Origin of the sequence: Bacillus sp. JJ675, assembly GCF_036963165.1 — a bacterium.
Lineage (GTDB): Bacteria > Bacillota > Bacilli > Bacillales > Bacillaceae > Bacillus > Bacillus glycinifermentans.
On the sequence record NZ_JBALMR010000009.1, the window covers coordinates 1 to 53,054 of the forward strand.

General features: G+C 43.8%; 75 protein-coding genes, 2 tRNA genes and 5 pseudogenes (1 of these 82 running past the window's edge). 72 read left to right on the plus strand and 10 right to left on the minus strand.

Going from position 1 to position 53,054, the window contains the following annotated elements:
* The first annotated feature begins 39 nt into the window (after positions 1-39).
* The 7 genes from V7126_RS02230 (at position 40) to tsaD (ending at position 4,034) form a co-directional block, all read left to right on the plus strand.
* Positions 40-116 (plus strand) — tRNA-Met (locus V7126_RS02230).
* A gap of 64 nt (positions 117-180) precedes the next feature.
* Positions 181-257, plus strand: a tRNA-Asp gene (locus V7126_RS02235).
* Between the two features lie 151 nt (positions 258-408).
* Entirely contained in the window at positions 409-1,392 is a 984-nt protein-coding gene (thiL, locus tag V7126_RS02240; protein ID WP_046132033.1) for a thiamine-phosphate kinase, read from the plus strand.
* A gap of 7 nt (positions 1,393-1,399) precedes the next feature.
* Positions 1,400-1,876: a tRNA (adenosine(37)-N6)-threonylcarbamoyltransferase complex ATPase subunit type 1 TsaE gene (gene tsaE, locus V7126_RS02245; protein ID WP_046132032.1), complete on the plus strand. Its 477-nt coding sequence runs from the start codon at positions 1,400-1,402 to the stop codon at positions 1,874-1,876.
* Positions 1,857-2,549 carry a tRNA (adenosine(37)-N6)-threonylcarbamoyltransferase complex dimerization subunit type 1 TsaB gene (gene tsaB / locus V7126_RS02250; protein ID WP_175075835.1) on the plus strand — a complete coding sequence of 231 codons (693 nt, stop codon included), beginning with the start codon at positions 1,857-1,859 and terminating at the stop codon, positions 2,547-2,549. Before tsaE ends, tsaB begins: the two co-directional genes overlap by 20 nt.
* A gap of 11 nt (positions 2,550-2,560) precedes the next feature.
* The gene (gene rimI, locus V7126_RS02255; RefSeq protein WP_175075836.1) at positions 2,561-3,019 is read left to right on the plus strand and encodes a ribosomal protein S18-alanine N-acetyltransferase; all 459 of its coding nucleotides are present in this window, start codon (positions 2,561-2,563) and stop codon (positions 3,017-3,019) included.
* Entirely contained in the window at positions 3,009-4,034 is a 1,026-nt protein-coding gene (gene tsaD / locus V7126_RS02260) for a tRNA (adenosine(37)-N6)-threonylcarbamoyltransferase complex transferase subunit TsaD (protein ID WP_046132030.1), read from the plus strand. The genes rimI and tsaD overlap by 11 nt, the downstream gene beginning before the upstream one ends.
* Positions 4,035-4,268: 234 nt before the next feature.
* Here the strand turns inward: tsaD and V7126_RS02265 are convergent, their stop codons facing one another.
* Positions 4,269-6,197, minus strand: coding sequence for an ABC-F family ATP-binding cassette domain-containing protein (locus V7126_RS02265; protein ID WP_046132029.1), 1,929 nt, complete (start codon positions 6,195-6,197; stop codon positions 4,269-4,271).
* A gap of 152 nt (positions 6,198-6,349) precedes the next feature.
* Between V7126_RS02265 and moaC the strand changes: the two genes are divergently transcribed.
* Genes moaC through tatC form a run of 4 tightly spaced genes read left to right on the plus strand, consistent with a single transcriptional unit; the run spans position 6,350 to position 8,475 of the window.
* The gene (gene moaC, locus V7126_RS02270) at positions 6,350-6,862 is read left to right on the plus strand and encodes a cyclic pyranopterin monophosphate synthase MoaC (RefSeq protein WP_046132144.1); all 513 of its coding nucleotides are present in this window, start codon (positions 6,350-6,352) and stop codon (positions 6,860-6,862) included.
* Positions 6,859-7,506 carry a redox-sensing transcriptional repressor Rex gene (locus V7126_RS02275; RefSeq protein WP_046132028.1) on the plus strand — a complete coding sequence of 216 codons (648 nt, stop codon included), beginning with the start codon at positions 6,859-6,861 and terminating at the stop codon, positions 7,504-7,506. Before moaC ends, V7126_RS02275 begins: the two co-directional genes overlap by 4 nt.
* 21 nt (positions 7,507-7,527) lie before the next feature.
* Positions 7,528-7,704 (plus strand): twin-arginine translocase TatA/TatE family subunit, encoded by a 177-nt coding sequence (locus tag V7126_RS02280; RefSeq protein WP_046132027.1) that lies wholly within the window; start codon positions 7,528-7,530, stop codon positions 7,702-7,704.
* A 6-nt stretch (positions 7,705-7,710) separates the two neighbouring features.
* Complete coding sequence (gene tatC / locus V7126_RS02285) at positions 7,711-8,475, plus strand: twin-arginine translocase subunit TatC (RefSeq protein ID WP_099047017.1); 765 nt, start codon at positions 7,711-7,713, stop codon at positions 8,473-8,475.
* A gap of 36 nt (positions 8,476-8,511) precedes the next feature.
* On the opposite strand, the gene V7126_RS02290 is transcribed toward tatC, so the two are convergent.
* Together V7126_RS02290 and V7126_RS02295 are read right to left on the minus strand one after the other, a co-directional pair.
* Positions 8,512-8,691 (minus strand): YdiK family protein, encoded by a 180-nt coding sequence (locus V7126_RS02290; protein ID WP_046132142.1) that lies wholly within the window; start codon positions 8,689-8,691, stop codon positions 8,512-8,514.
* Complete coding sequence (locus tag V7126_RS02295) at positions 8,691-9,425, minus strand: CPBP family intramembrane glutamic endopeptidase (protein WP_046132026.1); 735 nt, start codon at positions 9,423-9,425, stop codon at positions 8,691-8,693. Before V7126_RS02295 ends, V7126_RS02290 begins: the two co-directional genes overlap by 1 nt.
* A gap of 224 nt (positions 9,426-9,649) precedes the next feature.
* On the opposite strand from V7126_RS02295, the gene groES reads away from it, so the two are divergent.
* On the plus strand, positions 9,650-9,934 hold the full coding sequence (gene groES, locus V7126_RS02300; RefSeq protein ID WP_003179248.1) for a co-chaperone GroES: 285 nt from the start codon (positions 9,650-9,652) through the stop codon (positions 9,932-9,934).
* 45 nt (positions 9,935-9,979) lie between these two features.
* Positions 9,980-11,611, plus strand: coding sequence for a chaperonin GroEL (gene groL / locus V7126_RS02305; protein WP_046132025.1), 1,632 nt, complete (start codon positions 9,980-9,982; stop codon positions 11,609-11,611).
* 81 nt (positions 11,612-11,692) lie between these two features.
* Here the strand turns inward: groL and V7126_RS02310 are convergent, their stop codons facing one another.
* Positions 11,693-12,910 carry a site-specific integrase gene (locus V7126_RS02310; protein ID WP_335496424.1) on the minus strand — a complete coding sequence of 406 codons (1,218 nt, stop codon included), beginning with the start codon at positions 12,908-12,910 and terminating at the stop codon, positions 11,693-11,695.
* Positions 12,911-12,923: 13 nt separating this feature from the next.
* On the minus strand, positions 12,924-13,556 hold the full coding sequence (locus V7126_RS02315) for a LexA family protein (protein ID WP_043054092.1): 633 nt from the start codon (positions 13,554-13,556) through the stop codon (positions 12,924-12,926).
* A 163-nt stretch (positions 13,557-13,719) separates the two neighbouring features.
* Between V7126_RS02315 and V7126_RS02320 the strand changes: the two genes are divergently transcribed.
* Genes V7126_RS02320 through V7126_RS02335 form a run of 4 tightly spaced genes read left to right on the plus strand, consistent with a single transcriptional unit; the run spans position 13,720 to position 15,326 of the window.
* Positions 13,720-13,968, plus strand: coding sequence for a helix-turn-helix domain-containing protein (locus tag V7126_RS02320; RefSeq protein ID WP_043054093.1), 249 nt, complete (start codon positions 13,720-13,722; stop codon positions 13,966-13,968).
* A gap of 33 nt (positions 13,969-14,001) precedes the next feature.
* Positions 14,002-14,193, plus strand: coding sequence for a helix-turn-helix domain-containing protein (locus V7126_RS02325; protein WP_335496428.1), 192 nt, complete (start codon positions 14,002-14,004; stop codon positions 14,191-14,193).
* 20 nt (positions 14,194-14,213) lie between these two features.
* Positions 14,214-14,915 (plus strand): Rha family transcriptional regulator, encoded by a 702-nt coding sequence (locus V7126_RS02330; protein WP_335496430.1) that lies wholly within the window; start codon positions 14,214-14,216, stop codon positions 14,913-14,915.
* Between the two features lie 12 nt (positions 14,916-14,927).
* The gene (locus tag V7126_RS02335; RefSeq protein WP_048356484.1) at positions 14,928-15,326 is read left to right on the plus strand and encodes a hypothetical protein; all 399 of its coding nucleotides are present in this window, start codon (positions 14,928-14,930) and stop codon (positions 15,324-15,326) included.
* A gap of 176 nt (positions 15,327-15,502) precedes the next feature.
* Here the strand turns inward: V7126_RS02335 and V7126_RS02340 are convergent, their stop codons facing one another.
* Entirely contained in the window at positions 15,503-15,817 is a 315-nt protein-coding gene (locus V7126_RS02340) for a hypothetical protein (RefSeq protein ID WP_335496434.1), read from the minus strand.
* Positions 15,818-15,870: 53 nt separating this feature from the next.
* Here V7126_RS02340 and V7126_RS02345 point away from each other — a divergent pair, with 53 nt between their 5' ends.
* From V7126_RS02345 to V7126_RS02425, 18 genes are all read left to right on the plus strand, one after another.
* The gene (locus V7126_RS02345) at positions 15,871-16,089 is read left to right on the plus strand and encodes a hypothetical protein (RefSeq protein ID WP_335496437.1); all 219 of its coding nucleotides are present in this window, start codon (positions 15,871-15,873) and stop codon (positions 16,087-16,089) included.
* Entirely contained in the window at positions 16,082-16,957 is an 876-nt protein-coding gene (locus V7126_RS02350; RefSeq protein WP_335496440.1) for a phage replisome organizer N-terminal domain-containing protein, read from the plus strand. The genes V7126_RS02345 and V7126_RS02350 overlap by 8 nt, the downstream gene beginning before the upstream one ends.
* On the plus strand, positions 16,941-17,783 hold the full coding sequence (locus tag V7126_RS02355) for an ATP-binding protein (RefSeq protein WP_335496626.1): 843 nt from the start codon (positions 16,941-16,943) through the stop codon (positions 17,781-17,783). Before V7126_RS02350 ends, V7126_RS02355 begins: the two co-directional genes overlap by 17 nt.
* A complete protein-coding gene (locus tag V7126_RS02360; RefSeq protein WP_335496443.1) occupies positions 17,780-17,938 on the plus strand; it encodes a hypothetical protein in 159 nt (52 codons plus the stop codon). Before V7126_RS02355 ends, V7126_RS02360 begins: the two co-directional genes overlap by 4 nt.
* Positions 17,935-18,093: a DUF6906 family protein gene (locus V7126_RS24010; RefSeq protein ID WP_438823786.1), complete on the plus strand. Its 159-nt coding sequence runs from the start codon at positions 17,935-17,937 to the stop codon at positions 18,091-18,093. Before V7126_RS02360 ends, V7126_RS24010 begins: the two co-directional genes overlap by 4 nt.
* The gene (locus V7126_RS02365; protein WP_335496446.1) at positions 18,090-18,638 is read left to right on the plus strand and encodes a hypothetical protein; all 549 of its coding nucleotides are present in this window, start codon (positions 18,090-18,092) and stop codon (positions 18,636-18,638) included. Before V7126_RS24010 ends, V7126_RS02365 begins: the two co-directional genes overlap by 4 nt.
* A 104-nt stretch (positions 18,639-18,742) precedes the next feature.
* On the plus strand, positions 18,743-18,892 hold the full coding sequence (locus tag V7126_RS02370) for a BH0509 family protein (protein WP_128748284.1): 150 nt from the start codon (positions 18,743-18,745) through the stop codon (positions 18,890-18,892).
* A gap of 72 nt (positions 18,893-18,964) precedes the next feature.
* On the plus strand, positions 18,965-19,165 hold the full coding sequence (locus V7126_RS02375; protein WP_048356489.1) for an XtrA/YqaO family protein: 201 nt from the start codon (positions 18,965-18,967) through the stop codon (positions 19,163-19,165).
* Positions 19,166-19,200: 35 nt separating this feature from the next.
* A complete protein-coding gene (locus V7126_RS02380) occupies positions 19,201-19,449 on the plus strand; it encodes a hypothetical protein (protein WP_335496450.1) in 249 nt (82 codons plus the stop codon).
* A complete protein-coding gene (locus tag V7126_RS02385; RefSeq protein ID WP_335496453.1) occupies positions 19,446-19,595 on the plus strand; it encodes a hypothetical protein in 150 nt (49 codons plus the stop codon). Before V7126_RS02380 ends, V7126_RS02385 begins: the two co-directional genes overlap by 4 nt.
* Positions 19,596-19,599: 4 nt before the next feature.
* The gene (locus V7126_RS02390) at positions 19,600-20,622 is read left to right on the plus strand and encodes a DNA cytosine methyltransferase (protein WP_335496456.1); all 1,023 of its coding nucleotides are present in this window, start codon (positions 19,600-19,602) and stop codon (positions 20,620-20,622) included.
* Complete coding sequence (locus V7126_RS02395; RefSeq protein WP_335496458.1) at positions 20,604-21,413, plus strand: DNA adenine methylase; 810 nt, start codon at positions 20,604-20,606, stop codon at positions 21,411-21,413. Before V7126_RS02390 ends, V7126_RS02395 begins: the two co-directional genes overlap by 19 nt.
* Before the next feature lie 31 nt (positions 21,414-21,444).
* Positions 21,445-21,657: a hypothetical protein gene (locus tag V7126_RS02400; RefSeq protein ID WP_335496460.1), complete on the plus strand. Its 213-nt coding sequence runs from the start codon at positions 21,445-21,447 to the stop codon at positions 21,655-21,657.
* A 48-nt stretch (positions 21,658-21,705) separates the two neighbouring features.
* Positions 21,706-21,840, plus strand: a complete 135-nt coding sequence (locus V7126_RS02405; protein ID WP_268372350.1) for a hypothetical protein — start codon at positions 21,706-21,708, stop codon at positions 21,838-21,840.
* A 113-nt stretch (positions 21,841-21,953) separates the two neighbouring features.
* Positions 21,954-22,082: a hypothetical protein gene (locus tag V7126_RS02410; RefSeq protein ID WP_099047076.1), complete on the plus strand. Its 129-nt coding sequence runs from the start codon at positions 21,954-21,956 to the stop codon at positions 22,080-22,082.
* A 15-nt stretch (positions 22,083-22,097) separates the two neighbouring features.
* Positions 22,098-22,538, plus strand: coding sequence for an ArpU family phage packaging/lysis transcriptional regulator (locus V7126_RS02415; protein ID WP_309539821.1), 441 nt, complete (start codon positions 22,098-22,100; stop codon positions 22,536-22,538).
* Positions 22,538-23,080, plus strand: a complete 543-nt coding sequence (locus V7126_RS02420) for a site-specific integrase (RefSeq protein WP_326290290.1) — start codon at positions 22,538-22,540, stop codon at positions 23,078-23,080. The genes V7126_RS02415 and V7126_RS02420 overlap by 1 nt, the downstream gene beginning before the upstream one ends.
* 234 nt (positions 23,081-23,314) lie before the next feature.
* The gene (locus tag V7126_RS02425; RefSeq protein ID WP_335496468.1) at positions 23,315-23,506 is read left to right on the plus strand and encodes a hypothetical protein; all 192 of its coding nucleotides are present in this window, start codon (positions 23,315-23,317) and stop codon (positions 23,504-23,506) included.
* Between the two features lie 122 nt (positions 23,507-23,628).
* On the opposite strand, the gene V7126_RS02430 is transcribed toward V7126_RS02425, so the two are convergent.
* Both V7126_RS02430 and V7126_RS02435 read right to left on the minus strand, forming a co-directional pair.
* The gene (locus V7126_RS02430; RefSeq protein ID WP_043054106.1) at positions 23,629-24,045 is read right to left on the minus strand and encodes a type II toxin-antitoxin system HicB family antitoxin; all 417 of its coding nucleotides are present in this window, start codon (positions 24,043-24,045) and stop codon (positions 23,629-23,631) included.
* A 54-nt stretch (positions 24,046-24,099) separates the two neighbouring features.
* The gene (locus V7126_RS02435; RefSeq protein ID WP_043054107.1) at positions 24,100-24,282 is read right to left on the minus strand and encodes a type II toxin-antitoxin system HicA family toxin; all 183 of its coding nucleotides are present in this window, start codon (positions 24,280-24,282) and stop codon (positions 24,100-24,102) included.
* A 360-nt stretch (positions 24,283-24,642) separates the two neighbouring features.
* Here V7126_RS02435 and V7126_RS02440 point away from each other — a divergent pair, with 360 nt between their 5' ends.
* From V7126_RS02440 to V7126_RS02570, 28 genes and pseudogenes are all read left to right on the plus strand, one after another.
* Positions 24,643-24,897: a hypothetical protein gene (locus V7126_RS02440; protein WP_175075426.1), complete on the plus strand. Its 255-nt coding sequence runs from the start codon at positions 24,643-24,645 to the stop codon at positions 24,895-24,897.
* Entirely contained in the window at positions 24,884-25,141 is a 258-nt protein-coding gene (locus tag V7126_RS02445; protein WP_335496473.1) for a DUF2829 domain-containing protein, read from the plus strand. Before V7126_RS02440 ends, V7126_RS02445 begins: the two co-directional genes overlap by 14 nt.
* Complete coding sequence (locus V7126_RS02450) at positions 25,138-25,446, plus strand: hypothetical protein (protein WP_335496475.1); 309 nt, start codon at positions 25,138-25,140, stop codon at positions 25,444-25,446. The genes V7126_RS02445 and V7126_RS02450 overlap by 4 nt, the downstream gene beginning before the upstream one ends.
* A 339-nt stretch (positions 25,447-25,785) precedes the next feature.
* Positions 25,786-25,995 (plus strand): hypothetical protein, encoded by a 210-nt coding sequence (locus V7126_RS02455; RefSeq protein ID WP_046129160.1) that lies wholly within the window; start codon positions 25,786-25,788, stop codon positions 25,993-25,995.
* 146 nt (positions 25,996-26,141) lie between these two features.
* Positions 26,142-26,363: an HNH endonuclease gene (locus V7126_RS24015; protein ID WP_308442922.1), complete on the plus strand. Its 222-nt coding sequence runs from the start codon at positions 26,142-26,144 to the stop codon at positions 26,361-26,363.
* Between the two features lie 77 nt (positions 26,364-26,440).
* The gene (locus tag V7126_RS02465; protein WP_335496628.1) at positions 26,441-26,845 is read left to right on the plus strand and encodes a P27 family phage terminase small subunit; all 405 of its coding nucleotides are present in this window, start codon (positions 26,441-26,443) and stop codon (positions 26,843-26,845) included.
* Positions 26,842-28,596, plus strand: a complete 1,755-nt coding sequence (locus V7126_RS02470) for a terminase large subunit (RefSeq protein ID WP_335496480.1) — start codon at positions 26,842-26,844, stop codon at positions 28,594-28,596. The genes V7126_RS02465 and V7126_RS02470 overlap by 4 nt, the downstream gene beginning before the upstream one ends.
* Before the next feature lie 12 nt (positions 28,597-28,608).
* Entirely contained in the window at positions 28,609-29,787 is a 1,179-nt protein-coding gene (locus V7126_RS02475; protein WP_438823787.1) for a phage portal protein, read from the plus strand.
* Positions 29,780-30,382 carry an HK97 family phage prohead protease gene (locus tag V7126_RS02480; RefSeq protein ID WP_335496486.1) on the plus strand — a complete coding sequence of 201 codons (603 nt, stop codon included), beginning with the start codon at positions 29,780-29,782 and terminating at the stop codon, positions 30,380-30,382. Before V7126_RS02475 ends, V7126_RS02480 begins: the two co-directional genes overlap by 8 nt.
* On the plus strand, positions 30,367-31,671 hold the full coding sequence (locus V7126_RS02485) for a phage major capsid protein (RefSeq protein WP_335496489.1): 1,305 nt from the start codon (positions 30,367-30,369) through the stop codon (positions 31,669-31,671). The genes V7126_RS02480 and V7126_RS02485 overlap by 16 nt, the downstream gene beginning before the upstream one ends.
* Positions 31,649-31,939, plus strand: coding sequence for a head-tail connector protein (locus V7126_RS02490; protein ID WP_335496492.1), 291 nt, complete (start codon positions 31,649-31,651; stop codon positions 31,937-31,939). Before V7126_RS02485 ends, V7126_RS02490 begins: the two co-directional genes overlap by 23 nt.
* The gene (locus V7126_RS02495) at positions 31,902-32,258 is read left to right on the plus strand and encodes a phage head closure protein (RefSeq protein WP_335496631.1); all 357 of its coding nucleotides are present in this window, start codon (positions 31,902-31,904) and stop codon (positions 32,256-32,258) included. Before V7126_RS02490 ends, V7126_RS02495 begins: the two co-directional genes overlap by 38 nt.
* Positions 32,236-32,649, plus strand: coding sequence for an HK97-gp10 family putative phage morphogenesis protein (locus V7126_RS02500; protein WP_052948491.1), 414 nt, complete (start codon positions 32,236-32,238; stop codon positions 32,647-32,649). Before V7126_RS02495 ends, V7126_RS02500 begins: the two co-directional genes overlap by 23 nt.
* The gene (locus V7126_RS02505) at positions 32,646-33,026 is read left to right on the plus strand and encodes a hypothetical protein (RefSeq protein ID WP_335496496.1); all 381 of its coding nucleotides are present in this window, start codon (positions 32,646-32,648) and stop codon (positions 33,024-33,026) included. Before V7126_RS02500 ends, V7126_RS02505 begins: the two co-directional genes overlap by 4 nt.
* Complete coding sequence (locus tag V7126_RS02510; protein WP_335496499.1) at positions 33,026-33,664, plus strand: major tail protein; 639 nt, start codon at positions 33,026-33,028, stop codon at positions 33,662-33,664. The genes V7126_RS02505 and V7126_RS02510 overlap by 1 nt, the downstream gene beginning before the upstream one ends.
* On the plus strand, positions 33,664-34,026 hold the full coding sequence (gpG, locus tag V7126_RS02515; protein WP_043054118.1) for a phage tail assembly chaperone G: 363 nt from the start codon (positions 33,664-33,666) through the stop codon (positions 34,024-34,026). The genes V7126_RS02510 and gpG overlap by 1 nt, the downstream gene beginning before the upstream one ends.
* Before the next feature lie 203 nt (positions 34,027-34,229).
* The gene (locus tag V7126_RS02520; RefSeq protein WP_335496502.1) at positions 34,230-38,549 is read left to right on the plus strand and encodes a phage tail tape measure protein; all 4,320 of its coding nucleotides are present in this window, start codon (positions 34,230-34,232) and stop codon (positions 38,547-38,549) included.
* Positions 38,546-39,373, plus strand: coding sequence for a phage tail domain-containing protein (locus V7126_RS02525; RefSeq protein WP_335496505.1), 828 nt, complete (start codon positions 38,546-38,548; stop codon positions 39,371-39,373). The genes V7126_RS02520 and V7126_RS02525 overlap by 4 nt, the downstream gene beginning before the upstream one ends.
* 23 nt (positions 39,374-39,396) lie before the next feature.
* Entirely contained in the window at positions 39,397-41,274 is a 1,878-nt protein-coding gene (locus tag V7126_RS02530) for a prophage endopeptidase tail family protein (RefSeq protein ID WP_335496633.1), read from the plus strand.
* Between the two features lie 20 nt (positions 41,275-41,294).
* On the plus strand, positions 41,295-43,862 hold the full coding sequence (locus V7126_RS02535; RefSeq protein ID WP_335496507.1) for a peptidase G2 autoproteolytic cleavage domain-containing protein: 2,568 nt from the start codon (positions 41,295-41,297) through the stop codon (positions 43,860-43,862).
* Between the two features lie 12 nt (positions 43,863-43,874).
* Positions 43,875-44,243 (plus strand): annotated as a pseudogene (locus V7126_RS24020) (BppU family phage baseplate upper protein); the annotation flags it as partial.
* A 483-nt stretch (positions 44,244-44,726) separates the two neighbouring features.
* Positions 44,727-44,811 (plus strand): annotated as a pseudogene (locus tag V7126_RS24025) (hypothetical protein); the annotation flags it as partial.
* A gap of 727 nt (positions 44,812-45,538) precedes the next feature.
* The gene (locus V7126_RS02545; RefSeq protein ID WP_335496512.1) at positions 45,539-45,808 is read left to right on the plus strand and encodes a hemolysin XhlA family protein; all 270 of its coding nucleotides are present in this window, start codon (positions 45,539-45,541) and stop codon (positions 45,806-45,808) included.
* A 15-nt stretch (positions 45,809-45,823) separates the two neighbouring features.
* On the plus strand, positions 45,824-46,087 hold the full coding sequence (locus V7126_RS02550; protein WP_335496514.1) for a phage holin: 264 nt from the start codon (positions 45,824-45,826) through the stop codon (positions 46,085-46,087).
* A 135-nt stretch (positions 46,088-46,222) separates the two neighbouring features.
* A pseudogene (locus V7126_RS02555) lies at positions 46,223-46,816 on the plus strand (peptidoglycan recognition protein family protein); the annotation flags it as partial.
* Positions 46,817-46,930: 114 nt separating this feature from the next.
* Positions 46,931-47,185: pseudogene (locus V7126_RS02560) on the plus strand (peptidoglycan-binding domain-containing protein); the annotation flags it as partial.
* Between the two features lie 7 nt (positions 47,186-47,192).
* Positions 47,193-47,339: a hypothetical protein gene (locus V7126_RS02565; protein WP_153915857.1), complete on the plus strand. Its 147-nt coding sequence runs from the start codon at positions 47,193-47,195 to the stop codon at positions 47,337-47,339.
* Positions 47,335-47,424: pseudogene (locus V7126_RS02570) on the plus strand (peptidoglycan-binding domain-containing protein); the annotation flags it as partial. The gene V7126_RS02565 and the pseudogene V7126_RS02570, both read left to right, overlap by 5 nt.
* Before the next feature lie 15 nt (positions 47,425-47,439).
* Here V7126_RS02570 and V7126_RS02575 read toward each other — a convergent pair.
* Positions 47,440-47,655 (minus strand): hypothetical protein, encoded by a 216-nt coding sequence (locus V7126_RS02575; RefSeq protein ID WP_335496532.1) that lies wholly within the window; start codon positions 47,653-47,655, stop codon positions 47,440-47,442.
* An 83-nt stretch (positions 47,656-47,738) separates the two neighbouring features.
* On the opposite strand from V7126_RS02575, the gene V7126_RS02580 reads away from it, so the two are divergent.
* Both V7126_RS02580 and V7126_RS02585 read left to right on the plus strand, forming a co-directional pair.
* Positions 47,739-48,245 (plus strand): hypothetical protein, encoded by a 507-nt coding sequence (locus V7126_RS02580; protein WP_335496534.1) that lies wholly within the window; start codon positions 47,739-47,741, stop codon positions 48,243-48,245.
* 125 nt (positions 48,246-48,370) lie between these two features.
* Complete coding sequence (locus tag V7126_RS02585) at positions 48,371-48,589, plus strand: transcriptional regulator (protein WP_335496537.1); 219 nt, start codon at positions 48,371-48,373, stop codon at positions 48,587-48,589.
* Between the two features lie 62 nt (positions 48,590-48,651).
* On the opposite strand, the gene V7126_RS02590 is transcribed toward V7126_RS02585, so the two are convergent.
* Positions 48,652-49,335, minus strand: coding sequence for a hypothetical protein (locus V7126_RS02590; RefSeq protein ID WP_106071043.1), 684 nt, complete (start codon positions 49,333-49,335; stop codon positions 48,652-48,654).
* A 616-nt stretch (positions 49,336-49,951) separates the two neighbouring features.
* Here V7126_RS02590 and V7126_RS02595 point away from each other — a divergent pair.
* The 7 genes from V7126_RS02595 to V7126_RS02625 form a co-directional block, all read left to right on the plus strand.
* A complete protein-coding gene (locus V7126_RS02595) occupies positions 49,952-50,158 on the plus strand; it encodes a DUF1657 domain-containing protein (RefSeq protein WP_046132023.1) in 207 nt (68 codons plus the stop codon).
* Positions 50,145-50,678: a YhcN/YlaJ family sporulation lipoprotein gene (locus V7126_RS02600; protein WP_335496634.1), complete on the plus strand. Its 534-nt coding sequence runs from the start codon at positions 50,145-50,147 to the stop codon at positions 50,676-50,678. Before V7126_RS02595 ends, V7126_RS02600 begins: the two co-directional genes overlap by 14 nt.
* Before the next feature lie 17 nt (positions 50,679-50,695).
* Entirely contained in the window at positions 50,696-51,175 is a 480-nt protein-coding gene (gene spoVAC, locus V7126_RS02605) for a stage V sporulation protein AC (protein WP_046132022.1), read from the plus strand.
* A complete protein-coding gene (spoVAD, locus tag V7126_RS02610) occupies positions 51,175-52,188 on the plus strand; it encodes a stage V sporulation protein AD (protein WP_046132021.1) in 1,014 nt (337 codons plus the stop codon). The genes spoVAC and spoVAD overlap by 1 nt, the downstream gene beginning before the upstream one ends.
* Positions 52,189-52,539, plus strand: coding sequence for a stage V sporulation protein AE (gene spoVAE, locus V7126_RS02615; protein WP_335496545.1), 351 nt, complete (start codon positions 52,189-52,191; stop codon positions 52,537-52,539).
* Positions 52,540-52,554: 15 nt separating this feature from the next.
* Entirely contained in the window at positions 52,555-52,761 is a 207-nt protein-coding gene (locus tag V7126_RS02620) for a DUF1657 domain-containing protein (protein WP_335496548.1), read from the plus strand.
* A gap of 76 nt (positions 52,762-52,837) precedes the next feature.
* A protein-coding gene (locus V7126_RS02625) for a DUF421 domain-containing protein (RefSeq protein WP_046132139.1) crosses the window boundary here: on the plus strand, positions 52,838-53,054 show its 5' portion. The gene runs 602 nt beyond the window's last position; the window shows 217 of its 819 coding nt (coding positions 1-217); its start codon is at positions 52,838-52,840; the stop codon falls past the right edge of the window.

Here is a 53,054-nt window from a genome sequence, read left to right on the forward strand (position 1 = left end):
AGGACGCCGCCAAGCTGTTATTTTTAACATATCCTTCATCGCGGGGTGGAGCAGTTCGGTAGCTCGTCGGGCTCATAACCCGAAGGTCGCAGGTTCAAATCCTGCCCCCGCAACCAAAAATTACTCATTAAATGAGGAGTGCCCGAAGGGTGCAACCAAAATATCTCATACATATTAAATGGTCCGGTAGTTCAGTTGGTTAGAATGCCTGCCTGTCACGCAGGAGGTCGCGGGTTCGAGTCCCGTCCGGACCGCCATTTGTACACAAACGAAATCATAATGTTTTCGTTTTTTTTTATGCTTTTTTTCAGCTTGGTTCTGCCAAGCTTTCTTTATTGGTGATAATTCGATAAACTATTGTTAGTGTTTTTTATTGCCGCTTTAAGCACTAAAGGAGCATGTTATCTTATGGATGAATTTGAGCTGATACAAAGGATCACGCCGCGCTCTCTTTTTCACAGGGAAATCGAAATCGGTATTGGAGACGATGCCGCTGTTTACGAATCAAAAAAGGGATACCAGGAAATCGTTTGTGTCGATACGATGGTAGACGGTGTTCATTTTCTTTCGTCACATTCAACGCCTGCTGATATCGGGTATAAAGCGTTGGCTGTCAATATTAGCGATATTGCAGCAATGGGGGGAATCCCAAAGTTTTACCTTGTGTCCATCGCTGTTCCGTCAGGCTGGCGCGAAGCCGATATTGAGGCGATGTATGAAGAAATGAACAAACTGGCGAAACTATACCAAATGGATGTAATCGGCGGTGATACGGTATCGACTCATGGACAAATGGTCATTACGGTTACGGTGATCGGTGAAGTCGAAAAAGGAAAAGCGTGTTTGCGAAGCCATGCCAGACCGGGAGATATCGTCTTTGTGACAGGAGAACTTGGTTCATCAGCAGCAGGGCTGTCATTTTTATTGGGAGAACTATCTGCAGAGGATGAGCGTCTCATTGAGCATTTTATTGAGCGGCACAAAAGACCTGTGCCACGTGTCAAAGCCGGTTTGATCTGTTCCCGTTATCAAAGCGTTGCGCTTAACGATATCAGTGACGGACTTGCGAGCGAATTGAATGAAATTGCTGAAGCAAGCCGTGTTTCCATAGACATCTATCAAGATTTGATACCAAGATCTTCGGATTTACATAAGCTGCGTTCAGAATGGGAAGAGTGGGTCTTGTTCGGCGGCGAGGATTTTGAGCTTGTCGGTACGATTTCAAGCGATCAATGGGAGCGATTTGACCGGGAATGCACAAGCTGTGGAGTGCCCGTTTACAAAATCGGCGCAGTCAGCAGATCCGGGGAGGCAAACGTGTTCTATTATCGAGGGCAAGACCGCATTCTCCTTGAGAAAAAAGGCTATAATCATTTTAGACAAGACAGGTGACATAAAGTTGAAAACATTGGAATGGAAAACGACGGAACCCGAAGAGACAAAGAGCATCGCTAAGCTTACGGCGCGCTTTGTTCAGCCAGGGGATGTCATTACATTGGAGGGCGATCTCGGAGCCGGAAAAACGACTTTTACAAAAGGCTTTGCTGAAGGCCTCGGGATTCAGCGGGTTGTCAACAGTCCGACCTTTACGATCATAAAGGAATACCGGGAAGGTGCTCTTCCGCTGTTTCATATGGACGTTTACAGAATGGAAGATGAAACAGAAGACCTCGGTTTGGATGAATATTTTGAAGGGGAAGGGGTCTGCCTTGTCGAATGGGCCCATTTGATCGAAGAGCAGCTTCCCGAAGAACGCCTCGAGGTTGTCATCAAAAGACTCGGCGGAGATGAGCGGAAGCTCACTTTGACGCCAAAAGGCAATCGGTACGAAAAACTTTGCAGGGAGATAAGCGAACATGACGACACTAGCAATTGATACATCTAACCTGACGCTTGGCGTTGCGTTAGTCCGGGACGGAAAGGTAATTGCCGAGCACATATCACACCTGAAAAAAAATCATTCCGTCCGGGCGATGCCTGCGATTGATGAATTGCTTCAGGAGTGCGGCCTGGAGCCTTCTGATCTGAGCAAAATCGCAGTTGCGAAAGGGCCTGGATCTTATACCGGAGTGCGCATCGGCGTCACGATAGCCAAAACGCTGGCCTGGTCGTTGAACATTCCCGCGGCATCAGTTTCGAGCCTGGAAGTGTTAGCCGCCAACGGCCGTTTTTTCTCGGGCGTCATCTGTCCGTTGTTTGATGCAAGGCGTGGACAGGTTTATACAGGATTGTACCGCTATGACGACAATAACAGGCTGGAGACCCTGGAAGGCGATCAAAATATTCTGCTTGAAGATTGGCTGAAAAAGCTGAAAGACATTGAGCAGCAAGTGCTGTTTTTAGGAAATGATACAGATATTCATAAAGATATGATCGAAAAGATGCTCGGTAAGCAGGCGGTGATCGGAGGCGCTTCCCTTCACCTCCCCCGCCCTTCCGAATTGGCCTTGATCGGGGAGCGGAAAGAGCCGGAGCCAACGCACGGCCTTGTGCCAAACTATATCCGTTTGGCAGAAGCGGAAGCCAAATGGCTGGAAAAACAAAAATAGCGGGTGGAGCCATGAATACTCAAATGGTCATACGTGACATGAAATCAAATGATGTCGATCAAGTGTATGAAATCGAAAAACGCTCTTTTTCGTCCCCTTGGAAAAAAGAATCGTTCTATCATGAGCTCCATCACAATATGTATGCTCATTATCTCGTCCTCGAAGTAGAAGAGCAAATCATCGGATACTGCGGGATCTGGATTGTGCTGGATGATGCGCAGATTACGAACATTGCCGTTTTGCCTGAATATCGCGGGCGCCGTTACGGAGAAGAGATTTTAAAAGCCGCCATGAAACTGTGCCTGATGAAAAAAGCAGCTCAGCTTTCTTTAGAGGTGAGGGTGTCGAACCATATCGCCCAAAGCTTATATCGAAAACTCGGTTTTCAGCCGGGGGGAATTCGCAAAAATTATTATACTGATAACGGAGAAGATGCTTTATTAATGTGGGTGAGACTGAATGAATCATAAAAAAGATTTGTATGTATTGGGAATTGAGACAAGCTGTGATGAAACCGCTGCCGCCATCGTAAAAAACGGTAAAGACATTATAACAAACGTTGTAGCGTCGCAAATTGAAAGCCACAAACGTTTTGGAGGGGTCGTTCCGGAAATTGCGTCAAGACACCACGTAGAGCAGATGACGATCGTGCTTGAGGAAGCTTTTTCACAGTCAGGCATGTCTTTTGACGATATTGATGCAATTGCGGTAACTGAAGGCCCCGGGCTTGTCGGCGCATTGCTGATCGGCGTAAACGCAGCGAAAGCACTGAGTTTTGCCCGCAAGATTCCGCTTGTCGGCGTTCACCATATTGCAGGCCATATTTATGCCAACCGGCTTGTCCAAGAGCTTCGCTTTCCGGCGCTTGCTTTAGTCGTCTCAGGCGGGCACACGGAGCTTGTGTATATGAAGGAACACGGTTCATTTGAAGTGATCGGCGAAACGCTCGATGATGCGGCAGGAGAAGCATACGATAAAGTAGCCAGAACGATGGGACTGCCTTATCCGGGAGGGCCTCATATTGATAAGCTCGCGCAAAAAGGCGAAGCCAACGTACCATTGCCGCGGGCCTGGCTTGAAGAGGGCTCATATAACTTCAGCTTCAGCGGCCTTAAATCAGCGGTGATCAACACGCTTCACAATGCCTCGCAAAAAGGGGAAACGATATCGCCGGAGGACTTGTCCGCAAGTTTCCAGGAAAGCGTCATCGACGTGCTCGTAACGAAAACGAAGCGGGCTGCCAAGGCTTACGGAGTCAAACAGGTTATGCTTGCCGGAGGAGTTGCGGCAAACAAGGGGCTTAGAACGGCCCTTGAAGAGACATTTTCCGCATATCCGGACATCGAGCTGCTCATTCCGCCGCTTTCGCTTTGCACAGATAATGCGGCTATGATTGCAGCGGCAGGAACCGTCGCTTTCGAAAAAGGAATCAGGGGAAAATATGATATGAATGGCCAGCCCGGCTTGGAGCTGACATCTTACTAAAAACCTCACACACCGTGAGGTTTTTTTAGTTATTAACAGCTTGTTAACATATATCCACAGGCATGTTAATAATATTAAAAAACCTGTTATATAGAAGTTTTTTTACTTGTTAATAATGTGAATAAATATTATGTTTTTTGTGGATATTGTGGGTAAATCGCTTTCTTTCTTGTAAACAAAGGGTTTGTTTTGTGGATAAAAAAGCCGCTTCATCGATTGAAGCGGCTTTGATCTTTATTCTTCTGTAGAAAGTGCTTCCCATTCGGATAATAAGTGCTCAAGTTCGTTATTCAGGCGCTCGTTTTCGGAGTTGATCTCCTGAACCTTTTCGTGGTCTTGAAAGACGTCGGGTTCGCAGAGCAGCTCCTCATTTTGTTCAATTGTTTCTTCGATGGCCGTGATGCGCGTTTCGATTTCGTCTATGCGGCGCTGCCGCTGCCGCTCTTTTCTCTTCCATTCCTTTTCTTCTTCATAGCTCCGCTTTGTTTTGGCCTTATCTGCATCAGGTTTGCTTTGCTCGTCTGTATTTTGCTTTTCCAGTGCTTTAAGCTCAAGCTGCTGGGCCTTTTTTTCCGTATAATAATCGTAGTCTCCTAAATATTCTTCCACTTTCTCAGGTGAAAGCTCGAATACTTTTGTTGCAATGCGGTTGATAAAATAGCGGTCATGGGACACGAACAAAATCGTTCCCGGATAATCGATCAAAGCATTTTCCAATATTTCTTTGCTGTCCAAGTCAAGATGGTTTGTCGGCTCGTCAAGAATGAGAAAATTGGCTTTTTGAAGCATCAGCTTCGCGAGCGCGAGCCGTGCTTTTTCGCCGCCGCTCAGGGCGTGAACAGGCTTTAAGACATCGTCTCCGGAAAACAGGAAATTCCCGAGGCATGTTCTGATATCTTTCTCATTCATCTCGGGGTAGTCGTCCCAAAGCTCGTCAAGCACGCGCTTGGACGAATGGAGTTCAGCCTGCTCCTGGTCGTAATAGCCGATCGAGACGTGTGAACCGGTTGATATCGTGCCTGTAAGGGGTTTAAGCTTTTGAATCAGCGTTTTTAAAAGGGTTGATTTGCCTACTCCGTTAGGGCCGACAAGGGCCACGCTTTCACCGCGCGAAATTTGAAAATAGAGCGAGCGGAGGAGCGGAGGCTGATCTTGGTAGCTGACCGTCAAATCCTGAACGCGCAGGACGTCGTTTCCGCTTTGCCGGGCAATGTCAAAACGGAAGGAGGCCGATTTTTCGTCGCCGAGCGGTTTATCCATGACGTCCATCCGTTCAAGCTGTTTGCGCCTGCTTTGTGCGCGTTTTGTCGTTGAAGCCCTCGCCAGGTTTCGGTCGACGAAGTCCTGGAGTTTGGCGATTTCATCCTGCTGCTTTTCATACAGTTTCATTTCTTTTTCAAGCTGTTCAGCTTTTAATTTCAGATAATCGCTGTAGTTTCCGATGTATTTTTTGCTCCTGGAGCGGGATATTTCGTACACCTGGGTGACAACCTTATCAAGAAAGTACCTGTCATGGGAGACGATGAGTATCGCTCCGCTGTAGTTTTGCAAATATTGCTCAAGCCAGGTAAGCGTATCGATGTCAAGGTGGTTCGTCGGTTCATCGAGAATGAGCAGGTCAGGTTTGGCCAGTAGCATTTTTCCGAGAGCGAGCCTCGTTTTTTGTCCTCCGCTTAAATCCTGGACGCGCGCGGTGTCGCCGTATCCGGCAAATCCGAGACCATGGATCACGGATCTGACGTCGGCTTCATATTGGTAGCCGCCCTTATCTTTAAATTCCTGCTGCAGTCTGTCGTACGTTTTCATTAACGATTCAAGCTTGTCGGGTGCAGCATGCGCCATCTGCTCTTCGACTGAGCGCATCTCTTTTTCCATCGCTTTCAGATGATCGAATACAGTCAGCAATTCTTCTTTTATTGAAAGCTTTGAATCGAGTCCCGAATGCTGATCAAGGTAGCCGATTGTTAAATCCTTCGGCTTGATGATGTCCCCTTTTTCATAAGAAAGCCTGCCGGCGATAATTTTCAAAAAAGTCGATTTTCCGGCTCCGTTGCGCCCGACGATCGCAATCCGGTCCCGGGATCTGACTTCCAGCTTTATATTCGTTAAAATGGAATCGGCTCCAAACGATTTTGAGAGCTGATTGACTTGTAAAATCATCATGATTTATTTCACCTCTTGTTTGCTATTTTTAGTGTAGCCTATCAGATAGCAGTCAGCAAACAATTAAGCGGAGTCTGGAAGATTTTAACCAAAAGGAAAAGACAGATTGAAAAAAATAGTGTATGATCTTTAGTAAGGAGAGTTTTATAATGATGAACCAATTTACGCATTTTAACGAACAAGGCAGAGCCAAGATGGTTGATATAAGCGAAAAGGAAGCTTCAGTGCGAACTGCTGTAGCTTTCTCAAGCGTGTCTATGAAAAGAGACGTGCATGAAAAAATCAAAAACCAGGAGATGGGGAAAGGCGATGTGCTGGCTGTGGCTCAGGTGGCAGGAATCATGGCGGCAAAACAAACGTCCGACATCATCCCGATGTGCCATCCGATCGCTCTGAAGGGAGTCGACATCGCCTTTCGATGGGAAGAAAAAGACCAGAACAGCATCCTGCATATTCAGTCAACCGTCAAGACAAAAGGGAGCACAGGTGTGGAAATGGAAGCGTTAACGTCAGTTTCCGTATGTGCGCTGACCGTCTATGACATGTGCAAGGCTGCGGATAAGGGAATGGTGATAGGACCGACCTATCTCGCTGAAAAAACAGGCGGGAAAAGCGGTGACTATAAAAGGGAAAAAGCTGATGTAAACATGGAGGATCGTTTATGAACTTGGATCATTCAAAAATTCCGCAAGCGACAGCTAAGCGGCTGCCGCTATACTATCGTTTTTTAAAAAACCTTCATGCATCCGGAAAGCAGCGTGTTTCATCCGCTGAATTGAGCGATGCCGTAAAAGTCGATTCTGCCACGATTCGGAGGGACTTTTCATATTTCGGTGCACTCGGCAAAAAAGGCTACGGCTATAATGTGAATTATTTGCTGTCCTTTTTCAGAAAGACGCTCGACCAGGATGAAATGACAAACGTAACGCTTATCGGCGTAGGAAATTTAGGGACAGCCTTTCTCCATTACAACTTCATTAAAAACAACAATACGAAAATCTCAATGGCTTTCGATATCAATGAAAGCAAAATCGGAAAAGAAGTCGGAGGCGTTCCCGTTTACGATTTAAATGACCTTGAAAAGCATTTGACAAACGATATTCCCGTCGCGATTTTGACGGTCCCGGCCCAGGCCGCCCAACCTATTACGGACAGGCTTGTTGCGCTCGGTATTAAAGGCATTCTCAATTTTACGCCGGCCCGTTTGAATGTGCCGGAACACATTCGAATTCATCATATAGATTTAGCGGTTGAACTTCAGTCATTGGTATATTTTCTGAAGCATTATTCAATGACAGAAGAAAAATGACGGAAAGGGGGAGGCTTTTACATGCCGACAATCGGTCCTGGAAGCTTTATTTTAATCGTTATCTTGGCGATTCTGATTTTCGGTCCGCAAAAACTTCCTGAACTGGGAAAGGCAGCAGGCAAGACGCTAAGGGAGTTTAAAAACGCAACAAGAGGTCTGGCAGACGACGAAAGCGAAAAAAAGAAAGAAGATCAGTAGGATGGGATGACATTGATGAAGGGAAGAGAAATGTCGCTTCTGGAACATATTATTGAACTGCGAAGACGGCTCGTGTTCATTGCCTTCTTTTTTGCCGTTTTTGTCATGGCGGGCTTCTTTTTGGCTAAGCCGATCATTCTTTATTTGCAGCAGACCGATGAAGCGAAACTGCTGACGCTGAACGCGTTTAAACTGACCGATCCGCTCTTGGTATACATGCAGTTCGCTGTCATTATCGGCGCTGTGATGACCTCGCCGCTTGTCTTGTACCAGCTGTGGGCTTTTATCAGCCCGGGGCTGTATGAAAAAGAACGCAAAGTGACGCTAAGCTATATTCCTGTATCGATCATACTTTTTTTAGGCGGCATTGCTTTTTCTTATTTTATTTTATTTCCGTTTGTCGTTGAATTTATGACGAATCTTTCCGATGATCTTAAGGTGAATCAAGTCATCGGGATTTATGAGTATTTTCAGTTTTTAATACAGCTGACGCTTCCTTTCGGCTTATTGTTTCAGATGCCTGTGATCATTATGTTCATTACAAGGCTCGGTTTGGTGACGCCCATGATGTTGGCTAAGATCAGGAAGTATGCATACTTCTTTTTGTTCGTCATCGCGGCGTTCATCACGCCTCCTGATATGTTGTCCGATTTTATGGTGGCAGCGCCTCTTTTGATCCTGTATGAAATCAGCATCATCATTTCGAGAATTTCCTACAGGAAAGCGCAGAAAGCCGTCATTCAGGAAGCCAATCAGGCATTTTTAAAATAAAGGGCCATCTCTTTTTGAGAGAATGGCTCTTTTTCTTTATTTTTTCCGCTTTGAAAGGGCGAACATTTTGAAGGAAATGCTGATGTTATAGGCGGCGAACAGCATCAGGAGAATGGTGTAGAACGACCACATATTCCCCGGAGAGGTCGCTGCCAGATACGTAAACAGCACGCCCGTCAAAAAATACATCACGCCCCAAAACACCGGGCTTCTCATCATAAAAATCCTCCGATAATCAGCTGCACTTTTTCAACCCGTTCCAAATAGTCCTGAATCTGGCCCTGAAACGTCTGCATGATCACGACAAACGTATTCATGGCGACGTGGGCAAAGATCGGCACGATAATCCGGTTTGTCCTGACGTACAAAAAAGCGAATGTGAAGCCCATTGCCGCATAGATTAAAAAGTGTGAGAAATCTATGTGGACAACCGAGAAAAGGACGGAGCTGAACAGAGCAGCGATAAAGAAATTCGTTTTTTCATATATAGCTCCGAAAATGATCTTTCTGAAAATGATTTCTTCCAGAATGGGGCCGAACACAGAAGAGACGATGACCATGAGCGGCAATGCCTGAATCAATTTCATGATCATTTGCGTATTTTCCGACTCGGGATTGGCCCCGAATAGCGTCATTTCAATCATGGCAGCAATTGACTGAGCAAAAATCGCGAGAAAAACGCCGCCGACCGCCCAGGCTACCGATGCCCCAATCGATGCTTTCGGCCTGTTTCGAAGCGTTGTTTTCGGCACTGTCCTTAAAATCAGCAGCACGATGACGAGACAGAGCAAAAAGGCAATGACTGACCATACGCTTGTCAGCGTCAGCTTTGCTTGAACGGGAGTCTGTCCTTTTCCTACGCCGAGCAGGTAAAGCAGAGGCACGCCGACGATGGACGACAATTGCATGAGGACGTATGTCAAAATAATAAACCAGTATTGTTTTCTCAAGCCGTATGTACTCCTTTTCTAGAATCTAAAGCAGACTACATTTATTGTAACACACTCTTATTAAATTATCGGATGGGAAAGGGAAACGGAAACTTGCAAGCGCAAAAATTTTTAGACTTATCACTTGAAATTGCCAGGGAGATTCTTTATTATAAGAATTGTGTTAGCACTCAATGAGTGTGAGTGCTAAAATTACATATGAAAATATTGAGGAGGTTGTTTCATTGTTAAAGCCATTAGGTGATCGCGTTGTCATTGAGCTCGTTGAGTCTGAAGAAAAAACTGCTAGCGGAATCGTACTTCCTGACTCCGCAAAAGAAAAACCCCAAGAGGGTAAAGTAGTTGCTGCCGGTTCAGGCCGTGTATTAGAGAGCGGAGAACGCGTGGCATTAGAAGTAAAAACAGGCGACCGCATCATCTTCTCAAAATATGCCGGTACTGAAGTGAAATATGAAGGTACTGACTACTTAATCCTGCGTGAAAGCGACATTTTAGCTGTTATCGGCTAAGTCTTAAATAAAATCTTTATATAATCCTGAGGAGGTTCGAATCACATGGCAAAAGATATTAAGTTTAGCGAAGAAGCCCGCCGTTCCATGCTGCGCGGTGTAGATGCATTGGCTGATGCTGTAAAGGTAACATTGGGACCTAAAGGACGCAACGTCGTTCTTGAGAAAAAATTCGGTTCTCCGCTTATCACAAACGACGGTGTAACCATCGCGAAAGAAATCGAGCTTGAAGATGCGTTCGAAAACATGGGTGCAAAGCTTGTTGCTGAAGTTGCCAGCAAAACGAACGACGTTGCCGGCGACGGTACGACAACGGCGACTGTTCTTGCTCAAGCGATGATCCGCGAAGGCCTTAAAAACGTAACAGCCGGAGCTAATCCTGTGGGCGTCCGTAAAGGAATCGAGCAGGCTGTTGCAGTAGCGGTAGAAAACCTGAAAGAAATCTCTAAACCGATCGAAGGCAAAGAGTCTATCGCACAAGTTGCTTCTATCTCTGCTGCTGACGAAGAAGTCGGAAGCCTGATCGCCGAAGCGATGGAACGCGTCGGCAACGACGGTGTCATCACGATCGAAGAATCCAAAGGATTCACGACTGAACTTGAAGTTGTTGAAGGTATGCAGTTCGACCGCGGATATGCGTCTCCTTACATGGTGACTGACTCCGATAAGATGGAAGCGGTTCTTGAGAACCCGTATATCCTGGTCACTGACAAAAAAATCACAAACATTCAAGAAATCCTTCCGGTTCTTGAGCAAGTCGTTCAGCAAGGCAAACCATTGCTTCTCATCGCTGAAGACGTTGAAGGCGAAGCTCTTGCAACGCTTGTTGTCAACAAGCTCCGCGGAACATTCAATGCAGTGGCTGTTAAAGCTCCTGGATTCGGCGACCGCCGCAAAGCGATGCTTGAAGACATCTCTATCCTGACAGGTGCCGAAGTGATCACAGAAGATTTAGGCCTTGACCTTAAATCAACTCAAATCAGCCAACTGGGACGCGCTTCTAAAGTCGTCGTTACGAAAGAAAACACGACGATCGTTGAAGGCGCCGGAGATGCTGAGCAAATCGCGGCACGCGTCAACCAAATCCGCGCTCAAGTTGAAGAAACAACTTCTGAATTCGATAAAGAAAAATTACAAGAGCGCCTTGCGAAACTTGCAGGCGGCGTAGCTGTCATCAAAGTCGGCGCTGCGACTGAGACAGAACTGAAAGAACGCAAACTTCGCATCGAAGACGCCCTCAACTCTACTCGCGCTGCGGTAGAAGAAGGAATCGTATCTGGCGGAGGTACAGCTCTTGTCAACGTATACAATAAAGTTGCTGAAATCAACGCTGAAGGCGACGAATTGACTGGTGTGAACATCGTTCTTCGCGCTCTTGAAGAGCCAATCCGTCAAATCGCGCACAATGCAGGCCTTGAAGGATCTGTCATCGTTGAGCGCCTGAAAGGCGAAGAAATCGGAATCGGCTACAACGCTGCAACAGGCGAATGGGTCAACATGATCGAAAAAGGTATCGTAGACCCTACAAAAGTTACACGCTCAGCTCTGCAAAACGCTGCATCAGTAGCGGCAATGTTCCTGACTACTGAAGCAGTCGTTGCCGACAAGCCTGAAGAAAACAAAGGCGGCGGCATGCCTGACATGGGCGGAATGGGCGGAATGGGCGGTATGATGTAATAGGCTTTTAAAAGCTTATTATATCAAGGTTTCCCTACCTCTTGTGGAGTTTTTGCCCACATTTTGCCCACAGTTGACAGATTAAAGTAAGCTTCTCATGAGTTCGCTGAACTTGTGGGAAGCTTCTTTCTTTTTTGGCTTAGTGATATGCAAATAGATATTTTTGGTTGTATCATCATCAGTGTGTCCCAAACGATCCATAATTTGTTCCAGGCTAACCCCTGCTTCAGCCAGCAGAGAGGTATGAGTGTGTCTTAATGAATGTGGGGTTAGTGATGGATTTAAATTGGCAATTTTAAGCAATCTTTTCATACGTATTTCAATTAACTTCACATAAGCCGGATACCCTGCATTTACTTCATCCAATTGAGCAAAAACAAACCCTTCATTATGATACGTCTTACGGTATTTCATTTGCACTTCTTTTTGAGCCTTTCTAAGCTTATCAAGCTCGATCAGGACATCTTTCGTAACATCTATCACGCGTTTAGATTTTTTTGTTTTTGGAGTGAGTAATTCGTATTCTTTTATGGCATTGCGTGGATTGTAATACGTTTTTGTAATGCTTATAGTTTGTTCTTCAAAGTCGATGTCGTTCCATTTTAGAGCACAAAGTTCTCCAGCTCTCATGCCTGTATAGGCAAGCGTAAAGAATATTGGATAGTCACGAATATCCATTTGATGATCCGGGATAATAGAGAGAAAATGTGCAAGTTCTTCTTTCTCTAAATATTTTGGTAATTCTTTTTCTCGCTCTAATTCCTCAACGGTTTTTTGAACTTTCGGGACAATCGCATATTCGGTCGGATCGGTTTTGATCACTTCAAGTTCAATCGCACGTTTAAAGATCATTCTCCCGGTTCGGTGGGCACCGTCGATTGTATTTTCTGCATATCCTCTTGCTTTTAAGTCATTGAGTGCCTCTTGATATTGCTTGCGTGTTATATCTTTCATCTTCAAATACTGAAAATAGTCCATCAAACGACTGATTTCGTGCTTACGAACCCTTATCGTACTTACCTTTACCTTCCCGGTGTTTTCGTACCAGATCAGCCATTCTTTCGCGAACTCTTCGAATGTAATTTCTTTCTCTTCAATATAGGTTCCTTGCAGTAGCTCATATTGGATTCGTTTGGCTTCCTCTTCGGCTTCTGCCTTTGTTCTAAACCCTCCAACTTCCTTTTGTTTACGCTTACCAGTAGTCGGATCAACAATATCATACCGATAGTACCACTTTGCGCCACAGGTGCACCGTTTCTTTTTGCACTTGCAGCCTCGACGCCTAAATGATCCTTTCATTGTTTATCACCCTTTACAACTTTTGTGTGAATTGTATCGCTTGTCCGATGACTCTGGCTGGGTTGTCCGGGGTGATAATAAAAGGGCTGTAATTCGGATTATCCGGCATCAAAATTACCATATCTCCTTGACGCTTAATTCTTTTCAGGGTAGCTTCTGTGTCGCCGTTAACAAGCACGGCAGCTATTGCCCCATTTTCTACTTCCGGTTGTTCGCGCACTAAGACGTATGATCCGTCAGGAATCGTTGGTTCCATGCTTGTCCCTTTTGCCTTTAGATAAAATAGATTACCACTTGGTAGTTGATCGGGAGACTCGTATATATATTCAGTTACATTTTCTTCGGCTAATATCGGTTCACCGCATGCAATTGTTCCGAGTACAGGAACGGGAACGGTTTGTGGTGCTAAAGGAGTAAGATTGGATGGTGCTTCTTCTGTCAATTGAGTACGAGTAATTCCAAAATAATCAGCCATTAATTGAATTTTGTCTGGTCTGGGATATGTTTTCCCTTTAACCCAGTTAGATACGGTCATCTCTGGAATATTTAAATCTCGAGCCATCATAGTTTGTGATATTCCCTTACGTTTTAATTGTTTTTTTAAATTGTTTGCCATGATTTCCTTTAGTTTTTGAATATCAATCATTTTAATTCCTCCTTGTTTTCTTCCTTATTATAGTACCTAAAAACGGTAAGTATGTAAAGGATCAAACTACTTTTTTTCGGTAAAAATAATGTTAAAAGGTATTGACAGTAACTTTTAAAGGTAGTATATTGAGAGCACAGAATAATGAAAGGAGTTGAAAGTGTTGATTAAAATAACTTTAGCTGCAGCTAGGGTGAATGCAGGCCTAAGCCAAGCGCAAGCTGCTAAAGAGATTGGCATAACACCAAAAACTCTTCGGAATTATGAGAAAGGTATTACCGCTATACCTGGATACCGACTTAAGAAAGCCGCAGAAGTTTATGACTTGCCAGAGGACATAATCAAATTACCTATTGTAAATGATGGGGCATATGATGAAGAAGAAAAAAATTTACAGCTAACTACCGTTTAAAGGTACATTTGTATAAAAGGAGATTTGAATACAATGCAAATAATTGATCAATTGCCACCAATACTTACCGTTAAGCAAGTAGCAGAGTTAATGGGATGGCATCCAAATACTGTTTATCAACGTTGCACTTCGGGCGATTTACCAAGTTTCAAAAGCGGAAACAGCAGACGGATACGTCGAGAAGCATACTTGGAATGGATTAAAAAAATGGAAGCTGAAAACTGAAATCCTAGGAGGTCCCATAGATGAAAAATCAATTAGTCTTCAACAAAGAAAATATTGCTGTCACAGACAGTTTGATAATCGCTGAAACGTTTGATAAACAGCATAAAGACGTTTTAAGAGATATTCGTACTCAAATGGACTATGCAGGCGAAGAATTCTCACAGCGCAATTTTGCGCCGTCAAATTATGAAGTACGGGGTAAACAATATCCAAAATACGATCTTACCGAAGATGCATTCACATTGGTTGTGTTCGGCTACAACACGAAAGAAGCTGTTCAAACCAAAATTAAATTCATTCAAGAATTTAAGCGGATGAAAGAATACATCCAGAAACAGCAGCAGCCAAAGGCAATGAATGCAAAAGAAAGCATACTTGCAAACATGAAACTAACCATCCAGCTTAACGATGATGTTGACGGGATGAAGGAAGACATAAAGCAACTTCGTCATGATCTCGATAAAAAATTGACACTCGATTACTCTCAGCAGCAAGCCATGAGGAACGCAGTGAACAAACGTGTGCATAAGCTCTGGAATGAAAATAAGGTCGACAAAACATTCTATGAAACGACCAGAAGAGTTTATGCAGCATTATGGAAGAACCTAAAAGATGCGTACAGAGTAAACGCCTATCCGAACATCCTGCAAAAAGACTTTGAAGAAGCGATGAGCTTCATTGAAGGATGGAGACCGATTTTTAACGGAAATCAATCTGTGTAGGAGGAATAAAAGATGAAAAAAATAGATCAGCTGTTGGAAAAGCAAGACAAACTACTCGAAGAAGTGGAATTTTATTTAGAAGCTTTTCAAAACGAATCACCAATTAGAACTATAGTGACAGATAAAACTACACCAAGCGACTTTTTAAAAGGTGAAAAGCTTGAAGATATAGGTTTTGTTTCTGGGATAGATGAAGAAGGCAACGTAGTTTTTGAACAATTCTGGTCAAACAATAAAATCCTTCAATTCACGCTTAAAGGCGAGCTGGTACTTGATCTGCAACTATTAGTATACAACGAAGAAGAAAACAGCCCAGGAAGAAAACTTTCGCAGGCAATCGGGCTTCTCGAAGAGGCTCTTCGCGTACAAACGGATATTGATGAGCTTGAAAGCAGGAGGGGAGAAAAATGAAAATCAAAACAAAAGAATGGCTTGCTTTAAGTGAGGCGGAACGTTTTATGAAGATTTATCAAGCTTTTGTGAAGAAGCATATCTAGAAATAAAAGGAGAGAGGAAAATGACCAAACAAAATAAATCAACCCCTGCGGCAACAGAGGTTGATAAGAAAACTAATAAATTGGATTTTACTACTTCTGTTTTAACTGCGATTCAATACGTTGAGAAGTATTTTGATAAGCCGTTTCCACTATTATCGGAAAATAATTCGAAACAATATGTTTCGTATGAAGAGCGGAAGCAGAAAGAGCGAATCCACAGGCACCAGAAATAAGTTCTTTAAGGTAATCTTTATCGGATAAATTTTTCTTGTCTGCTTCATCAAAGACATGTTGTAAACCATCTTGTAATGCTGTTATTGCGATATCCATAGCATCCTTTTGAATCAATTCCATATCATTTTCTAGTTGTTCAATGGGTGCAAAGTCGCTTTTATCAAGTTTCATAGTTTCACCTCCTGTCTTATACAGGGACATTATACCAAAAAGGAGGAGCAATCATGTTTTTAGTTGGCCATGTATGGCTACATAACCAAATTCATGTCGTAATCAGTGAATCTGTCCATACGCATAATCAGGCTTTGTACAGGTTAATGCAGCAGGGCGGCTCAATCATCCAAAATGAGTGCAAAAACAATGCTCTCGGCTCTGTGATCGTGAACGGAAAAAAATCAGTTTGGCCTTTAACCAAGACGGAAGGACTGAGAGCAAATGGCTGAGGTCAAATGGATTAAGCTAAGTACGCAAATGTTTGAAGACGAAAAAATCAAGTTAATCGAGCAAATGCCTGAGGCGGACACCATTTTGATTATATGGGTTAAGCTGCTGTCCCAGGCTGGGAAAACGAATGCGTCAGGATACATCTACCTAAGCAAAAATATCCCGTATACGGAAGAAATGTTGGCGACTATTTTCAATCGGCCGTTACCGATCGTAAGAATGGCGTTACAGACATTTCAGCGGTTCGGCATGATTGAGATAGATGAACACAACTTCATTAGTATTTCGAACTGGGAAAAGCATCAGAATGTCGAGGGCATGGACCGGGTTCGAAAACTCAACGCCGAACGAAACAAGAGATACAGGGAAAGAAAAAAACAATTGCAGCTTACTTCTCCTAAAAACGAAAGTGACGTTAGCGTGACGTCACGTGACGGTACAGATATAGATAAAGAATTAGATAAAGATATAGATAAAGAAAATAATATATTGTCGAGTAAACTCGACGACGCATCTTCTTCTAAAAACGAAAAGGATGAGATTCCTTACAAATTGATCATTGATCTGCTGAACAAAGTGGCGGGTACACGATACCGATATACCACAGAAAAAACAAAAAAAGACATCAAAGCACGCTGGAACGAAGGTTTTCGTTTTGAAGACTTCAAGCATGTCATTCTTGTAAAAACAGAGGAATGGCTCAATGATCCTGCTATGAATAAGTTTTTACGCCCTCAAACATTGTTCGGTACAAAATTTGAATCTTACCTAAACCAAAAAGGAGGAGCAACGCATGGAGGATTTCACAAAGGAGCAAGCGGCCGCAGTCAAGGGCGAAATATCTCGGAGGATGACATTCCATACTGATGAGAACGGAAAGCCTGTCTATTGTAACAAGCATACAAGGATCATCGGCGGAGAAGAAAAGCCTTATCCGGTTCAACTTATGAAACTCCGAGACGGCTCAATAAAATGTCCCATGTGCGAACGAGAACAGCGAAACAAGGAAATCGAGCGTGAAGCCGAGATATGGCGCCGTCAGATAGAGAGGAGGGTTCTTTCTACACACTCACTTATTGCTGATCCAACTCTGGAAAAGGCAACGTTCGAAACATATCACTGTTACAACAAAGAGGATGAACAGAACAAACACCGGATGCTTGAACTGGTTGACCAGATCAAAGCGGGCGTAATCATGAACATATTTCTAACCGGTGTGTCCAATGCTGGCAAAAGTCATCTGGCAATATCAGCGCTTAAAGAACTGAACAAAAAGAGTCAAGAAGAATATGCAAAATCAGCCCTTTTTGTTAATAGTGACGCACTCATGCGGCGCATAAAAAATTCTTTCAACGATGATTCTGAAAAGCTTACGGAGTCCAAGGCGATCGAACTGCTTACACGAGTCGATTACCTCGTCATCGACGACTTGGGGAGCGAAGTGGGAGATACAGACAATGAGAAGCGAACGGCACCCGATTTCATTCAAAGAGTTTGGTATGGGGTATCTACTGGGCGTCAAGGCAAGGTGACTATAGTTACAACAAATCTTACTGGGATTGCTTTAGCAAAGCTATATGACAAGAAGACTGTCAACCGTCTTACAGCCCATCTTGAAAAAATTGAATTTAAAGAGAAACAAAAAAACAAAGGGCGTAAGACACCAGCTTTTCAAGGAGGTGGTAACTGGTGAAAGACAGCAAATTGAAACCGATCATGCCAGGTGTGTGGGGGCATGTGAAAACCAATAAAACACCCGAGGAACTTAAACAAGGATTGCAGGAACTTGAAATGAAGCTCGAAAACCTGCTGACCTATTGGTCAAATGTACGGAGGGATAACGCATGAAACATGGTAAGAGACCAACGCGCGCGCAAAAGCAAATTATCAAAAAGAACGGTTTAAACCCGGAGAACTGGCTTATATCAAAGAATCTACAGCATGAGCAAATATTGATCATCGTTCATCGTCACACCGGGACCGTGCGGGAGTGTTGGGCATGAAAATGGCTGCCCGCGCTGATCGTTTAGAAATTGCACTTGATAACTTGAATTATGAATGGTCATATGTCCAGCTATGTAAAGTGATAGATTACTGGTACGACGGCAAGTCATTGTATGACGCTGCCGATCTTCTGAAAAGAAACCCGGACGAGCTTTTAATTCTGATTGTGGACCTTGCAAAAAGAACCATTCTGCCGCACCGGAGAAACGGAATAGGGCCGAATGAGAGAATATGTATTTTCCCATCGAGAATGAAAGCCAAAAAGAATGGGTTGCGGCAGCTTTTCGATGACAGCCCTGTGTATATCCCGTTCTTAGACAATAATTTCATTTGGTATAACAGTGACATTCTTAAATTCAGAGCTTTGTGGAATAACGGCCAGTCTATTATCAAAATGGCAAAAGTCTTTAAGAGAGAGATTGAAGAAGTTTTATTCCTTGTGATCGATCAGGGGAACAAGGAAATGATTCGGCCGCGAAATGGGGGACTTTTAGGTGCGGAAGCGTCAGAAAACGAAAAAAGGCAGTTCAGGCTTATCGTTTGATAAAGCGTCTTTACAACAACTTTTAGTCATTATCAGGTTTGAATCTTGTCCCAAGCATTTGAAAAATGCTGCTATGAAAAATCTTTTGAAGAGGTGAAATCTGCATGACAGAGCAGGAGCGTTTGGAAAAAATCGAATGGATTAATTTGATTGAAAGATACGGCAAGGAGTCGCTTAAGCAGAAGAGCGATGAGGAAATTGAAAAGCTTTATAACTTGGCAATGCTCAGGCAAACGGATGATGTGTTTGCATAAAAAAACCAGAGCTATTAAAAGCCCCGGAAAATAAAAACTCAGCACTTTTATTTTAACACGGGGGTGCTACTGGTGAACAGTCCTAAAGAGATCAACGTCAATCAAGATTTATCAAGCAAAATTCAAAACGGGAAGGTCACTGTCATCGTTTTAGATGGCCTAAACGGAACGGCATATGAAGCAGAGGCACCGGAGCATGGGAAAACGATTGTCGAAACGTTTAAAGGCGGCTTTTCCCGGATTCATCTTGAATCATCATTCAAATTCAATTAATAGCAGGGGTTTTCCCCTGCGGGGGAGTGAACGACATGAACAAAAATTATCATGTAATTGCAAAATCAATCACCTTTAATTCAGAAACCTATGAGCTTGGTCAAATATATAATCCGCCAGGCTTCAAAAAGCCGGCCAAAGTCATAAATATTGTGGACAACCGTGGAGCTTGGTCGCATAAAGAGGGCGGCTTTGAGATTCGGTTTGATACAGGGGATAAATTAAGGATTTACTCAAATGATGTGATCATACATTGGGAGCCGATGGGCGGTGAGAAGGAATGAACAATATCAAGATTCGTTACACATTCAGACACAAAGGCAGCGGCAACATTGAAATGAAATGGTATAACATCGATGGCGATTCATTCGTTACGGAGGGTACGGCAGCAGAGTACAAGGAAAAGATCGGATGGGAGGCGGCGGAATAAACAAATGAAAAGTATTGAATTATTCGCTGGTATAGGGGGGATTGCACTTGCTGCAGAATGGGCTGGTATTGAAACAGTTGCCTTTTGTGAGCGAGAACCATTTTGTCAGAAGGTACTACAAAAAAACTTTCCCGGTGTCCCTATCTTTGATGATGTGTGCACCTTAAATAGACAGCTTTTAGAGGAAAAAGGAGTGATCGAACCTGGTGGAACAGTTGACATTATTTCCGGAGGATTCCCTTGCCAGCCTTACAGTATTGCCGGGAAGCGAAAAGGCAAGGAAGATGACCGCGACCTCTGGCCGGAAATGTTTAGGATCATCAAAGAACTCAGGCCCACTTGGGTTGTTGGTGAAAACGTTGCTAACTTCGCCAATATGGAGCTCGACCGCACGTTATTTGACCTGGAAAGTGCAGGTTACAAAGGGCAATCGTTTATTATACCGGCTTGTGCCGTCGACGCCAAACATAGAAGAGATAGAACATTCGTTGTTGCCTACTCCGACCACAAGGGACAGCAGGCCGGGGGATGCCAAGAATCGTCAAGGCGGTCGTTCCTTGGTCGATTCGGTGATGTGGCCGACACCAAGAGCAAACGATGCGGAGAAGAGGGGGAACATAAATCCTTACGACAAGAGGAATGGACTTCCCGCGGCTGTGAGGCTTTTTCCGACCCCGACAGCGCGGGATTGGAAGGGACGAACTGGTCCGAATTGGAATCATCAAACCTTGCCGGATGCCGTTCTATGGCCGACTCCGAGAACAAAGGGCATGTGCGGCGGAACCGGGTCATTCCAAACGATGATCGATCTGCAGGAAAAAGGGGTTATCACCGAAGAGGAGCGAAAACAGATGACGGCGGGCAACGGTGGGCAGCTGAACCCGACGTGGGTCGAGTGGCTAATGGGATTCCCAATCGGGTGGACAGAATTAAAGGATTAGGAAATGCTGTGGTGCCTCAGCAGATTTTCCCAATCTTTAAAGCGATTATGGAACAGGAGGCGGCAAGATGCCAAGATCACCTTTAATCTGGTTCGGTGGCAAGGCCAAATATGCCGAACACATCATTAACAAAATGCCTGCCCATAAGGTTTATGTTGAGCCTTTTGGCGGCGCGGCTCATGTTATAGCAAACAAGCCGAAAATTTCGCATGAAGTGTACAACGATATTGACGGAAATGTGGTCAATTTTCTAATGCAAGTCAGAAAGGATCCGAAGAAGATGCAGAAGGCTTGCGAGTCCATCCCGTACAGCAGAGCGCTCTATGAAAAGTGGAAATCTGAGAATTATCCAATAGACGATTTTGACCGGGCTGTCCGGTGGTTCTATATGAATCGCTCTGGGATCAGTAAGGGAAACGCGGATAACGTGCCGCAAACTGGATGGCGACACAGTACAAAAAGCGGGCAGAATCCGGCGGGCGGCTACATAAGTGCCTGTACAGCATTCCAATCATTTGCCAATCGTATGAAGGGTGTCATGATTGAATGTCAGGATTTCCGCAAGATTATTGAAAAATACGATAGCTCGGAAACTCTCTTTTACGTTGATCCTCCGTATGTTGGCCGAGAAAAGTTTTATGCCGGCGGATTTACGGAGCAGGATCACCGGGATCTGGCGCGGTTGCTGAATCAAGTGAAAGGAAAAGTGGTTCTCTCCTATTACGACGATCCTTTGATACTCGAGCTCTATCCGAATTGGGAGAGAGAAACATTTTCGGCATATAAGCAGGTTGTCGGTGGATCCGGAAAAGGGAACTGGGCCGAAGAAATGTTGCTGTTCAATTATAAAATCACTCAGCTCAGTTTATTTGATTAGGAGGCGCAGCTGGCGCCGGGAAGGTGAGGAAATGGATAAATTAAGCGAAATCAAAGAACGATTTAATGGTGATGAAATAGAACGTGATGATGTTGAATGGCTTATCGAACAGGCTGAAAAGGCCAAACAATACAAGATCGCATTAGAAAATATAAGTGATATTTTAGACGGTCAAAATGTTACTGAATTGATTGAACAACTAGCATATGAACTTGGCCACTCTGGAATTTATGATAAGGATTAATAATGCAGTACACCAAAACAATGGCCGGAGCCGGGAAGGAGAAATGTTATGACACAGGATTACAAACCGTTTCTGCGGCAAGCCATCGATATTTTTGATCAAAAGTATGGAGTGAACGGCAGATTATACCTAATGTTCTGGCTGCAAGAAAATTTGATGAAAACCGTCGGCGGACGGAAATAGAATAATGTCCTAGATGGAATGCCTGCGGACACTGAACTTACAGCATATTGCTGTTTGTTTGGTGTCCGTTTTTTATTTGTCCCGGTTGCAGTTTAGTGAAAGGAGAAACAGACATGAAACCCAACAAAAGAAAACGTCCTGAAAAAGCGCAGGAGCGCTCTGAGCGCTTTTGGAGAGAGATTATGGGGCAAAACAAGCAGATTCTTAAACGAGGCAAAGGCGGCGCTTATAAGCGCAAATAAAAGGAGGAATAAACCATGCTATTTCAATTACCCGAAATCGATAGAGAAGCGACGAAAAAGAAAATTGAAGCCATATTGGATAATTACAGAGTGGTTCTCTTGCAAGTTCCAGATGATCTGCTGCCAAAGGTCACGGCAGGATTCAACCTCGTGCCGCCGTCAAATACAAACGCGTTTCATTCATCTACGGAGGATATGGCTATCAAAAGAGTCGAAATGGAAAAAGAGCGAAATGCCTTTCTGGCAAAAGTTCAAAAGGCCGTGAATCGCTTGCCGGCCAATGAACGGCAGATCATTATCATGAGGTATATGTCCCAAGATCACCGTTTTGATTATGAAGTTTACAACGAAATAGGGATGAGCTCACGCACATACTTCCGGATAAAATCACGCGCTTTTTATAACCTGGCTTTTGCATTGAAAGAGGAAGTGTACGTGAAGGGAAGTGCTTCATAATGAATTTTGTGCAGCCTATCAGGGACAAGGACCAGATTTATTATATTAAGAAATTCCTGAGAGAACGGAGTGAAAGAAACTATCTGCTTTTCGTCACCGGCATAAACTCGGGCTTGCGTATATCCGATTTACTTCGTTTAAGAGTCCGCGACGCCAAACGAATGTATATCGATTTACGCGAGAAGAAAACTGGCAAGCAGAAACGGATCAAAATAAATAAGGCACTAAAAAAGGCTCTGGCCGACTATATTAAAGATAGAGATGACCAGGAATTTTTATTTAAGAGCCGCGAAGGACTAAATAAACCGATCAGCAGAAGCACGGCATACAACATATTGAAAGAGGCGGCGGAATACGTCGGGCTTGATGGGATCGGCACCCACACCATGAGGAAAACGTTCGGTTACTGGCATTATAAAAAATTCAAAGACGTGGCCCTCTTGCAAGAGATATTCAACCATTCCAGCCCTGACGTTACGCTTCGATATATCGGGATCACTCAAGACACAATGGACCAAACAATGGACTCATTCAGCTTGTAAGCTCATCTGTCTTCAAAACGGATGAGTTTTTTTCTGCCTATTTTAACGAACTAACCATAATGAGAAAGTGTCCAACTCATTTTGACAAAATGGCTTGAAACTATGCAGGACAAAGGGTTCCGCGTTTCTGTGAATTGGACACAATATAAGATATGGCTAATTCGTGGATAATGTGGATAAATAAAACCTCTTGCATGGTATAATGTAGAAAAAAATTGAAGGAGCCGATCAATTATGTCTGACTTCATAACAGGAAAACAAATGGATTCTATCAGAAAAATTCAGCTTTCAGACAGCCAGTACAAACTTTATTCCGGTTTAAAAAAGGAACTGAAACTTACTGATAATCAAGTCATGAATATGACATGGGGCGAACTAAAAGAGAACTTGCAGAGGAGGCAAAGCAGAGGCATGACAGCAAAATGATTTTGGCACAATTTTGGCGCAACGTTGGCACTCTGTTTTGTTTTAGTTCGGTTAATATGGTAATAGGTCAAAAAACGAAAGTGAAATTAAAAAAAGAGCAACCGGCTGGCTGCTCTTTTGTCTTATGATCTAGGATTTTTGTATATACCAAGATGTTCTTTAATAGCATCTTGAAGAAGATGCGAATAATTAATTTTATGCTCTTTTGCAATGTCGTCCATCCAGCGCGGGATAGTTAATGTTTTCTTAACTGCCGCATTCTCCATTTCATGACGGAAAGGCGGCATCCATGTTTCGATTAATACGATGCTTTGGCTATCTTCTGTTTCGATATCTTTTGAAGATGTCGGCTGAGGAATTTCATCACCATCTTGTTCAAGGCCATATAGATGGAGTGCCATAGCTTCTTTAGCCATTGTTAGAGCTTCTTCATCCGTATCACCACAAGTGATGCATCCAGGCAGATCAGGAAAAGTAACTGTGATTCCGTCATCGTCGTAATCGAAAAGGGCTGGATAAATGTAACGATCTTTTTTCATAATCTATAACCCCTTTATATTTAAATTTTTATGATAGTTCCTTTACAAGCAGGGCTATTCAAGCCCCGCCTGTTTAAGGATTGATTTTACTGTTTTCTTTGGGAAGTCTTTCTTAGGATGTGGGATGGTAACCGTTCCGGGTTTTGTTGGATGTTTAAACTGATGATGACTACCTTTTACCCTTACTTGGTACCAACCATCTTGCTCAATTTTCTTGATTAGCTCTCTTGAATTCATTTGATGGTTACCATCTCCTTTCGACATACTTATTATAACACGTATAAAAATACGTATCAAGTATCTTTTGTTATTTTTTATTTATTTCAATGGGCATCCTACGGGGTGCTTTTTTATTTGGGTAGCTACTGACCACGGAAGGCGTTCGGGTGCACACGGATAGCCGGATGAAAGCAAGCGTTTCAGGGGGTTCAGTCTTAAACCCCTTGGTTTTATGTTCTCTGTAAACCGGGTCCAGTGAATCTCAGAATAGACGATTGGCGGCCAATGTGGGCCTCTGAGTGTGGGCTCGGTTTAGAAAGAATATACCAGGCGCTTTCCCAAATGGGAGGGCGTTTTTTATTTAAGGGAGGAATAGCCATGAAACCGTTATTGGTGGATGTCGCTGTAAAAAAAATAGAACGGATAACAAAAGAGGATATTTATCACGGTGGTATCAGCATAAAAAAGAGTGCCGGAGTGTCTATTGTTGCAGCTGTCAGATTTGAATTCGGGACTACAGTTAAAGGTGACTTCTATTTTCCGGGTGAACAGGAAATGAGCTTTTCAAAAGCTGAAAAGAAAATACGTGAGTTGTTCGTCAAAGAAGGAGGAACAAACGATGAAATTTGGTAAAGCATTGGATTTACTGAACGACGGTTATAAAATTACCCGGTCTGGATGGAACGGCAAAAGAATGTTTTTGTATTTAATTAAGGGTAGTGAATTAGCTAAAGGTTTGAAATATGGATATGGCGAGTATCGAGGGGAACCGGTATTCGACAACTTTATCGTTATGAAAACAGCAAATAACAAAATTGTCCCGTGGCTTGCGTCTCAAACTGACATGCTCGCAGAAGATTGGGAGATCATCAAATGAAGTTTGGACAAGCGTTGGAATTACCCGATCACGGTCACAATATAACTCAGTCTGGCTCGCACAAGTATGTGTACGTGGTCGGTCGAACGGCTATAGATGCGAAAAAGCAATGGCGTAACATACGGTCGCGTTATCCGCAGTACAAAAACCCGATATTTCTTTCGCGCAACGCTTCAAGCCTAGATGGTCTTAGTCCTGACAGAATGGTACTCGTTTTGTTGACGGGCTATTTAGAGAATCCCATAGTGAAAAACGATTTCTTTCGTTACTTAGTCGAGAATGCAGCGGAGGTTAATTTCGAATGAGGGGATGGCGATTGGTACAAAGGCGTATGAGTAGGGAACGTAAGCAGCGTTATAGATACCTACGAGAGCAACGAAGAGAACGCGACTATGAGCTTGGACTTATACAACTTGCTGGCCGTCCGTTCTGTAAGCCCAGACTAGTACGACTAGGGCCGGCGCTAACCCTATCGAGATTCATGGCGGGGGCAAGGCGATGAATACTGACCGTAAGAAGGAGGAATAGCATGGACGCAGTTTACGAACATCCGTTTATGACAATGTGGTTTATATTCTGGTTTGCTTTTTGTTTGCACGGAATAACCGTCAAAATAAAAAAATGGTAACTAAGGAGGAACAGTGATGAGCAAACGAGTCATTCAAAGGTTAGCACATGGCGCATTGGTGTGGGACAAAGGAGAAATGAAGTCTCATTTTGTAACACATGAGGAAGCCGCAAAGCTTGAGCAAGGGACGGTAGCCGAAGAAGCAGCAGAGGATAAGGCAGAGCCAAAACCAAAGGCAACCAAATCGAAAGGGACAAAGAAGGATGAAAAGACTGATACAAAATGAGATATTGCATTCATGACGGCTGCCGGACTCTCTTAGAGGAAGGCAGCTATTATTGTGATCAGCACAGGCCGAGGAAGAAAAGCCGAAAGCAAAACAAATTTCAGTCTGCTAACAAGTCTTTCTATCGATCTGATGCCTGGAAGGCCATGAGAGAGTACATTTATCAACGTGACGGCGGCACTTGCAATGAGTGTGGTCGTTTTGTTTTTGGACAGAACGCGCACATTCACCATGTCATTCCGATTTCCAAGCAGCCAGAATTGAAGCTTGATGAAACCAATTTGATTCTCCTTTGTCCAAAATGCCACGCAAAAATAGAAAACCAAGAAAAACAATCCCCCCCATCCGTTTTTACAAAATTTTTTTGATTTGGGGACAGGGCAGGGGGAGTCACGTGTATACAAAAATGAAATTTTAAAGGGGGGTGTGAGGGAATTTGAAGGAAATGACACCACAGCAGCGGTCGGCCCGGACAAGAAAATTGAAAAAAATACGAGCTGATGAAGAAGGGAAAATTTTAGCCTGGCTGAAAGAGGCGGGAACATATTCTGAAACCCTTACGCCTCTGATCAATACCTATCTGGATGCTCATGTGATCTATACCCAAATGTATGAAGAATGGCGGGACGAAGGTTTTCCGGCCACGCGGCTGCATCAAAATAAAGCTGGTGCAGTAAATGAAATGAAGCACCCTCTTGCTCAACAGGTAGCCGATTGGAACACTAAAAAAAGCAAGCTGCTTGAACAGCTCGGCCTTACGCCGAAGCTTCAAAAACAAGTGGGTGCACAGACAAATTCTACTACAGACGCCTTTCAGAGTTTTAACTCTAAATGGGGTGCTGATAAGTGATAGAACCCGGTGTGAACTACGCTGATCTATATACTGATCAGGTATTGAAAAATAAAAAAGATCATTGTAAATCGGTTATAAAAGTTGTTGAGCGCTACAAGAGGATGAAAAAGCGAAAAGACGTTTGGCTTGATGTCGATGAGGCAAATAAAGTCATGGATTTTATAGAAACCTTCTGCAAACATTCAAAAGGAGAGCTTGCCGGCGAACCAATTGAATTGGAACTATGGCAAAAATTCATTTTCACAAACATTTACGGCTTTTATAAAAAGGATGACAAGGGAAGGACCGTACGGGCTGTTCGGACTGTTTATATTCAGATTCCACGGAAAAACGGCAAGACTGTTTTGGCGGCCGGTGCTGCCACATATGCAATGTACGCAGATGGAGAAAAGGGCGCCGAATGTTTTACAGCGGCGACCGATGCAGAACAAGCGAACATTGCCGCAAAACAAATTGCGGCGACTATTCAAAACAGCCCAGACCTTAACACTCGAACCCAAATTTATAAAGGCCCGAAGGGGCACATTAACGCTATCATTTACCGGTACACCATCAACGGTACACGGTTTGAAAATAGCATCCTGCCTCTGTCTAAAAATACACAGGGCCTTGATGGTAAAAACCCTCATTTCGTTTTGCTGGATGAAGTACACGCGCAAAATAATGCTGACATGTACGACGTTTTAAAATCCGGTATGGGTTCGCGGTTGCAGCCGTTAATGTTCATCATTTCGACAGCAGGAAAAGGCACGACTTCCGTCGGCCTGCAAATCTATGATTATGCGCGGGGCCTATTGAATAACAAAAATGAGGAAGAAGAGGACATTTCCTATTTCACGTACATTACTGAACCCGACAAGGGAGATAAATGGGATGATCGGAAAGTCTGGAAAAAGGTGAACCCAAACTGGGGAATCAGTGTCCAACCTGACTTTTTAGAAAGTGAGTTTAAAACGGCTCAGATGAGCGCGGAGCGAAAGGATGAGTTTTTGGCCAAGTATCTGAATATTTTCGTCCGCAGCACTGGCACGTATTTTGACAAAGATATTGTCCAGAAAATGATCGAGGACAAGGAAGGGAACCTGATCAAAGACCTAGGCGATTTATCCGGCGAACAGGCAGTCATTGGCCTTGATTTATCCAGAACGACAGACCTCACATGCGTGTCTATTAATATCCCGACCCATGATGAAAACGGAAAATCTATGTTGAAAGTCAAACAGATGTATTTTATCCCGGATCATAACCTGGAAGCACGCGAAAAAATGGAGAACATCCCGTATCGGAACTTGGCCGAGCGGGGTTTTTTAACGTTATGCCCTGGTAAAACGATTGACTATGATATGGTTGTCGAATTCATTGTGGAATGTTCACGAATCTATGATGTTGAGCAGGTCAATTATGACCCAGCTCTTTCTCAAAAAGTGGTTGAAGCCCTTGAGGCCGAGGGATTGACCTGTGTTGAGACAAAACAATATTCGACCGTTCTCAACGCTCCTTTTGATGACGTAGAAGTATTAATGTATGAGGAACGAATTAAGACGGATAATCCCCTTTTTATCTATTGCACAGAAAACGTCGTAGCAGATAAAAACTTTCAAGGCTTGAAGCGGCCTTCCAAAAAGCAAAGCAAAGCCAAAATTGATGGCTTTGTTGCCTTTTTGAATGCCCATAAAGAAACCATGATGATGCTGGTTGATTACGATGAAGACGAATATGACGCAATGCTTAATGAATTGTACAGATAGGGGGTGATGAGAGTGGGGTTTATCCGTAATTTAGCGGGACGGTTCAGCAAACGCAGTTTCAATTGGTTTCAAAACTCATATTTTAATTATGGTGCATTTGTCAATGACGATAATATCCTGAAATCCAGTGACACATACAATCTGATGAAGCTGATCAGCGATCAGGTCGCATTGACAGATTTTGTTGTGGAAGATGGAACGACGGGTAGAGACTCAAAAGACCCGCGGGCTCTTCAAGCTTTGCGGATTTTAAATTGTCCGAATGATTATTTAACCGGTTTTGAATTTAAGAAACTGCTGACCAATGTATATTTGCTCCGCGGTGACGTGTATGTCTTCTACGATCAAAGCCAGCTACACATTTTGAATAATGCTTATAGCGAGCTGACCGCCGCCGGAACGGAGAAAATCACTGTGTCCGGTGAAGTCGTTCCGTCCTACATGGTGAGGCACATCAAAAATATAGGCTTGAGCCATTTGGAGGGTGTTGGCCTGTTAGAGCTGGCAAAGGAAACGCTGGAAGGCGTCATGAACGCTGAAAAGGCGCTGACTGAAAAATATAAAAAGGGCGGGCTTATGGCGTTCCTTCTTAAATTAGAGACGCACCTTTCCCCGACCAACACGAATCAAACCAAAACCGTAAAAGCGATACTTGACCAGCTTGAGGGGATTAAAGATTCAGGGAAAACAAAATTGATTCCTTTAGGCCGAGGGTATGAAATTGAAGCTCTTGAATCCCCTGTGGATGATGAAAAGACGCTCAAGTATTTGAATATCTACAAAAAGGATTTAGGTAAGTTTTTCGGGATGGATAAGGACCTGCTGGACAAGCTCGAAGAAAAAGACATGGAACAAGCCATGATGAAGCTTTACACGAGCTGTCTACAGCCTATTTTTCGCAACATCGAAGAGCATTTGACCATTTTGTTCTTCGGAAAAGATAGCGGGCTGCGCCTGAAATTCCGTCACAATCTCTTAAACTTCGTTGGAATGAAAACAAAAACAGAGATTGCCTACAATCTGGTACGGACATCGATCGCCGTTCCCGATGATGCACGGGAAATGATCGGTTTCCCACGTTTGAATACAAAAGAATCCACCAAGCTTTATATCAGTAAGGACCTTGTGGGCTTGGATAGACTGGAAGATGTTCTGAAAAGCAGCCTGAAAGGTGGTGATGAGGATGGATAAAGAGCAGCGGACTTTTCAAATCAAAGGGCTGGAAATTCGGCAACTTGCAGATCAGGAAGAGACACCACAAATAACCGGTTATGGGGCTGTTTTTAATAGTCCGGCCAATATTGGCGGGATGTTCACCGAAGTGATCGCACCCGGTGCCTTTCAAAAAGCGTTATCAAGACAGGCCGATGTCCGTGCCCTTTTTAATCACAATTGGGATTATGTGCTTGGGCGGACACGCAGCGGAACCCTGCAACTCGAAGAAGATGACAAGGGTTTGAAATTTACTGTTACGCCGCCAGGTACCTCTTGGGCAAATGATCTGCGCCGGAGTATGGAGCGCGGCGACATCAATCAATGTTCTTTCGGCTTCAACGTAGTAAAAGATGAATGGAATTATGATACATCACCGGCGACACGCACGATTCAAGAGGTAGAACTCTTTGAAATTAGCGTTGTCGCCTTTCCTGCTTATGAGGATACAGAAGCGTCACTAGTCCGATCTGGTGACATTTATCAGAGGGCAAAACAAAAAAATGAGCTGCGGCAAAAAAAGCAGCAACTAATTAATAAAATTCAGGAGGCTACGAAATGGATAAATATTTAGAGAGACGTAAAGCAGCAATTGAAGCACGTATGAAAGAAATCCGGGCTGATCTCGAATCCGATCAAACGGAAGCTTCTTCCGTTGAGAAGCTTGAAAAAGAAGTCACTGAACTATCAGAAGAATTGGAAGTTATTAAAGCAGAGCTTGCAAAACTAGAAAGCGGTGAGAGTGGAGATGCTTCCACGGCCGAGGGAGAAGGAGAAAGAGACGGCAACGAAAGCGATGAAGAAAGGGAATCAGATGAAACAGAACAGCGCGGCCAGCAGTTTTTCGATACAGAAAAGCGGGACGCTATTGTCAGCAATATCATGAAATCTCTATCCTCTGAAAGCCGCAAACAGGCAAAAAAGGGGGAGCAGCGCAAAGCTTTCGCAAACTATCTTGTCGGACGTATCAGCGAAAACGAAGCGCGGGCGATGGGCGTTGAGACAACCAACGGTAAAGTTTTAATTCCGGAATCTCTATCAAAAGAAATCATTACCTATGCCCAGGAAGAAAACCTGTTGAGGAAATACGGAACCCGCGTTCAAACAAAAGGGACACAAGGATATCCGGTTCTAGTGAAGAAAGCAAAAGCCCAACGGATTAAAACTGAAAGAACATTGGACAATCCAATTCCGCAGACCGACATCAATTTTGATGAAGTATTTCTGAACCCTTCTGAAATTGATGCGCTGGTTTTGATCACCAAAAAATTGCTTGCTATGACTGATATGCCGGTTGAACAAACGGTTATTGAAGAGCTGAAAAAATCCTATGTAGAAGAAGAGGCAAATTTCTTCTTCAATTCTACAGATAATCCGGGTTCCTTGATTCAAAAAGCTGTTGCATTTAATCCGGGGAATATGGAGGTTTATGACAAGCTTGTTCGATTGAAAAATTCTGTTCCAACGTCTAAACTCAAAAATTCTCGTTGGATGATGAATAGAGCTGCCCTTACAGCTATTGAAACGTTAAAAGATAAAGACGGAAAGCCGTTGTTGCGCGAGGCTTATATTGAAGGTTCCTTTGGTTACAGGATTCTGGGCTATCCGGTTGATGTAACTGATTATGTGGACGGCAGCACGCCGGATGTACCGCGCCTATACTTTGGTGATTTTAGTTCATTCCACATTCAAGATGTCATTAATTCTTTAGAAGTCAGCAAGCTTCTTGAAAAATACAGCGATACAAACCATGTCGGCTTCAAAATCTGGCACTTAAATGACGGCCAATTGATCTACTCACCATTTGAGCCAACAGTATTTAAATTGGAGTTGACGACTGATGGCGGAACTACATCGGCTTAATGATCGCTTAAAAGAGCATTTAAGAATCGAAGACAGTGAGGAAGATTCCTTGCTGTCTTTTTATTTGCAGTCGGCTGCAAATTACATCAAAAGGGCAACAGGGCACGAGGATGATCATTTGATTATTCTGGCGGCCGGCATCTTTTATGAATTTAGGGTGACGGAAAAAAGCATGAGCCTTGCCCTGGATGCCTTAACCCCGTTAATCCTTCAAGCGGAAATGTGTGGTGATGACAATGCCAGTGAATCCGGGGATGCTCAAGCATAAAATTGAGATTCAAAAGCGGGTGCTAGGGCGCAATCCGGAAACGATGAAGCCGGAATATAATTGGTCAACCTTCACAAAAGCATGGGCCGAAATTATGCAGCCGCGGGATCGTTACATTATCCAAGCATCTGCGGCACACCAGGAGAATACTGTATGGTTTCGCATCCGTCATCGGAAGGATATTGAATCAGGCTCTATGCGTGTTGTGTACAAGGGGCAGCCCTTTAAGATCGAAGAGGTCATTCCCGATTTGCAAAATCAGGAGCTTATGACATTGCAATGTGTGGGGTGGGATCATGAGAATAGCAGTTCAAGTTGATGGCTTTGACGATGCTCTTCGCCGTCTTGAAAGGTTTGGGCAAGATGTTGAAAAACGTCAAGTCAGAGCATTGCGAGCCGGCGGGAACGTTTTAAGAGACGGCATGAGGGCGGAGGTTCCTGTATCAGAAATTGATCACAAACACATCAAAGATGATATTAAAGTACGGCAGACGCCGAAGAAAGACAGACCGATTCCAAACGCAGTCAGCTTTGATATTGGCCCCGGAAAGGAAACGGCTTGGCGGGCGAAGTTTGTTCATAACGGCTATGTTGCAAAAAACGGCCGGTTCGTACGAGGCAACCCGTTTGCTGTTCGAGCTTATCGGCTAAAACGCGTGGCAATCAACCAGGCTGTCATGAATGAAATGCGGAAAGGGGCAAGGTCATGATTGATTATGAACCGTACATCGTAAAAGCCCTTTTAGATGATCCTGACGTATTTCAGATGACTGACGGCCGGATATATGCCGGAAACTTCCCTTTAGAGGAATCTCGTGAATATCCTCACATTTTAGTTCTGGAGATGGATAACGTTGATAAGAACTATGAGGACAATAAAGCCGTATCAGTGGAAATTGATATTCAAGTCAATATATGGGTGAAGGCTGATGGCAACATAGGGCCTTTACAAACCGCGGTAGATAAAAAAATGAAAGCTCTCAAATGTAAGAGAATGTCTGTTACTCCTTTTGACGAAGAGGAACGCTCTGCTTTTAGAAAGGCTTTTTTATATCGAACAATTGTGAAATTAAAGGAGGAAGATTAATGGGCAGTGTTAATGTAGGTCTTGAAAATTTAGTATATGCCAAGCTCATCAAAGACGAAAAAGGAAATATTCAATACGGGCCTGTACAGCTTTTTGCACCAGCTATTCAAGCAAACGTTGATACAACTAGTGAAATGAGTACACTATATGCCGATAACGGGCCGATTATCGTCAATTCCAATATCGGAGAAACAAAAGTGAAATTGGGGATTTCTGAAATTCCTCAAGATGTCCTATCAGATATTACAGGACAAAAACTTGTGAAAGGGGTCATTGTGTGGAAAAAAGGTGTTGTTCCTCCATATGTCGCCCTCGGGTTTACAGGAACAAAAGAGGACGGAAACGTACGCCATGTTTGGCTAACCAAAGGGCGCTTTGGAATCCCAGGCATTGATTGGAAAACCGCTGAAGATAAAACAGATTTCCAAACAGAAGAAATTGAGGGCACATTTATTCAACGTAGTGACAAGGTCTTTAAAATCACCGGTGACAGCAGCGTGGAAGGATATGAAGAATACAGAGATACATTCTTTGATGAAGTATTTGACGTCTCTAAACTTGATAGTTCTTCAACGGCTACGGCTTCAACCACAACCACAACCACAACTAAAACAAGTACAAGCGGGGGAGCAGCATAATGTCTAAACCTTTGGAAATTACATTACGAATTGACGGTGAAGATGTAGCGTTTACGCAGGAATTTATCCCTTTTAAATTTAAGCGTAAAGCACTTGAAATTGAGAAGTACGCGAGAAGCGATGAGGCAGAACCAGAGGAAGTTGAAAACAGACAGTTGAACCTTATCGTTGAAATTTTTGATAAAAAATTCACAAGAAAGCAGATTAATGACGGTCTGAATACGATCGATCACCGGAATGTGATTTATGACATTATCGGGGTCGGGGTTCTCGGCTATCCAACCCGTGAGGAAATCGAAAAGGAAAAAGAGGATTTTGACCTGGGAAAGCTGCTGGAAAAGGTACAGAAAGAGTCACAATAGATCAGGCATTAGACAACGTCAAAGATATATATGTTCAATTGATGGACGAAAGAGGATGGACGCTAAATGAAATTGATAATAGCGACTATCCTTTTTTTATTGAATTGCTTGAGCATCGGGAAAAACTCAAGAACCCGAAAGAGCAACGCAAGCGGGCAAAAACTGTGCCGATAGATCATGTGTTTTAGGTGGGAGGTGAGACTGTGGCAACGGAAAGCTTAGGAAATATGATTTATCGCTTAGGGTTTGATGATGGCGGTTTTTCAGCCGGAATGGACAACGTGGCGGAAAAAATGGCGTTGGTTCGAAGTGAAATGAAGGCTTCTGCATCGCAGTTTGGAGAGCTTGGAGACGCATCCGACAAGCTGCGCCAAAAACAGGAAGGTTTGTCCAAACTGTATCAGCTACAAGGTTCAAAAATCGAACAGTTGCGGGCAAAATATGAAGAGCTCGTGCGTGAAAAAGGAGAAAACTCACAAGCTGCTTTACAACTGGCCCAAAGGATCAACAATGAAACGGCCATGTATAACCGTCTCGGCCGGCAGTTAAGGGCTACGACATTAGAAATTAACACCCAAAATTCTGCATGGACCCGAGCAGGCAGAAGCTTGCAAGAGTATGGCGAACGCCTTCAAACCCAAGGCGAACGGCTACAGACGATAGGAAAGGTAGGATTCGCCGGGATTACGGCTCCTATCGGGTTGCTGGGAGGATTGGCTCTTAAATCCGCAGCAGATTTCCAAAAAGCCCAGGGCAAAATCTCATCTTCCTTGAACATGACGAAAGAAGAGGCGCAGGAAGTAGCCAACATATCAAAAGATGTGTGGGTTAGCGGCTTCGGTGAATCACTCGAAGAAGCAAACCAGGGCGTTATTGATGTTAGAAAAAATCTTCAGGGCTTAAAGGGCGAGGAACTCGAGCAGGCCACAAAACGGGCTTATGTTCTCAGAGATACTTTTGAATTTGAAATACCTGAAAGTACTCGGGCGGCAAAAGCCTTGATTGATAACTTTGGTGTGGATGCAGGGAAAGCTTTTGATTACATCACCGTTTCTGCACAAAAAGGCGGCGATTATTCAAACGAGCTTTTAGATACGATCTCAGAATATTCAGCTCAGTTCAAATCAGCGGGGCTTTCCATTGACGGCATGTTTAACATTATGATTCAAGGCGCGCAAAATGGCGCTTGGAACATGGATAAGGTTGGGGATGCGGTCAAAGAATTTAATATCCGCGCTCAGGACGGTTCAAAAACGACTGCCGCAGGCTTTAAAGCAATCGGTCTGGATGCTGACAAGATGGGGGCAGCCATCGCCAAAGGCGGAAAAGAAGGGGAACAAGCCTTCATGGCAACCGTGTCCGCCTTAGCAGCCATGAAAGACCCAATGGAAAAAGATCAGGCTGGCGTTGCTCTATTCGGTACCCAATGGGAAGACTTGCGGGGTAAAGTGGTAACTGCATTGAATCCTACCAAGGATATGCTTGGTGATGTTAAAGGTGCCACAGACAAGGCAGGAAAGGCTTTAAAAGATAACTTCGGGGATCGTGTGGCAAAAGATTTTAGACTATTGCAGACTAATTTACTCCCAGTCGGTGAAATTTTACTTGATAAGATCGAACCAGCTTTGCAAGCGGCAGGAAAGACAGTCAAAGACTTTACGAATTGGTTTCAAGGTCTATCGCCGGCCATGCAGAACACAATCGTTATCGCAGGATTGGTTGCTGCGGCATTTCCTCCTGTTGTCATTGCTTTAGGTGCAGTTGTATCAAGCATTAGCACCCTCACTGGTGCCCTGGGTAGAGGTGCCGCAGCATTCGGCAGATACAGAGCCGAAGCAGCTATGACCCAACGTTCAACGGCACAATTAGCGGCCGCGAACACAGCGGCAGCCGTACAAATGAATGCAAGCGGCGCCGCATTATCTCGTAATACTCGCGGTCTTCGTGGTATGCGTGGAGCTTCATCAGCGGCAAGTGTAGCGTTGTCGTTGTTTGGTGGCAAATGGGGTGGCGTTCTTAGTATTGCAACTATGTTCGCGCCTGAGATTATTAAAGGCACAAAATCACTCTTTAATTTTCGCGGGGGCGCACGAACAGCAACAGCGGCAGCCGAAACTTTGGGCGGCGGTGCAGCCCAAGCAACTGGCAAATTTGCCGGGTTTGGAGCAAAGGCTCTGGGCCTTGTTAGAAGCCTCGGAAGTGTGTCGCGAATTGCTGGGATTGCCCGGCTTGGTTTCAGTGCATTAGGTGGCCCAATCGGGCTTACGATTACCGGGATCAGCCTATTGGCAGAAGGCGGGTATCACCTGTATAACCACATGAAACAAGAACAAATTCCGACGCTGGACAGCTTTGGGAAAAAAGTTTCTGAATCCACGACAAAAGCTGTTTTGGGCTATAAAAAATTAAATGATCAAGCAACCGTCCAGCTTAACAAGCTGCAATGGTCCGGTGAAACTGTCTCTAAAAAAACGGCAGACAGTATCGTCCAAAATTTTGATCAGATGGGCAACAAGATCAAAACAAGTATTGAGACAAAAGGAAACCAAAGTTATCAGACTCTTAGTAAATTCCTTTCATCCAGTAAAAGCCTGAGTCAGAGGGAACAAAATGCAATTTTAAACAACGTAAAAAAGAAGCAAAATCAAGAAACCCAGGCTGTCGATAAAGGGCAGAAACAGATCAAAGAAATATTAAACAAGGCCAGCGCAGAAAAACGCCAGCTTACACAAAAAGAACGGACCCAAATCAACAGCATTCAAAAGAAAATGATGAACACGGCTGTTCAAACCATGAGCAAAGGCGAGGTAGAACAGAAGGCTATTATGAGCAAGCTCAAAAACGAGTCGAAAAATATTACAGCTCGGCAGGCAGCCGATACAATCAAAAACAGCATAAAAGCTCGTGATGGCTCGGTGAAAGAAGCAAACAAAAAATATGATCAAACTGTGGCAGCAATCGTCCGGGAACGGGATGAGACAGGTTCTATCAGTAAGAAACAAGCTGATAAGTTGATCAAAGAGGCAAAACGGCAGCGCGACGGCTCTGTTAAAAAAGCAGAGGAAATGCACAAAAATGTTGTAAAGGAAGCAGAGAAACAAGCAGGCGGGCATATTGATCAAGTTGATAAAGAAACAGGCGATGTCCTCACAAGATGGGATAATTATGTTATTGATCAGGCAGTCATTGTCAATACCGTCACCGGCGGAATTAATAAGATTCTTGAATTTATGCATATCCCAACCATTCCAGAATGGACACCAAAAGGCTACAATAGCAAAAAAGGTAAAAAGCTGAATGGTAAATATGCAAAAGGAACAAATTTTCACCCTGGTGGGGCGGCATTAGTCGGTGAGGAAGGTTGGGAGCTGGCACATTCACCGGGAATTGGGACGTATGTTGTCGGTATGAGCGGCCCGCAAATTTGGGACCTTCCGCGTGGAACTTCTGTCCTTCCTCATGATGAATCTAAAAAGCTAACATCTATGACGCAGATGCCTGGCTATGCCGGCGGGGTCGGCGACTTTTTCAAAAAAGCTGTGGATGGCTCTAAAAAGATGGTCAATGGGGCTGTATCTTTTGGAAAAAGCGTCGTAGATAAAGTCGGGGATGTCAGCGCGGCTGCAATGGATTTGCTTACCAACGGCCCAGGTAAATTAATCAAAAAATTGTTTAATGGGCTGATCCCATACAAATCAGGGAAAGGCATTGACTCATTTGGAACCGGTATAATCAAGATTTTAAAAAATGGGGCTACCGAGTTTCTAAAAGGGGTTATGCCGGATCAGGAAACATTCAAAGGAACTGGCGGGTCGAAAGCCGTCAACCAATGGGTAACGGAAGCAGTCGGCATCGCGGGCGTGCCTATTTCGTGGATTCCTGGACTTGTTACAATCGCCATGAAGGAGAGCGGCGGGAATCCGAACGCTATCAACCTATGGGATTCTAACGCAAAAGCCGGGCATCCAAGTCAGGGCCTAATGCAAACGATCCCGTCCACATTCAACGCCTATAAGTTTCCGGGACATAACAACATTCTAAACCCGATAGACAACATTCTTGCGGCCATAAACTATATCAAGGCGCGTTATGGAAATATATCAAATCATCCGGGTTTAAAATCGATGGCCCGAGGCGGCGGATATGTTGGATATGCTGCGGGCGGAGTATCACCGGGCGCAGGCGGCACAAAACTTGCGGCTTTGAACGAAAGAGGGTATGACGAACATATCATCACGACGGACCCTAAATATCGCGAAAGAAGTATCGGGATTTGGGCCAGAGCCGGGCAAGAATTAGGCATCCCAGCGCAGACCGTTCCGCAAATGCCGTCCATTGAACCGATCACACAGAGGCAGGATCAACAAATCGCATTGCTAATAGAACAAAACGCTCTTTTAAGAGATATTGCAGCAAAAGAGGGCGATGTGATCATGTACGGTAAGAAAGTCGGCAAGGTCTTAACGGCTATCAGTACAAAAGAATTCAATGATAGAAGCTCATTGATTGGAGGGATTTCATGAGGGATTTGGATTTGATCATAGGTGATAAACCCATAAGCGAAATTCTGCCCGGTGTGTCTCTCCTATCATTCGTCCCTGAATCTCCGGGTTTTGAACGTCAGACCGTTACCGTGAAAAATAGAAACGGTCTGATTATGCCATCAAAAAACAGTCCGGGACGGTACAAAGAAAGAAAAATAGCGGCTGAATTTGCAATCGAAGCCCACAACGCAGAGCAATTCTATTTGTATCGTTCGAATTTATATGCCTTGCTTGTCACCCAAGACCCATATCATGTGATTCACTCCTATGAGCCAAATAAACGATGGCTTGTGACAGCAGATGATGTGTTTTCTATTTCCCAAGATAGCGGGAAACTGGCAAACACTTTTTCTGTTACATTTACGGCTATTCAAGGATTGGCTGAATCTGTTTATGACAGTACTATTCCTGTGAACTTACAGGGAGAACGATTTAATCTAGGGATGAATATAAGCAAATTCAGCGAGCAGCCTTTTCAATTTAAAAACAAGAACCGTTTCAGCGTATACAATTTTGGGGACGTCACCCTTTCGCCTATTGAGCATGATTACAAAGTGCAAATGTACTTTGAAGGCAAAGATATTAAGATCACTAATAAAACAACCGGGGACAGTATAACGCTTTCCGGCAGCCATTCAAAAAAGAATCTTTTGACGGTGGTCAAACAATATATCGTCAAAGGAAGTAATGTCATTTCTACCCGCGGCCGGTTCCCGGAACTTGCGCCAGGAGAAAATGAATTTTCAATTGAAAATGCAGATTATAGTGACCTTCATTTCATTACGCGATTTTACTATAAGTAGGGGGGCGGTAACAGGTGAATCAAATGTATGTTCAAGATCGGTTTACAGGTCAAAAATATGAAATTGTAGATGCCGCCCCACGTGTAACGGATGGAGTTGACGGGAAAAAAATTCTGGATTTTACTCTTGAAAATAGTTTAAGTGACCCATTGGCATTTAATGCGTTAACTGGACGTAATCTTATCGTTATAGATGAGAGGGTTTTTAAAAATCAAAAATATGTCATTCGAAATGTTCAAATCTCCCAAGATGGAGAATTGCTATCAAAGTCGATCTCGGCCAATCATATTTACGTCTTTTTGCTTGGAAAAAATCGCGTAGATGACGTGATAACGGGGGAAATTTCTCTTGATAAAGCCCTTAGACACGCCCTGAAAGGCAGCAATTTCACTTTTGAAATTATGGCTGATGCCAGAGACATCAAGCCCGTAAAAACTGATAGTTTCGGGGATTCTTTTTCCATTGACCTGATGGACTCTATCGCCTCTAATTACAATGTTGAATTTGATGTGAATAATAAGCATATCTACGTGTATAAAAAGATGGGCCGTAGAATTAATAAAACCCTTGATACCAGGGCAAATATACAAGGACTACAGATTCAAATATCCGAAGATAATACGGCCACACGCGGGCGCGGCTATGGGAAACAAAAAGAAGAAAAAGACATGTTGGGTGACGAATCAATCGGATACGAATCAAAAACTGGTTCATGGACTTATGATGAGTCATTAAAAGCTGATAAAACATCAAAAATTGGTTCAGCTTTTACTTTCTCTTTTACAGGCACAGGATTCAGGTTTAAAACTCTGACTTCGAAGCTTGGCGGTAAATGGGAATTTGTCATTGATAAAGATACAACGAAGACGATTTCAGTCTATAAAGACAATGATCCGAAAGAGGAAGTAATAGAAGTGGTCCGGGGCTTGGATCATAAAAAACATAATGTGGTTGCGACCTTTAAAAGCAAGGACAGCAAAAACCCAAACACAAAAGGCACAAAAGGTGCTGCGCCGGTTATGTACTTGCTTCGCGGAAATATATTTGAGATTTACAGAGAATTTAAAAATGAAGATGAAAAATATGTGTTTCCTCCCGTCCTTTTTGTTCATCCAAATGAAAAGGATTTTTTAATTGAGGGGCAGCCGACATGGGCAGAAACCATAAGAGACGAATCGATTACAAAGGCGGAAGATATGAAAGCCCTCTTGAAACAAAAAGTTAATCCGTTTCCAGAGGTCACAGTTGATATTGATTTTGAAGAAATTGAGGTCCCTGAGTTGAAAGGCATAGAAGACAAGATCACAAAAGGAGATACCATCCACGTCATTGCGGACACGCCTCAAAACGGCATTACATTTGAGGACGATCTGCGCGCGGTAAGCATGGTCTATAATCCGTTGGATGACACCGAAAAGCCAGAAGTCACTTTCTCCAACTTTAGAAAAGACCTGATTGATATTCAACTGGACAGCAGGCGCCGCATCAAAAAACAAGAAAGGTATCTGATCGAGCAAAAAAATCAGATAATGGCCCAAATACAGGCGGCCAAAGCGGAGCTTCTTAATGTGGTGAACGCAACACAAAGCAAAATCCCCCGAAACTTTACGTATACACTGACCTTTAATTCTGGTGTTTGGGCGGTCACGGGCGGTCCGGGGAATGTTTCTGTCAGTTCTTCTGCCCTTCTTTTGGAAACTGATGATGATTTTCAAATTAAGTATGTAACAGCTGAGAGCTCAATTGTCATGAAACAAAACAACGTTTCTGCCTCTGTTGATTATGAAGAAAATCAAACGGACAGCTTTACAGTTTCCCTTCTTCAAAACGGAAAACTATTGGATCCAGCAAACGCCCCGGAAGGTTCAAAAATAACAATTCTGATCGTGGGATACAGTTAAAAGGAAAGTTGGTGATAGTCATGTTTCACTTGGAAAAGCAGCATAATCCTGTCCCTAATGGAAAGCTTCTTTCACAATTGGACGAAAATGCACGGTTGACGGAAGAGGCAATTAACGGCAATATCAAAGCTTTAAATTCCCATAAGAAAGCAGCAACAGCCCACAAGTCGGATCAGATCGATCACGGCGGGTTTACAGTTGCGAACCGATTAGATAATCTTTCGGCGCGGTTTGCTAACCTGGTCGTAAATCACGACGGGAAAGATGTAAAAGAGGTTGTGGATGCCAGGGTAACAACTGACGGGAAAATCGCACAAACGTTGAAAGACCGACTGGATTTAGAATTTAATAAGCTTGAACAAAAAATAAAAAGGGAAGTATATGTTGATGATTTCGGTGCTGTTCCGGATGGGGAAACCGACAGCACGGAGGCATTCAGAAAGGCTGTAGGGGACGGCAATGTAAGGGTTCATTTAAGTGCTGGCACTTATGTCGTTCGAGGGGCTAAATTGCCATCCTGGACCTATCTGATTGGTCAAGGGAAAGGTGTTACCATTCTCAAACTGCATGAGGACACACCGGCCAGCGAATGGGTCATCACAAATGCCGATTATGAAAACGGGAACCGAAATATTTTTGTACAAGGAATGTCCCTTGATTGGAACCCGGACAGGCAGGGCGGTGTCGGGGCTACTTGCGGCCAGCATTCAAGCTGTTTGACCTTTGCAAATGTACAATTTGGATGGGTGAAAGACGTTGAGGCCATTAACGCGGGTTTGCACGGATTTGATATAACAGCGCCCACGTATGATCATCTTGCATCTACACTATATACAAAAGACGGATGCCGATATATATGGCTGGACAACTGTGTCGCTTATGGGGCTGGGGACGACGGGATTACTACGCACTACAGTGAATACATTTTTATTTCAAATTCTTATTCTTTTGATCAGCGCGGTACAGCTCATCCGAAAGGGCAGTCAAACTCAAACGGCATCGAAGTTGATGACGGATCAAAAAACGTTTGGCTGATTAATAACTTTACATCTGGTAATATCCGGGGTGTAGAAGTTAAAGCACATACTGAATGGCCAGCATCTCAAAACGTTCATGTCATCGGCCATGTGTCTTATCGTGATGTGCGTTCTTTTGATTTAAGGCATATCGGACACCATAAGGCAGCTGATCCGGAAAGCACGACGGCCTATGATGTCACCTTAACGGATTGTACCGCAATCGAACCGGTATTCAATGACATGTATGCAGGGCTGTCGCCGCGTGCGTTGGTTGTTTCAGCTTATAAAAATGTCCAGATTAACGGCTTTACGGCCATCGGTGACCCGAATTATGATTACAAAAATAATCCGGCTGTGGCATTCCAGTATAGATGCCGAAACATTACAGTAAACGGAATTAAAATTCGCGGATTCAAGAAAGCGGGGGTAGACATTCATGTCATTGGGGGTGATCAAAAATCTGATCATGTTAAGATTTCAAACATCGACATTCGGGAATCTGCACCCCAGGCGATTGCGTTAGGTGCTGGCGTCTATAACGTTTCCCTAATCAGTGGATCGCTCATAGGTTCAAACGGCACTTACGGAATTACATCACCGAATAACCAAGCGTTGATCTTCGGCATCATGGCCGAGGGCTATAAAGTTCCGGCAATGTTCGCCAAAAAAGAACTCCCATTTGTGCCGACGAATATCCCCGGCGGCTTTAAAGCAGCGGCCGCCTCAAGCGTTGTTTTAGACGAATCAAGCGCCATTGTGGGGGCTACCGGGGCCAATATTGCAAAAGGCCCGCGGAATTTTATGGGCGGGGTTGCCGGCGGCTCTTCCACAGAAGGATCGCGTCAGGCCGTTATAGCGTCCAACGATTCGCACACGAAAGGAGACGGACCGGCACGGGCAGTAATCGCTTCCCAGGCTGTTATCAATACTGACAGCTATTCACTGGCTGGCGGATACGGCAGCGGAACCCCTTCGGAAGAAAATATCAAATGGAAAATCGGCTCCACAAACGGAAATATCCAAGGTGTTGGCCGTGTGGAAAGCGTGTCCGACTTCAAAGACCTTGCGGAATATTTTGAGTCCAAAGACGGCCGCAAAATTGAATCCGGTTATCTGGTGACCTTGGACGGAGACAAGATCAGGAAAGCCGAAAAAGGGGACAAGGTCCTCGGAGTTATTTCTGAGACGGCCGGGGTCGTTATGGGCGGTGCGGCTTTCTATTGGAATGACCGGTATCTTAGGAATGAGTTTGGCGGCATGATCTACGAAACGATTATCGATGACAGCGGCCGGAAACTCAAAATTCCAAAAGAAAATCCAAACTATAACCCTGATCTTGAATACATCCCGCGGGAGGAACGGGATGAGTGGCATGTCGTCGGGTTGATCGGCCAGGTATACGTTAGGATTGATGAGACTGTCCAGGCCGGTGACCGGATCGTCCCAGTTGGCGGAATTGGAACTAAATCAGAAGATGGCGTAGGCTTTTACGTAATGCGTATTAAGCAGCCGTATTCTCTTCAAAAAGGATACGGTCTTGCCCAGATTTTCATACACCCACAGATGTAAGGAGGTTCAGTGATGATCTATAAAGAAGGTGAAGTAACTTTTGATATTAATGCTCGGGAATCCCCGGATAAATCAACGAAAATACAATTTTTCACCCAGGACACGGGCAGCGCAAAGCTGTCTTTTTCTTTTACAAAAGACGGCGCCCCATTGCCTCTTTCGGCGGTAGACGCCAAAATAGTCCTTCTGTATGCGGATGACTCATTTTATAAACGCAGCCTAGCGCTGACGGACAAGGTAAACGGGAGAGCTGAATACGTCCTATCTGATGAAGAATTGAAACACTACGGCCAGGTAAGGGCTGAAATCAAGCTTTATTACACAAACGGCCAAGCTATCGCAACGGTTTATTTTACTTTCTTCATCGCGAAAACGCTCGAGGATCAAAATATTGTCCCGGTGGCGGAATATTACATTGATGATGTGGAATCGTTCCGGGCTGGTTTAAATAAAACCATGGATGAAATTAGCCAGACGGTTGAGGAACTGAAAGCCAAGTTTGCCGATCTTGAGAACATTGAAACAAAGGACGGTGCCCAGGAGAAGGCCGACAGCGCGGAACAAAACGCCAAAAAATACACGGATGCCCAAGCAGCATCCAAAACGGATTTTGAAAGCCATAAGGCTGATGCTGTCAGCCATATAACGGCAGACGAAAGAAAAGCATGGAACGCAAAGGAAACACCGTCAGGAGCACAAGCGAAGGCGGATGCAGCAGAGAAGAAAGCAAAGGAATATGCTGAGCAAGTGGCGGCGAATATTGTTGATTCGGCTCCGGAAACGCTCAATACGTTGAACGAACTGGCCGAAGCCTTGGGCAACGATCCAAATTTTGCAACAACCATCACGACTCTTATCGGAACAAAAGAAACGCCGGACGGTGCTCAAGAAAAAGCAGATAAAGCTTTGAGTGACGCAAAAGCTTACACGGATACCCATGCAAAAAACACATCCATCCACGTAACGCAGTCAGACAAAGACAAATGGAATGGTGCACAGCTATACAAAATAACTGGTGACAACGGAACCCGTACAAAATTGGCGGATGGAACGGACTTGACAACTTTACCCACTGGTTTTTATTATGCGTCAGGTACCCAAGTGAAAAACAATCCTGCACCAAATGATGCCTCTTGGTTTAATTATGATGTAGTTGAGACTGGAATGGGCAGAAGAACAATATTTGCATGGCGCAGTTATGATAATACTCTATGGCATGCAACTACTCACACGGATGGGATTTTTAAAGGCTGGAAAAGAGTTCTTACGGATGCCGATTTATCCCCGGCATGGAATAATGTCACGCTCATAAATGGGGCTACACAAGACACCGGTTATCCATTAAAATTTTCCGTCAATAATAACGTTCTATGGTTACGCGGCTCTTTTGGTTCAGTGCCGGCTCCGGGCACAGTAGTTGCGAAATTCGTAAACAAACCAACTCAGGTTATAGATTTTACGGCTCCGACGATCGGATCATATGGATCAGCACGTTTTGCATTTACAACCGACGGTGAACTAAGGTTTGACGGATTTGTTTATGTCAATGATGCAACGAAGGTTACAAGAGTGTCGATCAATGAACCAATCCCATTGTGGTAAAGCACTTCAAAGGTGCTTTTTATTTTTGCCTCAAAGGAGGTGAAAACGATGTGAGAACAGGAGGATTAAGGGACATGCAGCAAACAAATGAATTGGACGTCTTCAAGCAGGAAATCACAGAGCTGAAAGCTGATCACAAAACGCTCGAACAGCGCGTCATCACTTTGGAGAGAACGTCTGACCGACACGATCAGCAGATTATGTCCATCAATGAAAAACTCAACAAAATTGAAGAAAACACAACTTGGATTAAACGTAGCATTACCGGCGCTATCATAACGGCGGTTTGTACGCTGGTGATCTCCGGAATTGCGGCGCTTTTCATTAATTTTATTCAAAAATAAGGAGGAAAACACATTATGAAAAACTCTGACAAAGGCACGGTGGTCCGCACGGTGCTTCTTTTTATTGCATTGGTAAACCAAACTTTGATCATGTTCGGAAAGGCAACTTTACCGATCGATGAGGACCAGGTCAATACGCTGGCAGATGCTTTGTATTTGGCCGGATCAACCGCGTTTACTATCGTCACGGCTCTTGTTTCTTGGTATAAAAATAACTATGTGACAAGCAAGGGAAAGCTACAGAAAGAAGTTCTGAAACAAAAAGGGTTAACGAAATGAGGTTGCCGACCGGCAGCCTTTTTTATTTAAAACAAAATAGGAGTGATTCAAATGGTTAAGGTAGTCAAAAACTATGTGAAGGTCAACAAGTATACCCGGCCGGGGTTGAAATTGTCAGGAGTCAAAGGCATTGTCATGCACTATACGGCCACGCCGGGCGCTTCTGCATTGAATGAGAGGGATTACTTCAATGGCACATGTATAGCCATTAAACGCAAAGCTTCAGCGCATTACTTTGTTGACCGTAAGGAAGCGCAGCACATCATTCCAGAAAATGAAGTCGCATACCATGCACATGATCAAAACCGGTGCTATGTCAGCTTTTTAAAACCAAACGCCAACACAACGGCAATCGGCGTTGAAATGTGCGTCGAAAAAGACGGCAAGATTCACAGCGAAACCGTTCAAAATGCTGCTGAACTGGTTGCCGATCTGTGCAAGCGTTACGGCCTTTCTACAAACAAAATTGTCCGCCATTACGATGTGACAAACAAAAACTGTCCGGCGCCTTGGGTGAGCGATTCCAGCCAGCTCACAGCTTTTCGGAAAAAAGTCGACAGCCTACTTGGGAATAAAACCGTGTCAAACACGACGGCACCCACGAGCCAGTCGAGCAAATCAACAGGGACGACTATCCTTAAAAAAGGATCATCAGGATCAAGCGTAAAGGCGCTGCAAAAACGTTTGATTGCTGCGGGCTTCTCATTGCCGAAATACGGGGCGGATGGTTCTTACGGGAATGAAACGGTACAAGCTGTCAAATCCCTTCAAAAGAAAGCCGGGATTACGGCNNCAGCCATTGAAGCGAAAAAGAAAAAATCATCATCAAACGGCAAAAAATCATCCTACACGCTGCCGTCTGGTATCTATAAAGTTAAAAGCCCACTAATGAAGGGAACGGCCGTCCGGCAGATTCAGGAGGCGTTAGCTGCCCTCTATTTCTACCCGGACAAGGGTGCTAAAAATAACGGTATTGATGGCTATTACGGACCGAAGACGGCGAATGCGGTCAAACGGTTCCAGTTGATGCACGGTCTGTCTGCTGATGGTATTTACGGTCCTAAAACGAAGACGAAACTTGAAGCTCTGTTGAAGTGATGAAGAAATGCTGAAAAAAATCCAAGAAATTGATGAAAAAATAGTTGTTATTGAAGAGCGAACTAAAAAAATAGACAGCTTGCCAACAAAAAATGAAATGCAAAGTTGTATTTCTGAAACATTAAAAACACTTTTGAAAAAGCCCTGTCCTTAAACGGTTCCAGCTTATGCACGGGCTTTCTGCCGACGGTATTTACGGACCGAAGACAAAGGAAAAACTGGAATCTTTATTAAAATAACAAAAAGGGCAGGCATTATGCCTGCTCATTTTTTTCTATATCATTTTTAAGATATTCCAAATCTTTTTTATATCGTTGTATTGTTTCTTCGATAGCATCCTTTATTACCCTTGGATAACCCTTTTCATCCTCTTGCTCTTGTTCTTTTTTAAGCTCTTCTAAATCCTCAGTAAGTAGTTTGATAGCGTGTCTTTTTTGATCGTTGTTCATATGGTTGTAAATTTTTCTCATAAGAAATCATCCCTTTTTAACAAATTTCATGTAAAAATTAGATAATATAATATATAATACTATATAAGTAAGGAGGTGGTAAAATGAAGAAGTATATGTCAAACTTGCTCATTCTATCCTTAACAGTATTACTATTAGTATCAACTTTGTTACCGAGCGTAGCAAGTGCCGCAACTCCTAATAGTGAAAACGAGACTAAAGAAACACAGAGAACAAGCCTTCAAATTAAGACTGTGAAGAGTCTCGTAGCTGAAGAGAAAGCGAAGAGCGAAGAGCCGGCATTCCAAACCCAAGGTTTCAGAGGCTATCTGGTAAAACTGGCAGCCGAAGCAGTTTCTTATGGTATTAGACATGGTGGGGAAGCTGTAGGTTACATTTTAAAGCATGCTGATGCAAAAGCTGCAAAAGCATTTAGAAAGAACTCAGGTTACATAGCCGACAAGATCGAGGAAATTGCTAGTCTTCCAGATGTTACTGCGCTAACCATCAAGAAAAAGCTGTATAAAGCTTTGAAACCAAAAATCGGTGGAGGTTCAGCGGAAGTTATTGCGGATGGCGTTTATTATGCTATTAACATTTTCTTATTTTAAAGCAAACAAAAGCAGGCATAATGCCTGCTTCTTTATATACGAAAATATGTTCCCTTTCTATAGAAAAAGAAACATCTGTTTGGTATAATTGTCATAGGTAAAACACACCAATGAAGGGGGATACTATGAAAAAATCCGAACAAATATTAGAAGCTATAAACGAACTAACTAAAGAAAAAGGTTTCCCGCCCTCTGTTAGGGAAATAGGAGAAAGGGTTGGTTTAAAATCTTCAAGCACAACAAAAGGTCATCTTGACCGATTGCGTAAAAGGGGGCTTGTTGATTGGGAAGAAGGTAAGCCGAGAACATTGCATATTTTGCATAAAGAAAAAGCCACCATTTAACGATTGGTGGCATTGTTGTTTTTATTTAATGTGTAAAGCCTACTCTAATGAGAAGGATTTTTTTAGAGATCAATTTTTATTTCTTTTCCATAGACAATAGCGTCGTCCTTGCTGTTATCACGTTTTAAAACATCTTTGCCTTTTAATCTAATACTTTTTTCACCTTTATCAACAGGAACCCAAACCATATTGTCGTCCATTTTTGACTTTGCCATCATTTCAATTGAAGACGGGTTTGGAAGTCCCATATTTAAATTGAAATTTAAATCCACTTGCTGACCATCACTAGTTACAGCTGTCCGGAAGCCTCTCCATGTGATTTCATCATTTCCGGTGTTTTCAGTTTTATAAAGAATTTGAGCATATGTAAATTCCTTTGGATCACCACCAAAATTTTCTTTTAATTCTGCTTTAAAAGCATCAGAAAGATTTGTGACAGTAATCACTTTGGCATTGAGAAAATCCACCTTTAGATCACCAATGATCAGTTTTTTATTACTGATATCTTTCATAGCATTTAAGGTGACTGTCCCGGTATTAGGATCATATAAGCTGTCACCAACTTTATCTAATGTCTTTTTGCCGCTGTCTTCTTGAGTATTGTTATTGGAATTATCGTTTTCACTCTCTGTGGCTTTTGTATCTTTTTCTTGGTCTTTTGAATTTGTATTTGTTGAATTACTTCCACATGCTGAAAGAACAAAGCATAAAAGAAGAACAAAAAATAAAAACGCGAATTTTTTCATATAGAAAAAGTCCCCCTCTATATTTATAATGAACATTTACATTTTAAAACAAATGAGGGGGATTTTCTACATAGTTTTACTTGAACAACTTGCCCAATATTTTGCCGGTTGTTCTTCCAGCAGCACGGCGAGCTATACGCTTTCCGATAGTTCCGTTTTTCACTGCGTTGACATCCCCCAGAATCTTGGCTGACTTGTATAAAGCTGATCTGATTTTGTTAATACTCATTTTCCGTCATTCCTTTTTTGTATTTGTGGTTTTATTATAGCAAAGATTGTTCATCTTCTTGCCCACATTTTGCCCACAGTGGGGGAAATTTTCGCTTATTTTCACTTGTTTTTTATAGGGTAAAGACGGGCAATAAGAACACTTGAATCCCCTTGTACTATAAGGGATAAAAGGGGTTAGCAAGTGACTAAAGGGCAACCTCAACAGAAATGGGCGGTATGATGTAAGCCCGCACCGCGAAACCCCTTGAGAGATCAAGGGGTTTTTCCTGCATTCCGGGGTTTCCCGCCCGATGTTTCCGTTTGCAAAAATTGGCTTGGATAGAACTTGAAAAATAATTCATTCTACAATTAGATACAGTATTTGTAAAAAAGGAGGAAAACCGACATGACTGTCATCAATCAGGTCAAACAGGCGGTGGCCAGTCTGAAAAGTGCTCAGGCAAGCTTGGAAACCTTTTCATTGAACACCGATAACAAGGAAGCCAAAAAGCTTTATCAGCAAGCTGCTCAACAAACCCAGTCCATCGTTCAATCGCTCGAGCCGCGCGTTCAGCAAATCGAACAAGAGGAACCGCAATATAAACAACAGTAAGCATGAGAAGGTTGGTTTCGCCAACCTTTTCTCTGAAAGGAAGGTGATGCTGGTGAGGGGGTTCAATCATTACTTTCTTATCTGCGTTTTTTTACTTTTTAGCAGTACCGTCATCATTGGCTGTCAAGATCAAAATGCCGCAGAGGGCCAATCGGACGCGGTACGCAAGGTAAGTACGAAAGATGAGAAGACCGATCAATCTGTTGCAAATCAAGCAAAGAAACGGTTATTGCAAAAGGAAGAGGTTACAGAGGTCAGAGGAGCCAACAGCAAGAAGGATCTGGTTCTGGCCGTGCAGGTCGAACATATGGACCGCTTCCGGCTGAAGGACATCGAAAAAAAATCGAAAGAGCAGTTAAAAAAAGAATTTCCGGGCTACAGCATCGAAATCTCGACTGACCAAAAAATTTTTTGGGAATTGGACAAATTAGAAAAGCAGCTCCAGCACAAAAACGTGAGCAGCAAAAAACTGAACAAAAAGCTGAACAACATCAAACAATTGATGAAGGAAAAGCCTTAGAGAGAGGGTGGGGTCAAATGGCGGATCAAAAAAAGAAAAATCTGACGCCTGTCATGCAGGAATATCAACAATTCGCAAAAGAGCGTGAAGTCAAACGGCCTGTTTTGAAAAATTGCGCGCAAGCGTTTATAACGGGCGGAATCATTTGCTTAATCGGGCAAGCGATTCAAACGTTTTACATGTATTATTTTAATTTCACGACGCTGACTGCCGGCAATCCGACGGTTGCGACAATGATTTTCATATCGATGCTTTTAACGGGATTTGGGGTTTATGACCGGATTGCCCAGTTCGGGGGCGCAGGTTCGGCCGTTCCCGTAACCGGGTTTGGAAATGCCGTCATTTCCGCAGCGATTGAGCACCGGACCGAAGGATATGTGTTAGGCGTCGGCGGCAATATGTTCAAATTGGCCGGATCTGTCATTCTGTTCGGCGTGTTCTCCGCATTTGTGATCGCCACGATTAAAACAATCCTCATCACATGGGGGGGATTATAATGCTTGCGGGTCACCGTACTTGGATGTTTGAGAACAAACCGGTGATTGTTTCAACCGGAACGTCGGGAGGGCCATTCGAGGGAAACGGAAAAATTCCGGAAGACTTTGATGTGCTGCACAACGATATTTGGCTGAATGAAGATTCCTTCGAGAAAGCCCAGAAAGTTCTTTTGGAGGATGCATGCAAAGCGGCGGTCCAAAAGGCGAAGATCCAGCAGGAGAGGGTACAGTTTTTTCTCGGCGGTGATTTGATTAATCAAATCACGCCGACAAGTTTTGCGGCAAAAACGCTCGGGGCGCCGTATTTAGGCCTATTCGGAGCCTGCTCGACATCGATGGAAGGCCTGGCTTTGGGGGCGTTTATCGTCAATCATAAGGGGGCTGACTGTTTGCTGACGGGGGCTGTGAGTCACAATGCGGCGGTTGAGAAACAGTTCCGCTATCCGACGGAATACGGTTCGCAAAAACCGCCTACCTCACAGTGGACTGTGACAGGGGCGGGTGTGGCGCTGTTAAGGGATCAAGGAGACGGTCCTGTCGTCACATCGGCGACACTCGGCAGAGTGATCGATATGGGACTGACTGATCCGTTTAACATGGGCAGTGCAATGGCGCCTGCCGCGGTCGATACGATCGAAGCCCATTTAAAGGAGCGGAATGTTGACCCTTCTTATTATGATGTGATTGCGACAGGAGACCTCGGGCATATCGGCAGAGAAATCGCCCTGGATCTATTTAAAAAGCATGACACATCGATTACGGAAAAACAATTTCAGGATTGCGGATTGATGATTTACAGGGAAGGGCAGCCCGTTCTTGCCGGGGGAAGCGGCGCAGGGTGTTCAGCGGTTGTCACATACGGACATTTGCTGAACCGGATGAAAAAAGGCGAGATCAAACGCCTGCTGGCCGTAGCCACCGGAGCGCTGTTATCGCCGCTGTCATATCAGCAGAAAGAAACGATTCCGTGTATTGCCCATGCTGTTTCAATTGAGGTCGGAGGTGAAGGATAGGTGATCTTTTTTTGGGCATTTGTCGTCGGAGGTCTCATATGTGTCGTCGGCCAAATCATGTTCGATGTGTTTAAGCTGACGCCGGCCCATACGCTGTGTACGTTCGTTGTCATCGGAGCCTTGCTTGATGCGTTCGGGCTGTATGAGCCGTTTATTGAATTTGCAGGAGCCGGGGCGACCGTCCCGATCGTGAGCTTCGGAAATCAGCTGTTCCACGGGGCAATGGAAGAAGCGCAGCAATACGGTTTGATCGGCGTCATGACCGGAATGTTTAAAGTAACAAGCTCCGGAATTTCAGCTGCGATCATTTTCGGAATGATTGGAGCGCTTCTTTTTAAACCAAAAGGATAAGGAGGTGCCTGTCAAATGACGGTTGGAGCACAGGTCAAACAATGCCTTGCCAGCCTCAAAAGCGTTGAATCGGGTCTGTCGGCATTGGCGCTGAAATCACAGGATGAAGAAACGAAACGCCTTTTTCATGAAACAATGATGGCAACAGACGAAGTGATCGCAGATTTGAAAAAACGGGTTGGTGAGCTTGAACGAGAGGAATATCAATATAAAGGCTTCTGACTGAAAATTTTTGTACAGATTGGAGGGATCGCACGTGCCTGAGTGGTTAGATGTCGTCATCCGTTCTTTTATCTTTATGCTCGCTCTGTTTGCCATCACAAAGATGCTTGGGAAACGGCAGCTGGCAGAGCTTTCGTTTTTTGAATATATTGCGGGAATTACGATCGGGGGCATTACTTCCGAGGTTGTCATGGGTCTTGAGAACAGCATCATAAACGCTTTAATTGCCATTTTCATTTTTTCGGCAATCCCTTTCCTGGTCGAGCTTCTTTCTTTAAAAAGCAAGAAATTCC

Excerpts from the sequence above, each read along its gene's own strand:
- thiL (WP_046132033.1), top strand. The coding sequence starts at position 409 with ATGGATGAATTTGAGCTGATACAAAGGATCACGCCGCGCTCTCTTTTT.
- tsaB (WP_175075835.1), top strand. The coding sequence starts at position 1,857 with ATGACGACACTAGCAATTGATACATCTAACCTGACGCTTGGCGTTGCG.
- rimI (WP_175075836.1), top strand. The coding sequence starts at position 2,561 with ATGAATACTCAAATGGTCATACGTGACATGAAATCAAATGATGTCGAT.
- tsaD (WP_046132030.1), top strand. The coding sequence starts at position 3,009 with ATGAATCATAAAAAAGATTTGTATGTATTGGGAATTGAGACAAGCTGT.
- V7126_RS02265 (WP_046132029.1), bottom strand. The coding sequence starts at position 6,197 with ATGATGATTTTACAAGTCAATCAGCTCTCAAAATCGTTTGGAGCCGAT.
- moaC (WP_046132144.1), top strand. The coding sequence starts at position 6,350 with ATGAACCAATTTACGCATTTTAACGAACAAGGCAGAGCCAAGATGGTT.
- V7126_RS02275 (WP_046132028.1), top strand. The coding sequence starts at position 6,859 with ATGAACTTGGATCATTCAAAAATTCCGCAAGCGACAGCTAAGCGGCTG.
- V7126_RS02280 (WP_046132027.1), top strand. The coding sequence starts at position 7,528 with ATGCCGACAATCGGTCCTGGAAGCTTTATTTTAATCGTTATCTTGGCG.
- tatC (WP_099047017.1), top strand. The coding sequence starts at position 7,711 with ATGACATTGATGAAGGGAAGAGAAATGTCGCTTCTGGAACATATTATT.
- V7126_RS02290 (WP_046132142.1), bottom strand. The coding sequence starts at position 8,691 with ATGAGAAGCCCGGTGTTTTGGGGCGTGATGTATTTTTTGACGGGCGTG.
- groL (WP_046132025.1), top strand. The coding sequence starts at position 9,980 with ATGGCAAAAGATATTAAGTTTAGCGAAGAAGCCCGCCGTTCCATGCTG.
- V7126_RS02310 (WP_335496424.1), bottom strand. The coding sequence starts at position 12,910 with ATGAAAGGATCATTTAGGCGTCGAGGCTGCAAGTGCAAAAAGAAACGG.
- V7126_RS02315 (WP_043054092.1), bottom strand. The coding sequence starts at position 13,556 with ATGATTGATATTCAAAAACTAAAGGAAATCATGGCAAACAATTTAAAA.
- V7126_RS02325 (WP_335496428.1), top strand. The coding sequence starts at position 14,002 with ATGCAAATAATTGATCAATTGCCACCAATACTTACCGTTAAGCAAGTA.
- V7126_RS02330 (WP_335496430.1), top strand. The coding sequence starts at position 14,214 with ATGAAAAATCAATTAGTCTTCAACAAAGAAAATATTGCTGTCACAGAC.
- V7126_RS02335 (WP_048356484.1), top strand. The coding sequence starts at position 14,928 with ATGAAAAAAATAGATCAGCTGTTGGAAAAGCAAGACAAACTACTCGAA.
- V7126_RS02340 (WP_335496434.1), bottom strand. The coding sequence starts at position 15,817 with ATGAAACTTGATAAAAGCGACTTTGCACCCATTGAACAACTAGAAAAT.
- V7126_RS02345 (WP_335496437.1), top strand. The coding sequence starts at position 15,871 with ATGTTTTTAGTTGGCCATGTATGGCTACATAACCAAATTCATGTCGTA.
- V7126_RS02350 (WP_335496440.1), top strand. The coding sequence starts at position 16,082 with ATGGCTGAGGTCAAATGGATTAAGCTAAGTACGCAAATGTTTGAAGAC.
- V7126_RS02355 (WP_335496626.1), top strand. The coding sequence starts at position 16,941 with ATGACATTCCATACTGATGAGAACGGAAAGCCTGTCTATTGTAACAAG.
- V7126_RS24010 (WP_438823786.1), top strand. The coding sequence starts at position 17,935 with ATGAAACATGGTAAGAGACCAACGCGCGCGCAAAAGCAAATTATCAAA.
- V7126_RS02365 (WP_335496446.1), top strand. The coding sequence starts at position 18,090 with ATGAAAATGGCTGCCCGCGCTGATCGTTTAGAAATTGCACTTGATAAC.
- V7126_RS02370 (WP_128748284.1), top strand. The coding sequence starts at position 18,743 with ATGACAGAGCAGGAGCGTTTGGAAAAAATCGAATGGATTAATTTGATT.
- V7126_RS02380 (WP_335496450.1), top strand. The coding sequence starts at position 19,201 with ATGAACAAAAATTATCATGTAATTGCAAAATCAATCACCTTTAATTCA.
- V7126_RS02385 (WP_335496453.1), top strand. The coding sequence starts at position 19,446 with ATGAACAATATCAAGATTCGTTACACATTCAGACACAAAGGCAGCGGC.
- V7126_RS02390 (WP_335496456.1), top strand. The coding sequence starts at position 19,600 with ATGAAAAGTATTGAATTATTCGCTGGTATAGGGGGGATTGCACTTGCT.
- V7126_RS02395 (WP_335496458.1), top strand. The coding sequence starts at position 20,604 with ATGCCAAGATCACCTTTAATCTGGTTCGGTGGCAAGGCCAAATATGCC.
- V7126_RS02400 (WP_335496460.1), top strand. The coding sequence starts at position 21,445 with ATGGATAAATTAAGCGAAATCAAAGAACGATTTAATGGTGATGAAATA.
- V7126_RS02405 (WP_268372350.1), top strand. The coding sequence starts at position 21,706 with ATGACACAGGATTACAAACCGTTTCTGCGGCAAGCCATCGATATTTTT.
- V7126_RS02410 (WP_099047076.1), top strand. The coding sequence starts at position 21,954 with ATGAAACCCAACAAAAGAAAACGTCCTGAAAAAGCGCAGGAGCGCTCT.
- V7126_RS02415 (WP_309539821.1), top strand. The coding sequence starts at position 22,098 with ATGCTATTTCAATTACCCGAAATCGATAGAGAAGCGACGAAAAAGAAA.
- V7126_RS02420 (WP_326290290.1), top strand. The coding sequence starts at position 22,538 with ATGAATTTTGTGCAGCCTATCAGGGACAAGGACCAGATTTATTATATT.
- V7126_RS02425 (WP_335496468.1), top strand. The coding sequence starts at position 23,315 with ATGTCTGACTTCATAACAGGAAAACAAATGGATTCTATCAGAAAAATT.
- V7126_RS02430 (WP_043054106.1), bottom strand. The coding sequence starts at position 24,045 with ATGAAAAAAGATCGTTACATTTATCCAGCCCTTTTCGATTACGACGAT.
- V7126_RS02435 (WP_043054107.1), bottom strand. The coding sequence starts at position 24,282 with ATGAATTCAAGAGAGCTAATCAAGAAAATTGAGCAAGATGGTTGGTAC.
- V7126_RS02440 (WP_175075426.1), top strand. The coding sequence starts at position 24,643 with ATGAAACCGTTATTGGTGGATGTCGCTGTAAAAAAAATAGAACGGATA.
- V7126_RS02445 (WP_335496473.1), top strand. The coding sequence starts at position 24,884 with ATGAAATTTGGTAAAGCATTGGATTTACTGAACGACGGTTATAAAATT.
- V7126_RS02450 (WP_335496475.1), top strand. The coding sequence starts at position 25,138 with ATGAAGTTTGGACAAGCGTTGGAATTACCCGATCACGGTCACAATATA.
- V7126_RS02455 (WP_046129160.1), top strand. The coding sequence starts at position 25,786 with ATGAGCAAACGAGTCATTCAAAGGTTAGCACATGGCGCATTGGTGTGG.
- V7126_RS24015 (WP_308442922.1), top strand. The coding sequence starts at position 26,142 with ATGAGAGAGTACATTTATCAACGTGACGGCGGCACTTGCAATGAGTGT.
- V7126_RS02465 (WP_335496628.1), top strand. The coding sequence starts at position 26,441 with ATGACACCACAGCAGCGGTCGGCCCGGACAAGAAAATTGAAAAAAATA.
- V7126_RS02480 (WP_335496486.1), top strand. The coding sequence starts at position 29,780 with ATGGATAAAGAGCAGCGGACTTTTCAAATCAAAGGGCTGGAAATTCGG.
- V7126_RS02485 (WP_335496489.1), top strand. The coding sequence starts at position 30,367 with ATGGATAAATATTTAGAGAGACGTAAAGCAGCAATTGAAGCACGTATG.
- V7126_RS02490 (WP_335496492.1), top strand. The coding sequence starts at position 31,649 with ATGGCGGAACTACATCGGCTTAATGATCGCTTAAAAGAGCATTTAAGA.
- V7126_RS02495 (WP_335496631.1), top strand. The coding sequence starts at position 31,902 with ATGACAATGCCAGTGAATCCGGGGATGCTCAAGCATAAAATTGAGATT.
- V7126_RS02500 (WP_052948491.1), top strand. The coding sequence starts at position 32,236 with ATGAGAATAGCAGTTCAAGTTGATGGCTTTGACGATGCTCTTCGCCGT.
- V7126_RS02505 (WP_335496496.1), top strand. The coding sequence starts at position 32,646 with ATGATTGATTATGAACCGTACATCGTAAAAGCCCTTTTAGATGATCCT.
- V7126_RS02510 (WP_335496499.1), top strand. The coding sequence starts at position 33,026 with ATGGGCAGTGTTAATGTAGGTCTTGAAAATTTAGTATATGCCAAGCTC.
- gpG (WP_043054118.1), top strand. The coding sequence starts at position 33,664 with ATGTCTAAACCTTTGGAAATTACATTACGAATTGACGGTGAAGATGTA.
- V7126_RS02525 (WP_335496505.1), top strand. The coding sequence starts at position 38,546 with ATGAGGGATTTGGATTTGATCATAGGTGATAAACCCATAAGCGAAATT.
- V7126_RS02530 (WP_335496633.1), top strand. The coding sequence starts at position 39,397 with ATGTATGTTCAAGATCGGTTTACAGGTCAAAAATATGAAATTGTAGAT.
- V7126_RS02535 (WP_335496507.1), top strand. The coding sequence starts at position 41,295 with ATGTTTCACTTGGAAAAGCAGCATAATCCTGTCCCTAATGGAAAGCTT.
- V7126_RS02545 (WP_335496512.1), top strand. The coding sequence starts at position 45,539 with ATGCAGCAAACAAATGAATTGGACGTCTTCAAGCAGGAAATCACAGAG.
- V7126_RS02550 (WP_335496514.1), top strand. The coding sequence starts at position 45,824 with ATGAAAAACTCTGACAAAGGCACGGTGGTCCGCACGGTGCTTCTTTTT.
- V7126_RS02565 (WP_153915857.1), top strand. The coding sequence starts at position 47,193 with ATGCTGAAAAAAATCCAAGAAATTGATGAAAAAATAGTTGTTATTGAA.
- V7126_RS02575 (WP_335496532.1), bottom strand. The coding sequence starts at position 47,655 with ATGAGAAAAATTTACAACCATATGAACAACGATCAAAAAAGACACGCT.
- V7126_RS02580 (WP_335496534.1), top strand. The coding sequence starts at position 47,739 with ATGAAGAAGTATATGTCAAACTTGCTCATTCTATCCTTAACAGTATTA.
- V7126_RS02585 (WP_335496537.1), top strand. The coding sequence starts at position 48,371 with ATGAAAAAATCCGAACAAATATTAGAAGCTATAAACGAACTAACTAAA.
- V7126_RS02590 (WP_106071043.1), bottom strand. The coding sequence starts at position 49,335 with ATGAAAAAATTCGCGTTTTTATTTTTTGTTCTTCTTTTATGCTTTGTT.
- V7126_RS02595 (WP_046132023.1), top strand. The coding sequence starts at position 49,952 with ATGACTGTCATCAATCAGGTCAAACAGGCGGTGGCCAGTCTGAAAAGT.
- spoVAC (WP_046132022.1), top strand. The coding sequence starts at position 50,696 with ATGGCGGATCAAAAAAAGAAAAATCTGACGCCTGTCATGCAGGAATAT.
- spoVAD (WP_046132021.1), top strand. The coding sequence starts at position 51,175 with ATGCTTGCGGGTCACCGTACTTGGATGTTTGAGAACAAACCGGTGATT.
- V7126_RS02620 (WP_335496548.1), top strand. The coding sequence starts at position 52,555 with ATGACGGTTGGAGCACAGGTCAAACAATGCCTTGCCAGCCTCAAAAGC.